The 47557-nt window shown below is 64.5% G+C and carries 59 protein-coding genes and 1 pseudogene; 31 read left to right on the plus strand and 29 right to left on the minus strand.

All coding sequences use genetic code 11. The features are described 5' to 3' along the window. Positions 1–19: 19 nt before the first annotated feature. On the minus strand, positions 20–145 hold the full coding sequence (locus WC683_06995) for a hypothetical protein (GenBank protein ID MFA4972343.1): 126 nt from the start codon (positions 143–145) through the stop codon (positions 20–22). 150 nt (positions 146–295) lie between these two features. Here WC683_06995 and WC683_07000 point away from each other — a divergent pair, with 150 nt between their 5' ends. The 30 genes and pseudogenes from WC683_07000 to WC683_07145 all read left to right on the plus strand — a co-directional run bounded on the left by WC683_07000 (position 296) and on the right by WC683_07145 (position 16714). Then, positions 296–421 (plus strand): hypothetical protein, encoded by a 126-nt coding sequence (locus tag WC683_07000; protein MFA4972344.1) that lies wholly within the window; start codon positions 296–298, stop codon positions 419–421. A gap of 593 nt (positions 422–1014) precedes the next feature. Beyond that, positions 1015–1704 (plus strand): hypothetical protein, encoded by a 690-nt coding sequence (locus tag WC683_07005; GenBank protein MFA4972345.1) that lies wholly within the window; start codon positions 1015–1017, stop codon positions 1702–1704. 15 nt (positions 1705–1719) lie between these two features. Continuing rightward, positions 1720–2127 carry a hypothetical protein gene (locus tag WC683_07010; protein MFA4972346.1) on the plus strand — a complete coding sequence of 136 codons (408 nt, stop codon included), beginning with the start codon at positions 1720–1722 and terminating at the stop codon, positions 2125–2127. A 1-nt stretch (position 2128) separates the two neighbouring features. Next, positions 2129–2329: a hypothetical protein gene (locus WC683_07015; GenBank protein MFA4972347.1), complete on the plus strand. Its 201-nt coding sequence runs from the start codon at positions 2129–2131 to the stop codon at positions 2327–2329. Between the two features lie 136 nt (positions 2330–2465). Then, entirely contained in the window at positions 2466–2834 is a 369-nt protein-coding gene (locus tag WC683_07020; protein MFA4972348.1) for a hypothetical protein, read from the plus strand. 168 nt (positions 2835–3002) lie between these two features. Continuing rightward, on the plus strand, positions 3003–3365 hold the full coding sequence (locus WC683_07025; GenBank protein ID MFA4972349.1) for a hypothetical protein: 363 nt from the start codon (positions 3003–3005) through the stop codon (positions 3363–3365). After that, positions 3362–5296, plus strand: coding sequence for a DNA polymerase (locus WC683_07030; protein MFA4972350.1), 1935 nt, complete (start codon positions 3362–3364; stop codon positions 5294–5296). The genes WC683_07025 and WC683_07030 overlap by 4 nt, the downstream gene beginning before the upstream one ends. A 118-nt stretch (positions 5297–5414) precedes the next feature. Next, the gene (locus WC683_07035; protein MFA4972351.1) at positions 5415–5777 is read left to right on the plus strand and encodes a hypothetical protein; all 363 of its coding nucleotides are present in this window, start codon (positions 5415–5417) and stop codon (positions 5775–5777) included. A gap of 14 nt (positions 5778–5791) precedes the next feature. Then, on the plus strand, positions 5792–6094 hold the full coding sequence (locus WC683_07040; GenBank protein ID MFA4972352.1) for a hypothetical protein: 303 nt from the start codon (positions 5792–5794) through the stop codon (positions 6092–6094). Next, entirely contained in the window at positions 6091–6609 is a 519-nt protein-coding gene (locus tag WC683_07045; GenBank protein ID MFA4972353.1) for a hypothetical protein, read from the plus strand. The genes WC683_07040 and WC683_07045 overlap by 4 nt, the downstream gene beginning before the upstream one ends. Positions 6610–6611: 2 nt before the next feature. Then, entirely contained in the window at positions 6612–7364 is a 753-nt protein-coding gene (locus WC683_07050; GenBank protein ID MFA4972354.1) for a hypothetical protein, read from the plus strand. Next, on the plus strand, positions 7358–8170 hold the full coding sequence (locus tag WC683_07055; protein MFA4972355.1) for a PD-(D/E)XK nuclease family protein: 813 nt from the start codon (positions 7358–7360) through the stop codon (positions 8168–8170). The genes WC683_07050 and WC683_07055 overlap by 7 nt, the downstream gene beginning before the upstream one ends. A 524-nt stretch (positions 8171–8694) precedes the next feature. Continuing rightward, on the plus strand, positions 8695–9024 hold the full coding sequence (locus WC683_07060; protein ID MFA4972356.1) for a hypothetical protein: 330 nt from the start codon (positions 8695–8697) through the stop codon (positions 9022–9024). A gap of 88 nt (positions 9025–9112) precedes the next feature. After that, positions 9113–10576 carry a hypothetical protein gene (locus tag WC683_07065; GenBank protein MFA4972357.1) on the plus strand — a complete coding sequence of 488 codons (1464 nt, stop codon included), beginning with the start codon at positions 9113–9115 and terminating at the stop codon, positions 10574–10576. Then, positions 10552–10764, plus strand: coding sequence for a hypothetical protein (locus WC683_07070; protein ID MFA4972358.1), 213 nt, complete (start codon positions 10552–10554; stop codon positions 10762–10764). The genes WC683_07065 and WC683_07070 overlap by 25 nt, the downstream gene beginning before the upstream one ends. Next, positions 10761–10946, plus strand: a complete 186-nt coding sequence (locus WC683_07075) for a hypothetical protein (GenBank protein ID MFA4972359.1) — start codon at positions 10761–10763, stop codon at positions 10944–10946. The genes WC683_07070 and WC683_07075 overlap by 4 nt, the downstream gene beginning before the upstream one ends. Continuing rightward, positions 10943–11605, plus strand: coding sequence for a metallophosphoesterase (locus WC683_07080; GenBank protein ID MFA4972360.1), 663 nt, complete (start codon positions 10943–10945; stop codon positions 11603–11605). The genes WC683_07075 and WC683_07080 overlap by 4 nt, the downstream gene beginning before the upstream one ends. A gap of 53 nt (positions 11606–11658) precedes the next feature. Further along, positions 11659–12264, plus strand: a complete 606-nt coding sequence (locus WC683_07085; protein MFA4972361.1) for a hypothetical protein — start codon at positions 11659–11661, stop codon at positions 12262–12264. Next, entirely contained in the window at positions 12264–12407 is a 144-nt protein-coding gene (locus WC683_07090; protein ID MFA4972362.1) for a hypothetical protein, read from the plus strand. The genes WC683_07085 and WC683_07090 overlap by 1 nt, the downstream gene beginning before the upstream one ends. A 79-nt stretch (positions 12408–12486) precedes the next feature. Beyond that, entirely contained in the window at positions 12487–12738 is a 252-nt protein-coding gene (locus WC683_07095) for a hypothetical protein (protein MFA4972363.1), read from the plus strand. Then, positions 12731–12964, plus strand: a pseudogene (locus WC683_07100) (hypothetical protein). The gene WC683_07095 and the pseudogene WC683_07100 overlap by 8 nt, the downstream one beginning before the upstream one ends. Positions 12965–13166: 202 nt before the next feature. Continuing rightward, entirely contained in the window at positions 13167–13628 is a 462-nt protein-coding gene (locus WC683_07105; GenBank protein ID MFA4972364.1) for a nucleoside 2-deoxyribosyltransferase, read from the plus strand. 82 nt (positions 13629–13710) lie between these two features. Further along, the gene (locus WC683_07110; GenBank protein ID MFA4972365.1) at positions 13711–14046 is read left to right on the plus strand and encodes a dATP/dGTP diphosphohydrolase domain-containing protein; all 336 of its coding nucleotides are present in this window, start codon (positions 13711–13713) and stop codon (positions 14044–14046) included. Continuing rightward, positions 14043–14195, plus strand: coding sequence for a hypothetical protein (locus tag WC683_07115; GenBank protein MFA4972366.1), 153 nt, complete (start codon positions 14043–14045; stop codon positions 14193–14195). The genes WC683_07110 and WC683_07115 overlap by 4 nt, the downstream gene beginning before the upstream one ends. Next, positions 14192–14401, plus strand: coding sequence for a hypothetical protein (locus WC683_07120; protein MFA4972367.1), 210 nt, complete (start codon positions 14192–14194; stop codon positions 14399–14401). Before WC683_07115 ends, WC683_07120 begins: the two co-directional genes overlap by 4 nt. Beyond that, the gene (locus WC683_07125; GenBank protein MFA4972368.1) at positions 14398–14580 is read left to right on the plus strand and encodes a hypothetical protein; all 183 of its coding nucleotides are present in this window, start codon (positions 14398–14400) and stop codon (positions 14578–14580) included. The genes WC683_07120 and WC683_07125 overlap by 4 nt, the downstream gene beginning before the upstream one ends. Positions 14581–14587: 7 nt before the next feature. Continuing rightward, entirely contained in the window at positions 14588–14923 is a 336-nt protein-coding gene (locus WC683_07130; protein ID MFA4972369.1) for a hypothetical protein, read from the plus strand. Beyond that, positions 14923–15075 (plus strand): hypothetical protein, encoded by a 153-nt coding sequence (locus WC683_07135; GenBank protein MFA4972370.1) that lies wholly within the window; start codon positions 14923–14925, stop codon positions 15073–15075. The genes WC683_07130 and WC683_07135 overlap by 1 nt, the downstream gene beginning before the upstream one ends. Positions 15076–15184: 109 nt before the next feature. Beyond that, complete coding sequence (locus WC683_07140) at positions 15185–15616, plus strand: ATP-dependent Clp protease proteolytic subunit (GenBank protein MFA4972371.1); 432 nt, start codon at positions 15185–15187, stop codon at positions 15614–15616. A gap of 15 nt (positions 15617–15631) precedes the next feature. Then, positions 15632–16714 (plus strand): hypothetical protein, encoded by a 1083-nt coding sequence (locus WC683_07145; protein MFA4972372.1) that lies wholly within the window; start codon positions 15632–15634, stop codon positions 16712–16714. On the opposite strand, the gene WC683_07150 is transcribed toward WC683_07145, so the two are convergent. The 7 genes from WC683_07150 to WC683_07180 are packed head-to-tail and all read right to left on the minus strand — an operon-like array spanning position 16711 to position 29426. Further along, positions 16711–23385, minus strand: coding sequence for a DUF2934 domain-containing protein (locus tag WC683_07150; GenBank protein MFA4972373.1), 6675 nt, complete (start codon positions 23383–23385; stop codon positions 16711–16713). The two genes, WC683_07145 and WC683_07150, sit on opposite strands and share 4 nt — an antisense overlap. After that, the gene (locus WC683_07155) at positions 23385–24668 is read right to left on the minus strand and encodes a hypothetical protein (protein ID MFA4972374.1); all 1284 of its coding nucleotides are present in this window, start codon (positions 24666–24668) and stop codon (positions 23385–23387) included. The genes WC683_07150 and WC683_07155 overlap by 1 nt, the downstream gene beginning before the upstream one ends. Positions 24669–24677: 9 nt before the next feature. Continuing rightward, positions 24678–25658 carry a hypothetical protein gene (locus WC683_07160; GenBank protein MFA4972375.1) on the minus strand — a complete coding sequence of 327 codons (981 nt, stop codon included), beginning with the start codon at positions 25656–25658 and terminating at the stop codon, positions 24678–24680. 9 nt (positions 25659–25667) lie between these two features. Beyond that, positions 25668–26492 (minus strand): hypothetical protein, encoded by an 825-nt coding sequence (locus tag WC683_07165; GenBank protein ID MFA4972376.1) that lies wholly within the window; start codon positions 26490–26492, stop codon positions 25668–25670. A 4-nt stretch (positions 26493–26496) separates the two neighbouring features. Continuing rightward, the gene (locus tag WC683_07170) at positions 26497–28185 is read right to left on the minus strand and encodes a hypothetical protein (protein MFA4972377.1); all 1689 of its coding nucleotides are present in this window, start codon (positions 28183–28185) and stop codon (positions 26497–26499) included. 9 nt (positions 28186–28194) lie between these two features. After that, positions 28195–28509 (minus strand): hypothetical protein, encoded by a 315-nt coding sequence (locus WC683_07175; protein MFA4972378.1) that lies wholly within the window; start codon positions 28507–28509, stop codon positions 28195–28197. Continuing rightward, positions 28509–29426 carry a hypothetical protein gene (locus WC683_07180; protein ID MFA4972379.1) on the minus strand — a complete coding sequence of 306 codons (918 nt, stop codon included), beginning with the start codon at positions 29424–29426 and terminating at the stop codon, positions 28509–28511. Before WC683_07180 ends, WC683_07175 begins: the two co-directional genes overlap by 1 nt. Positions 29427–29625: 199 nt before the next feature. Between WC683_07180 and WC683_07185 the strand changes: the two genes are divergently transcribed. After that, complete coding sequence (locus WC683_07185) at positions 29626–30450, plus strand: tyrosine-type recombinase/integrase (GenBank protein ID MFA4972380.1); 825 nt, start codon at positions 29626–29628, stop codon at positions 30448–30450. On the opposite strand, the gene WC683_07190 is transcribed toward WC683_07185, so the two are convergent. The 21 genes from WC683_07190 to WC683_07290 all read right to left on the minus strand — a co-directional run bounded on the left by WC683_07190 (position 30442) and on the right by WC683_07290 (position 47235). Next, complete coding sequence (locus tag WC683_07190) at positions 30442–30675, minus strand: hypothetical protein (protein MFA4972381.1); 234 nt, start codon at positions 30673–30675, stop codon at positions 30442–30444. The two genes, WC683_07185 and WC683_07190, sit on opposite strands and share 9 nt — an antisense overlap. A gap of 27 nt (positions 30676–30702) precedes the next feature. Then, positions 30703–33141 carry a hypothetical protein gene (locus WC683_07195; GenBank protein MFA4972382.1) on the minus strand — a complete coding sequence of 813 codons (2439 nt, stop codon included), beginning with the start codon at positions 33139–33141 and terminating at the stop codon, positions 30703–30705. Between the two features lie 3 nt (positions 33142–33144). After that, a complete protein-coding gene (locus WC683_07200; protein MFA4972383.1) occupies positions 33145–33495 on the minus strand; it encodes a hypothetical protein in 351 nt (116 codons plus the stop codon). Positions 33496–33881: 386 nt separating this feature from the next. After that, positions 33882–34799 (minus strand): DUF5309 family protein, encoded by a 918-nt coding sequence (locus tag WC683_07205; GenBank protein ID MFA4972384.1) that lies wholly within the window; start codon positions 34797–34799, stop codon positions 33882–33884. After that, positions 34796–35305 carry a hypothetical protein gene (locus WC683_07210; GenBank protein ID MFA4972385.1) on the minus strand — a complete coding sequence of 170 codons (510 nt, stop codon included), beginning with the start codon at positions 35303–35305 and terminating at the stop codon, positions 34796–34798. Before WC683_07210 ends, WC683_07205 begins: the two co-directional genes overlap by 4 nt. 85 nt (positions 35306–35390) lie before the next feature. Further along, the gene (locus WC683_07215) at positions 35391–36215 is read right to left on the minus strand and encodes a hypothetical protein (GenBank protein MFA4972386.1); all 825 of its coding nucleotides are present in this window, start codon (positions 36213–36215) and stop codon (positions 35391–35393) included. After that, positions 36216–36512, minus strand: coding sequence for a hypothetical protein (locus tag WC683_07220; protein ID MFA4972387.1), 297 nt, complete (start codon positions 36510–36512; stop codon positions 36216–36218). Positions 36513–36551: 39 nt separating this feature from the next. Further along, positions 36552–38531, minus strand: coding sequence for a hypothetical protein (locus tag WC683_07225; GenBank protein ID MFA4972388.1), 1980 nt, complete (start codon positions 38529–38531; stop codon positions 36552–36554). Positions 38532–38889: 358 nt separating this feature from the next. Next, on the minus strand, positions 38890–39477 hold the full coding sequence (locus WC683_07230; GenBank protein MFA4972389.1) for a hypothetical protein: 588 nt from the start codon (positions 39475–39477) through the stop codon (positions 38890–38892). 176 nt (positions 39478–39653) lie between these two features. Next, on the minus strand, positions 39654–40280 hold the full coding sequence (locus WC683_07235; protein MFA4972390.1) for a hypothetical protein: 627 nt from the start codon (positions 40278–40280) through the stop codon (positions 39654–39656). Positions 40281–40686: 406 nt separating this feature from the next. Beyond that, positions 40687–40989, minus strand: coding sequence for a hypothetical protein (locus tag WC683_07240; protein ID MFA4972391.1), 303 nt, complete (start codon positions 40987–40989; stop codon positions 40687–40689). Then, entirely contained in the window at positions 40986–42257 is a 1272-nt protein-coding gene (locus WC683_07245) for an IPT/TIG domain-containing protein (GenBank protein MFA4972392.1), read from the minus strand. Before WC683_07245 ends, WC683_07240 begins: the two co-directional genes overlap by 4 nt. A gap of 2 nt (positions 42258–42259) precedes the next feature. Beyond that, positions 42260–42556 (minus strand): class I SAM-dependent methyltransferase, encoded by a 297-nt coding sequence (locus WC683_07250; protein ID MFA4972393.1) that lies wholly within the window; start codon positions 42554–42556, stop codon positions 42260–42262. A 33-nt stretch (positions 42557–42589) separates the two neighbouring features. After that, positions 42590–42805, minus strand: a complete 216-nt coding sequence (locus WC683_07255; GenBank protein MFA4972394.1) for a hypothetical protein — start codon at positions 42803–42805, stop codon at positions 42590–42592. Next, complete coding sequence (locus tag WC683_07260; GenBank protein MFA4972395.1) at positions 42806–43210, minus strand: hypothetical protein; 405 nt, start codon at positions 43208–43210, stop codon at positions 42806–42808. It lies immediately after the preceding gene. Next, the gene (locus tag WC683_07265) at positions 43207–43449 is read right to left on the minus strand and encodes a hypothetical protein (protein ID MFA4972396.1); all 243 of its coding nucleotides are present in this window, start codon (positions 43447–43449) and stop codon (positions 43207–43209) included. Before WC683_07265 ends, WC683_07260 begins: the two co-directional genes overlap by 4 nt. Positions 43450–43673: 224 nt before the next feature. Beyond that, complete coding sequence (locus tag WC683_07270) at positions 43674–45170, minus strand: hypothetical protein (protein ID MFA4972397.1); 1497 nt, start codon at positions 45168–45170, stop codon at positions 43674–43676. Continuing rightward, entirely contained in the window at positions 45167–45799 is a 633-nt protein-coding gene (locus WC683_07275) for a hypothetical protein (protein MFA4972398.1), read from the minus strand. Before WC683_07275 ends, WC683_07270 begins: the two co-directional genes overlap by 4 nt. Positions 45800–45820: 21 nt before the next feature. After that, positions 45821–46228 (minus strand): HNH endonuclease signature motif containing protein, encoded by a 408-nt coding sequence (locus WC683_07280; protein ID MFA4972399.1) that lies wholly within the window; start codon positions 46226–46228, stop codon positions 45821–45823. Positions 46229–46259: 31 nt separating this feature from the next. Next, the gene (locus WC683_07285) at positions 46260–46559 is read right to left on the minus strand and encodes a GIY-YIG nuclease family protein (protein MFA4972400.1); all 300 of its coding nucleotides are present in this window, start codon (positions 46557–46559) and stop codon (positions 46260–46262) included. Continuing rightward, on the minus strand, positions 46534–47235 hold the full coding sequence (locus WC683_07290) for a hypothetical protein (GenBank protein MFA4972401.1): 702 nt from the start codon (positions 47233–47235) through the stop codon (positions 46534–46536). The genes WC683_07285 and WC683_07290 overlap by 26 nt, the downstream gene beginning before the upstream one ends. Positions 47236–47557: the final 322 nt, after the last annotated feature.

The following is a 47557-nucleotide window of genomic DNA, read 5'->3' on the forward strand; positions in this document are numbered from 1 at the left end:
CAGGCCCCCCGGGGCCGGGTCAGAACGGCACAGCGCGGGCACAGCGCCCGGCCATGGGCATGGGCATGGGCATGGGCACGGCCATGGGCATGGGCATGGGCATGGGCACGGCCATGGGCATGGGCACGGGCATGGGCATGGGCACGGGCGCCCATGGGCAACACCTGGCACCAAATGAAAGCGCTTTCACACTAGCGCCCACATTAAAACAGAAAAATCTTTGGCCAAATCGCTTGTGCCAAAGGCATATTATAGAGCGGCACCTGAGACACAACAAAACATGGAGCACGGAAACATGACACTAACCATTAACTTCCTCATGACGGGCAACAGAATCTTGACGGCCGCGGCGCTGCTCCGCGTTCTGCGTCAGCTGGCACGGGCGGCGGCGGCGGCGGACCGGCGGACGTACGCGTACTAGCACGGGGAGCATGAAACATGAAAAGTCTACGGGCGCGGCGGTTGATTGCGGTTGTCCTACTCGCGGTTGTGTACGGCACCGCGGTTGTGTACGGGATCGGTGCGGTTGTGTTGGCGGTCATTAACTAACGGGAGCGCAGAGCATGAGAACGACGAAACGGTGCGACGGGTTTGCGGCTGAACCTCGGATTGCGGCAAGCCGCTCTGACCGTATGTTCGATCGGGCGCCACTACCACAGCCGGCGCCCGCGATCCACCGGGCGCTGTTGCCGTGCACTAAGGTCCGCAAGGTCCGCCGGCAAGGTAAGGTCGTTTGGGTTCCGGTTCTGTAATGGGGAGGTTGCGAACATGACACGGGAAGCGGAAGACCAACTGTTTGTAGTTTTGCTGGCATTTCTTGTTGTCAAGGCAGCATGGCCCGGCATTGTGTGGGGCGCAGAGCAAGGCGCGGCGGTTGTTGGTGCGCTGTGCTCATGTCCGCACGCGTGGTTGATAGGTGGAGTTGCTTGGCTCATTTGGCGCAATCGTGCATAGCAGTAAAACGGGGCGGTCGACGTTGCAGCGCCGCCGCCCCCCAAAAGGAAAGAATCACAAATGTACTACGTCAAGTATCGGTCGCGGTTCACAGGCGAACCTTGCGTCATGATTGTAACCCGCACGAGCACAAACCGGAAGACGGGCAACATGGTGCAAGTATGGTTTCTCAAGTTGCGCCATGCGCCGCACAAGGTCGTCAAGTGTAAGCGGGATAAGGCGATCTGCGGCAATTGCCCGCTACGGGGTGGTTGCGGTTGTTACGTTATTGTGTTCAAGGGTCCGTTGTCAATCTGGAATGCGTTGCGCCGCGGGAGTTATCGGGCGCTGTGGAATCATGCGGCCGAGGCCCGGCGGTTGTTGGGCGGACGCAAGATTCGATTGGGCGCGTACGGTGACCCAGCGTCGGCGCCGGTGGGCGTGATTCGGCGGTTGTTTGCGATCGTCCAACCCACGGGGTGGACGGGTTACACGCACAGCTGGGAGCGGGCGCCGTGGTTGCGGCCGTATTGCATGGCCAGTGTCGAGACGGCATGGGGCGCGCTGCGGGCATGGGCGAAGGGGTGGCGCACGTTTCGGATCCGGCAGCCCGAGGACGTGCAAATGGCGGCGGCAGAGATGCCGTGCATAAATGAGTCGCACGGCAGGCAGTGCATACAGTGCGGATTGTGCAATGGTAGCAGGGACGGCGTCAAGTCGATTGTGATAACGGCGCACGGTGCGCGCAAGAGTCTGGTAGTTACCCAGTAACAAAGGAGGTTTCCCGTGGCCAAGATCAGCGTTAGAGGTTGCTTTGAGCTCCGCCGGTGGAAGGGTCGCGAGGGGCGTGTGATCCTCGTGCGCAGCGACGGCAAGGTGCTGATTAAGTACAACCGCAGCGGGTACTCGATCCTGGAGGCGCGGTCGCGGGAGCTCGCCAAGACTCCGGCGGAATGGCGCAAGCTGGCGAAGGTAGAGCAGCAGCGGCGGCTGGCCGTGCTCGACACGTTATTGCAGGAGCGGTGCGGGTACCGGCCGGTGGAGTGTGTTGTGACGCTCGGCTCGAGCGTGCAGCAGAACAGCGCCGGGTGGGAGCGGTACTGGGCGCGCAAGAAGCAGGAGGACCGGGAAGCGCTGGAGCGTTACCAGCGCGAGCAGGCGGCGAAGGAAGCGAACACGCTGAGGGAGATCTAACATGACGAGCAAGCAGGTATTCGCGGCGCTGTGGGATCTGACGAGGCACAAGAGCAGCGAGGCGGCGTGGTGTCAAGCGTTCGAGCGGGCGCTGGACGCGGGCGCGGTGCCGTTCCAGCGCGGGAATGCGCAGGGGGTGTTTGTGCCCTGTGATCCGAAAGGGTTCCAGCTGTACTTTGGGAGGCCCGTGATTGTATGGTGAAGATCGGTCGGGCTAAGTCCAAGCGGGTAATGCTCTTGTGTGCCATGTGCGGGTACGTGTGGCTGTCCAAGGCAAAGTGTTGGTGGCGGGCGCGGTGCCCTCGGTGTCTCCGGAACAGCGACTGACAGGAGGTTGTATGCGCTATACCAAGTTCGCGTGGAAGGTTGTGTACGTGTATCGCGATGACATGCAATGGCCACGGCAGATGCGGTACTTTTCCGCGTGCTGCGCCCCGTGGGCTACAGAGTACGCTCCGGGCAAGATCACGCGGCGGAACCAGCGTTGCGGCCCGTTGTGTCTGTTCGCGACGAAGGGGGCGGCCGAGGTCTTCTGCGCCTCGCGGGTCGGTGGCTACTGCATCTTCCGCGTTGCCTATCGCTCCTCGCGTGCGACGTCCATCTGGAGCCCTGACGGGTCGCGGCGTGTGCGTGTCCGTGGTGATCAGTTGCCGCCAGGTACGGTGTTGGCGGACGAGGTCTATGTGCTGCCCAAGCAGGGCGTGTAGGAGGTTGTCATGACTGCGGAAACACAGGTTTTTCGGGTGTGGACGGGGCCGTGCAGTGTGCAGCACTTCGCGGACAAGCTGGCGGGGGCGGTCAGGTCCAGCGCGCGCTGATGCGGGCCGCGATCAGGCGGGCGATGCGCAAGGTCAAGGAACTACGGGAGGACTAACATGCTGACGTTCACACAGACGGAGTGCAAGGCGCTGAAGAAGGCGGCGGCAGGGCGGGAGGGGTGGCTGTCCGCACGTTACCACTACCCGCTGACCCAGCAGGTGCTGGATCTGCGCTCGATGCGGGCGGCGTGGTCATGGCGGTTGTGCAGCATCCCGGCATTCTGTCGCGTGGACCACAGCTGCGCCGTGCGGTGGGCCGCGTTCGTCGTCCGCTACGTCCGCACCGGGTGCCGGGCGGGCCTGACGGGCCTGACGGGCAGCACGATGCGCATCGTGCGGCTGAAGTGGATGCGGCAGCGGTGCTCGCGGCTGGGGATCAGGTTGTCTTACGTTCGCGAAGAGCAGAAGAGGTGGTCATGAAAGACTGGTTGGCGCTGGATTGTGAATGTGTGGCATGGGAGGGCTCGCGGTTCGTGACCGTGCCCGAGTTTGTCGCCGGCGGGCTGGTGACGTCGGTAGCCCCGGACGAGGTCATGCTGTTCCGGGACAAGGAGGCCATGCGCGCCGTCGTGCTGCGGGCCGCGCGCGAGGGCGTTGAGATCGTCGGGCACAACCTGGCGTTCGACCTGCTCGTCCTGGGGCTGGTGCCGGAGCTCGACTGGCACGTGTACGATACCATGATCGCGGACCTGCTGCATCGGCTGAGCAGGGACGACTGCGAGGACGACCATGGTCCGCCCCGACAGCGGGGGCTGGCCACGTTGTTCGGCCGGGAGTTGGCTGGCAAGGGCGACACGCAGTTGCGGTTTGGAGAGTACCGATACGCGCCCCTGCCCGCCGAGTACGAGAGCTACCTGCGGGAGGACGTGCTCGCGACCCGGTGGGTGTACCTGGACCAGCAGCGCTGGGGTGGCGTGCCGGGCGGGACGAGTGAGATGCTGCGCCAGGTGCGCGCGTCCCTGGCGCTGACGCGGATCAGCATGACCGGGCTGCCGGTGGACCAGATCGAGCTGGCCCGGCAGCAGGAGGTCTTCGGGCAGGAGCTCAAGCGGCTACAGAAGGAGCTCCTGGGGCACGGGCTGTACCGGCCGGAGAGCCGGGGGCCAAGGGGTGGGCTGAAGAAGGAGGGCTTCGAGGCCAAGAAGTTCCGCCGGTACATGACGGATCTGGCTGCGGCGCGCGGGCTGGTGCTCGAACAGACGGACAAGGGGCTGGTGGCCATCGGCGAGGACGCACTGGCGCCGTATCGGGATGACCCGGTCGTGTCCACCTGGCTCGCGGCCCTGGACACGCAGAAGATCATCGGTACGTTCCTGAACGCGTGGCAGGACGTGGAGCGCGTGCACTGTCGGTACAACCTGCTCATGCGCACCGGGCGAACCAGCTGCTCCGATCCCAACTTGCAGCAGGTGCCCAGCCGGGGCGTGCGGGGCGGGGTCAAGGCCGTGTTCGTGGCGCCCCCGGGCCGCGTGTTCTACGAGCTGGATTACGCCCAGCTGGAGCTCTGCTGCCTGGCGCAGCTGACGCAGGGGCGGATGCTCGAGCTCATCAATGCGGGGAAGGACCTGCACCGGGAGCTCGGGGCGGTGTACTTCCGGAAGCCGGCGGCGGACGTGACGAAGGAGGAACGGCAGCTCATGAAGGCGGCCAACTTCGGGCTGCCTGGCGGGATGGGCGCGAAGAAGTTTCGCTCGTTCATCAAGTCCAACGGGCTGCCGGACCCGGGCGAGACGCGGACCCGGGACCTGATCAACGCCTGGCTCGAGGCCTACCCGGAGATGGAGCAGTGGCTGGCCGAGGGCAGGGGCGTCAATGACCGGCGCGTGTGCCGGGTCTGGTCTGGGCGTGACGGGGAGTCGGAGGCGTTCACGCGTGCGTGCTGGGAGGTCGCACTGAGTCGGATCGGCGCTCGTAGTGTGCCGTCGCACATCTATTCATCCATTGTAAAGGGGCACGGCAGCCCGGAGGTCGAGGCCTGGGTCATGGGCCGTGACGTCGTCGTGACCGGCGGCCGGCGAAGATATCCAGTTAGCTACACAGAACAGCGCAACACGCGGTTCCAGGGGCTGGCGGCCGACCTGGCGAAGGACGCGCTGGCCAGGATTGTCCTGGAAGGAAGTGAGGTGGCAACGGTTCATGCGTTCGTCCATGACAGCGTACTCATCTCAGTTCCCGACGACGATTCCCGGGAGCAGCGGGCGGGGTGCATCGCCGACTCCATGCTCCTCGCCGAGCGGCGCTGGCTGCCCAGCTGCCGGGCCGGCGTTGAGATCAGCGGGCCGGGCCGGTCGTGGCTGGATGCGAAGAACGGGCCGAAGCAGATGAAAAATCAGGAGGTGAACCGAAATTAATCGGTGCATCGAAACCATACACAAAGTCATAAGTCCCGAGCAGACAAAGCGATAGAACGAAGGGTGTGTGACCAAATGTACTGGAGTATGAGGGGCGCTTTTTCTGACGAGGGTAATCATGATTGTCAAGTTCTCCAAGAGCGGGCGAGAGAAACGTATCGGTGGCGGGCAGTTCTTTGGTTTGAACGTGCGGGACGACTTGAATGCGGCGCGGCAGGAGGCACGCAACCGTCTGGCGAGCCGCATTTTTGAGCTCGCGGATCTGCATCTCGACGCGGATGATGCAGATTGGCTCCGGCGCTGGGCGCACGCAGAGAATGGCCGAGCATGGGCGCGCGCGCGTGGGCAACATCCACTTTTTGCAAACCATGATGGGGAAAGACTGGTCCGCATCGTGGCTGAGCTGCGTCCGCTGATCGACGACGATGTTGAGTGTCAGATGAATCTGGGGTCTGAAGTCACGGGAATTGATGTCTATTAAACGAGGGGTACAACATGAACAGCTGGGAAAAATTAAGTGACTTCGAGGAGTGCGGTGACCAGGCGGACCGCGAGACGGAGCGGGACGACTACGAGGAGACGGCCGAAGACGAGGAGCGGGAGGAGCGCATCGCCGAGATTTTAGACTTGCTCGAAGCCTTCTTCGACTCTTCGTTCGGACCTCTGTTTGATGAGGTTGACGACTGGCTCGGTGGCGATACCGACCCGGAGCCGGAGAAACTGGACATGTTGCTCAAGGCAACGGAGAACGAGACGGTGCATGACCTTGTGGCTGAATTGAAGGAGTACTTCGCGTGACGCACGAGGAAAAGAAAGCCAAGCAGAGAGAGTACAGCCGGGCCTACCGCGCGGCACACCGCGAGGAGGTACTGGCGTACCAAAGGGCCTGGCACGCCGCACACCGAGAAGCGCAGCAGATTTATCGCGCCGAGCGTCGTGAGGAGAGGCGGGTCAAACATGCGGCCTACTATGCCGCTCACCGCGAGGAGCGACGGGCCTACAACGATGCGCACCGCGAAGAGCGGCAGGCGTATCAGCGGGCCCGCAACGCCGCCTGTCGTGAAGATCTGTCAGCTCGGGACCAGGCCAACACACGTATCCGGGGCTGGGCCAAGTGGTTCGACGGGTGTTCGCACTGTGGCTGCCGCATCGACCCGGCTGCCTTGGACCTGCATCACCGCAATCCGGCAGAGAAAGAGGTGGGGCTCTCGGCGGCAAACGGCTGGAAGCGCTGGTTCGCTGAGTACCTGAAGTGTGACGTGTTGTGCGCCAACTGTCACCGCATCGTTCATGCGGAGGAGAGGAGCAACTGACGATGAAGATAACGCTGTTTGGTGGCCACGGGTATCTCGGGTCGCACCTTGCGGCCGAGCTTCGGCACTTCGGGCATGACGTGCACCAGCTGGGGCGGGACCCGGCGGTGTGGACGGGGCTGGATGAGCCGGACAGATTTCTGCATCTCGCGTGCCCCCGCAACAAGCCGGGCGTCTGGTCGTGGCGCAAGGCGATGGAGGCCCATGCGACGGCCGTGGCATTGCAGCAGGACACGGGTACGCCGCCGGACCAGTGCCTGTTCATCAGCAGCCTCAGCGTGTTCGACAGCCCAGGAAATGAATACGGCCACTTTAAGGCCATGGCCGAGCGCGAGGTGCTGGCCCGGGGGTGGCGGGTGGCTCGGCTGCCCACACTGCTCGGAACGTGCGACGGTGTCAACCTCTATCGGCGTGACCTGGGACTGCACGAGATCGCGAACATGTTGGCCAACGACTGCCGTGCCACGGTCAACCCGGATGCGGTGCGGCACGTCGACTGGATCGGCCGGGTCGTGCGCGAGCTCGCGGCCTGGTGCAGTGCGCCGGTCGACTTCCCGAAGGTCTGGTCGCTGTCCGAGGGTGTCGTCGCCTTCGAGCAGATTGTCGGGCCGAGGGTAGCGGTGGTCAACGGGGAGCGGCAGACGTACGTCACGACGTGCGGCGAGCCCATGGTGATGTCCGACGTGCACCTGCTGCGGAAGCGGTTCAACGAGTTGGTAGCGGCGATCAAAGACAGGAGCGCAAAGTCATGTTGACAAACGAACGTAACACGGTTCTGGCCCCTCACCTGAGCTGGTCGCAGATCAGCCTGTTCATGCGCTGCGCCAAGGCGTACTACGAGAAGTACATCATGTGCGCCCCGCAGCGCCCGACGTACAGCCTGCTCTCGGGCAAGTCGGTGCACAAGGGCCTCGAGCTGCACAACCGGGAGCTCGCGCGCAACCGGCCGGGCATGAAGGTCAAGGACATCGTCGACGCCAGCGTGGCGGCGTTCGATGCGGCGCCTGACCTCGCTGAACTGGATGTGCCGGCGGCGAAGGGCCGGGATCAGCTGGTCGAGGACATCACCGACCCCGTCCGGTCGTACCTGGCGGATGTCGAGCCGAAGGACCTGGACTACGCCAAGCCGGCGGCCGAGGGCGACGTCGAGAAGGAGGTCTGGTTCGAGGTGGCGGGGCAGAAGTTCGTCGGCTATGTGGACGTGGTCCTGCCCGGCCTCGTCGTGGACTACAAGCTGCTCGGCCGGCTCAAGTCGGCGCAGGACGTCGAGAAGGACGGGCAACTGGTCCTGTACAGTCGGGCGCTCCAGCGTCCGGCGGCGTTCGTGCAGCTGGTCCGGGGCCGGGCGCGGACGACACTGACCAAGCAGACGATCAGCCCGGCCGTGTCCCGGGGCGTCATGAAGAGCATCGAGGATGCGGTCAGGAGCATCGAGATCGCGAAGCAGACCGGCCACTGGCCGCAGTGCGATGCCAAGAACTGGATGTGCGGGCCGACAACGTGCGAATATTTTAGAAAGTGTTACGCCGGCACCGGGGGGGACTATGGCACAAACGGCTGAACAGAAACGCGAATACCGGCGCGAGTACTATTGGCTGCACAGAGAGCAGTGCCTGGCGCAGAGCGCAAAGTGGTATCAGGAGCATAAGGCCGCAGTGCGCGTCTACAATCAGCGTCGGTACAGCGCCCAGATCGAACAAGCGCGCGAACAGTCCCGACAGTGGCACCGCGCCCATCGTGAATATTGTCGTCAGCGTTCGAGACAGATTCAGATAAAAATTCGGGACCAGGCGCTGGCTATCTACGGCGGGCGCTGTGATCGTTGTGGTGAGTCAACGCCGTGTTGTTTGCACTTCCACCACGTGGTGCCAATACGGGCGGATGCCCGAGAGCGCGACCGAATGCATGAATCGGGATGGCCGCTTCGCAGGAAGATTATCCGCGCCGGCCAGCGTCTGCCACAGTACCGGTTGTTGTGCGCCAACTGTCACGAGAAAGAACACGATCGCTTACAACGGGTGACGGAGCAGGCCGGATGTTCCGGTGTTGCAGCCGAGCCCACAGTCAAGTCCAAGGAGTCTCACCATGTCCGAGCGCGTCCAGTTTGAATCCTACGACATCGGAAAAGTCAATGCGCGGTACATCTCTGGGAAATCGTTGGCGGACGGCACGACGATCCGCGGCGCCATCCTAGGCGTGCGCCGGGAGGTCGTCGGCGATGAGTCAAAAGACGTTCTTTACCTTGAAGGTGTCCCACAAGGCCTGTGCCTCAACTCGACCAACCGCAAGTACCTCGTCGCCAAGCTCGGCGCGGTGACGGGCAACTGGGCCGGCGCCCTCATCGAGATCTACGGTGCGGAGGGCGCCTACAAGGGCGAGCCCTGCACCGTCGCCAAGGTCCGTCTCGTTCAGTAGCCCTCGCTCCTTTCTGCGTTCCTGTTTCCTGGGCCGGACAGCCGACCGCCCAAGTGCTGTCCGGCCCACTTTATTGATTGGGGAGAATATGGCTCAAGAAAAGTTGCGGTGCCCCCTCGAGAGCTGCCGGGAGGAGCTCAAGGGCTGGCGCTGTGAGCATCACGGTGACATCCGGGACCTCTTCCATCCCACGGGCATCAGCGACGAGGAGATCACCGACCTGCTGGTCAACCGGCTGAGCTGCTTCCTGGATGGTGACCGCAGCACGGTTGTCATGCCCGGCGTCAGTGGCCAGCGGCCGTGCGCCATCGAGACACACAAGCTGCAGCCCGACCGGCTGCAGGATTTTGTTACGCGCATCCAGGTGCGCTGCGGTGTGACGGACAAGCGGCTGAGCCGGCATCGGTTCAATGACTACGTTGTGCTGCAGCACGGCCTGCTGCTGACCCTGCCCCACGTCAAGATTGTAGGAGATCGACCCATGCTCTTCCGCCTCGAGGACGTCCACGCCGGCCGTGACGAACTGTACTGGCCGTTCCAGGACTCCAAGCTGAACTTCATGGTGCACCAGGTGCTGGGCTACTCCGGCCCAGGCTTCACGCCGAAGCGGACGGGCGCCCTGGAGGAGTTCGTGCACAGCGTGCGGTGTGCCGACGAGGACAGCGAGCAGGTGCTGTACGGCTGGATGATCGGCTCGGTGCTCCAATACGTCATCGGGCCGGGCGCCTCGCCGATACTCATGCTCTGCGCCAAGTCGCACAGCGTCGGGAAGACGACGACGGCGGACGTGCTGCGTGCCATCCTGGGCGGCGGGCTGGCCCTGCCCTGGACCAACGACATGAGCATGGACGACGTGCTGCGACAGCTGCTCGACCCGAGGGCCCGGTGCTTCTGCATCGACAACATCGTGCCCCCCAACGGCAGCCGGGTCTTCAACAACCACGTGGTCTGCAATCTGATCACCACGGAGAGTTTCCAGACCAAGCTGCTGTACGGCTCGGGGTTCATCAGCTCGGACAACTACGTGGCCTGGATGGGGACGGCGAACCTGCCCAGCTTCGCGAGCGACCTCCTGGCCCGCAGCTGCATCTGCGAGCTGTCGGACAAGCGCGTGCCCAAGACGGTAGGCTGGGCCGCACACTGGGCCAAGCGGCGGACCGAGGTCCTGGCCGACGCCATGGCCATCGCCATCGAGAACTGGCAGAAGGGTCCGTTCCCGGTGACGGGCAGGTTCAGGTTCACGAACTGGCTCAACTACGTGGCCCGGGCGATCCAGGCCGAGCCGATGACGCTGCCCCGCAACACGATCGTGCGGGCGCCGATCGAGCACTGCCTGGACGAGGTGTTCGCTGGGTCGGGCCAGGTCGAGCAGGTGAGCATGGCCGACGCTGTGCAGTTCATCAACAGTGCCGCGGTTGGTTGGTGCGGCACGACACGGCAGATTCAGACCGTCGAGGAAGACAGCATCAGAGCGGATCTGGCGGCTTACAACGCATTGTACAGCGTGCAAACGCGGGAGGGTACGGTATGGGTCGTGCGCGAAAAAGTGTGAAGCAGATGACGCCCGAGGAGAAGCGCGAGTACTGGCGGGAGCGCCGGCGCTTGAGCAGGGCGGGGTTGTGCAGCGGGTCGTGGGACGCTCGGCGCAACCCCGAGTTTCGGGAGTGGTGTCTTAAGCACAACCTGGAGCCGAATCGGACGGCGTGGAATCGCTTTCAATACGAAAGGGGCAAGCGATGAGCGAGAGCGCGTGGCTGCAGTTGATCGGTTGGGTGGCCACAATGGGCACGTCGATTGGGTACATGCGTGCCCGGCTCAATGACCTGGGGAAACACGTTGACCGGATGGAGGCCAAGGTCGACGTGGTGAAGGAAGTCTGCGACAAGTGCCTTGGGGAAAAGGCAGCGAAGGAGGCCAGGTGAAGGTTTTTTGTTTGGGCGACACCCATTTTCCACATCACGACGCCAAGGCCGTGGACTGGGCGCTGCGGATGTGCAAGAAGTTCAAGCCCGATCACGTCGTCCTGCTCGGCGACATCGCTGACCTGGACGCCGTGTGCCGGTTCCCGAAGTCGCTGAAGCGGGCCGCCGGCCTGGTCAACGAGATCTCCGAGGTCCAGCGCTGGCTGCAGCGCATGATGCCGGCCTTCGGGCGGGCGAAGGTCTCGCTCCTGGTCGGCAATCACGAGGCGCGCCTGTCGTCGTTCATAATGCGCAACGCCCGGGAGCTTGCCGACCTGCCGCAGCTGTCGCTCCGGGGGCTGCTCGGGTTTCCGGCCAGCTGGGACATTGTGCCCGACAAGCACGGCATCTTGCTCGACAAGGTCTTCATCACGCACGGGACCAGGTTCGCGCATGGTGTCACGCAGTCGAACCTGAACCGCTGGTCCGGACTAAGCTCGGTGCAGGGTCATAGCCATAGGGCCTCGATCGCGCACCGCGGGCTGCCCACGGGCAAGGTGCTGTCCGCCGCCGAGGCCGGCTGCTTGTGCCAGCTGTCGATGGGGTATGCGCCCCAGACAGACTGGTGCCACGCCGTCGTGACGATCACGAACGGCCGGGTGGAGCTCGTGCGCAAGTGATCACGCACCACAACGACACGTTCGGTTGGTTGGAGTTTTACCAGGAGGGTCCAGTGAATCGCAACTACATTCTGTTTGGCAGCAACACCGAGGTTGAGGAGCCGATGCTCGAGAAGGCCATCTGTCCAAGGGTCTACGACGACGTCAAGACGGCGACGGCGTGCGGCCTGAAGGTCCACGGCCCGTGGCGTGCGGGGTTCGAGTACATCCTCGCCCACCCTAATGAGTACTTCCTCCTCGTGTGCGGCATCTGCAGCACCCCGGCGAAGCGCATGGCGGGCATCGACAAGATCAACGCCAACCTGGCCGGCGCCAGCAACGTCACGTGGTACACGGTCAAGAGCTCGGATGCCAAGATCAGCCCGTTCGCCCGGATCGGCGTTGGTGCGCTGGTCTTGGATCGCTGCTACATCGCCCCCGACTGCGAGGTCGGCGACTTTGCGGCCATGCTCCCGGGCTCGGCGCTGTACCACCACAGCAGCATCGGCGAGGGCACGATTTTGGTCGGTGGCAGCGTCGTCCTTGGTCGGAGCCGGGTCGGCAGGGAGTGCTGGGTGTGCTCGCACGCCACGATCCTCCCGGACGGCTTCATCGCTGACGGCCAGGTGATCGGTGCGGCGGCGACGGTCAAGCAGATCGGTAGTAGGGGGGCGAAGTGATGTCCGTGCACTACCTCGCCGACGTCGTGTTCGTGGCGATGGGTCCGGTTGCGCTCATCGCCCTGTGGCTGCTGGCCGACATCCGCCGGTCGTTGCGTCCGCCTCGCTTTCCCAGCCGCAGTAGCTGGAGGAGGTATCCGTGATGACCGTGTGTGCTGCGTGCCTGGTCGTGCTCACGGCCGGGAGGCTCGTGTTTGACTACCTAAAATGGAGGGACGGCTGATGCCTTACATAACACCAAAACAACGCAAGGAGCTTGCTGTGGGGGTCATGGCCGCTACGGCCGGCGAACTGAACTACGCCATTACTGTGTTGGTTGATCGGTTTCTCGACATCAAGGGTGGCCTGTCCTACGCCGCCATCAACGAGGTCATCGGCGTGCTGGAGTGCGCAAAGCTGGAACTGTACCGGCGCCTGGCCGCGCCGTACGAGGACGCCAAGTGCAGAGAAAATGGAGACGTATACGATGCGTAGCGCCTTTCTCTACCTGGTGCCGGTCAAGGGCGGCCGGGTTTCGTTTGTTGACCGGGACACCTGGCATAAGGCACAGGGCTGGAGCTGGAGCCTGGCTGGCCACGGATATGCACACCGAAGCCACGGGGTGTATCTCCATCGAGTGGCGGCTGGGGCGCCGGCTGGTTCAGAAGTGGACCACATAAATCATGACATCCTGGACAATCGGCGTGGCAATCTCCGGGTTGGCTCCCGGTCGTTGAACTTTCTAAACAGGGTGCCCACGGCTGGGCGGAATCTACCTCAAGGCGTCAGTCGAAAAGGAAAACGCTTCCGGGCGCGCATTATGCTAAACCGGAACGAGCGCTGGCTGGGTGTGTTTGACACGGTGGCGTTGGCAGCGGCGGCGTATGAGCACGCCAAGCGCCAACTCATCAAGGAGATGACCAATGAAGCATAAACTTCGTTGCTATCTTGCTGGGTCTGTTGCTCACCTGACCTGGGACGAGGCCATGCGGTGGCGCCGGGCGTTTGCTGGGCGGCTGCGGCGGGCGGGGTTCGAGCCCCTGATCCCATGCGAGGCAGAGAAGGTGGCGCGGAACAACGGCCCCATGGTCGCGGCGGACAGCACGGCGCCCGGCTGCTCGAATCAGGAGATCTTTGCTCGCGACCTGAACATGCTTTGGGATGCGGACGTCGTCGTGGCCAACTTGCGCGGCGCCGAGCGGGCCAGCCTGGGCACGGCTTGGGAGTTGGGGTGGGCGTACTCAAACGGCGTGCCGATCATTGCCGTTGTGCAACCTGGCGACCTGCACTGGCACGCGTTCATCATCCAGTCCTGCACCATCGTGCCGACGCTGGATGCGGCCATGCGGGAGTTGAAGGTGTTGCAGAAGGAGAGGAGCAGATGAGCACCGAGAAGGATAAGCAACGGGCGAGACGCTGGTGTGATGTGCTCTGTGCGTCATGTCATCGCATTGTGGAGAACCAAAAATGAACGAAACAAAAGGTATGCATCTTGATGCTGGAAAGCCTCAGGTTGATGGCATTGATCCAGTTTTTGTTTTGGCGGTTGGTGAGATCTTGGAATACGGCTCAAAGAAATACGCTAAACGGAACTGGCTGGCCGGAATCGAGTTCAGTCGTGTCTATGCCTCGGCCATGCGCCACTTGCTGCGCTGGTACAGCGGCGAGGACATCGACCCGGAGTCGGGCAAGCCGCACCTGTGGCACTGCGCGTGCAATCTGGCCTTTTTAATAAGCTATACCGAGCACGAGAAGTACGAGGAGTTCGATGACCGGCCGTTCAAGGCCAAGGAGAACAAGTGAAACGTACGCTGATCACAGTTGTGTTCTACGCCATCACCCTGCCATTTGTCGGTCTGGGCATCCTCGCGGCCCTGGTGCGGGGTGGAGTACTTCTGGGCATTGAGATCGTCAATGTCGTGGCCGCGTATGTGGGAGGAGAAGACGAATGATCTGGCGCGTGCGACTCACAGTCATAGAGAGCCGGTGGAACAACAACCAGCTGAGCATCGAGGCGGTTGTTGACGACACGGGCCGCACGGCAGCGGCGCAGGATGAGCTTCAGTGGCGCTTCGACCTGATGCGGGAGCAGTTGCAGAAGCACCTGGATGAGTGGCCGCTGGAGCGCCCGCCGCTCAGCACGAAGGAGGGCAAGTGAGCAAGAAGAAGCCCAAGACCTACCAGGTCCCGCAGGATCTGGAGGCGCTGGCGCTGGACATCGTGTTGTCGATCTTCAAGGACCTGGACATCGAGCTGGAGCCGGACGAGGCCCAGGCGCTGGCCCCGGTCCTGAAGGCAACCAAGAAGAAGCCCCGGAAGGGGCAGAAAGGCAGGTAGTATGCGTATGGCGTTTCTGTTGGGTCTGGTGTTCACGACGGCAGCTGTGCTCGGGATCGGTCTGTCGTGGGCGCTGCAGCCAACGCCGGCAGACGGGCCGCAGCTCCAGTACATCTACCAGGTCACGCTCGAGCCGAGCAAGGGTGGGCCGACGCTGATCTGCGCCGAGCTGCCGATAGAGCTAGGCAGCAGCATCGTCCGCATTAAGGACATCCGTGGCATGGTGGTCTTCATCCGCGATATCCCGCTGTACATCCTCCGCTCCGAGGAGCCCATGGACGTCGAGGCCCTGCGGCGGAAGCTGAACGAGTCCGTGCTCAAGACGCAGGAGGCGCGCACGTAATGCCGACCGGAAAATACGGCCACTCGGACGCGGGGAAAGGGGACCAGCGTAGGCCCAGCGACGTCTCCGAGGCCGAGTGGTCCAAGCGCTGGGATGCGGCGTTCGGACGGGACAAACCTGAAGTGAAGCCCCCGGTGGACGAAGAGGAGTAAAACAAAACGGCCCCGGTCAGCAGCAGTTGCTGGCCGGGGCCGTCCTGGAGGCGGCATGAGAGAGTTTTTTGTGTTAGGAGAAATATGCCTATCCCATCTCGAGATCTTCATGCGGAAAAAGTTCGGCAATGCCGACTCGCTGAGAGTGTGTGTCTGTTCCCCGGGCGGGGACCTGGGAGTTGCGTCTGCCTTTATCGATCTCTGGGGCCCGCTACGGGAGACAGGGAAACTACAAACCGTAGGCTTCGGGGATCTGTACTCATGTGCCCCGATGTTGATTGCTGCCGGGTCCCCCGGATCGAGGATGTGCTACAAGAATACAACGATCGGTTTGCACGAGCCGTACATCGATGACGCCGAGGTCATCACGGCCGAGAGCACGCGGGCGTTCCAGTCCATGGCGGACAAGTTCTATGTCCTGCTCGCAGACCTGACCGGGCGGCGCGTGTCGTTCTGGCGCCGGCGGCTGGTCGGTGGGCACATGCACTATCTCAGCCCCAAGGAGGCCGTGCGCCTGGGGCTGGTCGACCTGGTGTTGTAACCGAAAGGAGAACACGTGTACTCAGAACGGATACCCCTGTACGCGCCGACGACCGTACCGTGGCTGCCCTCGCACCTGCAGGACATCCACTGGAAAGACGCGGCCAAGGAGGCCGAAGACGCTCTGCACGATTGGCTGCGTCTGCCCAGCCACATCGGCGTGCTGCTCGTCGACCGGGCGACCCACGCCCTGGAGCTGGCGTTCGACCAGCTGTGCACCTGCGACCGGCACACCATCGTCCTGCCCGAGCGCACGTTCCGGGCGGTGCACGATGCGGCCTCTAGCAGTGACGCCGTGCAGGCCATCGAGTTCAACCCGATCTGCGACTGCAGCTGGTTGTCCGAGGGCTGGGCAATGCGAGAGGATTGCGTGTACGTGCCCTCGACGTTGGGGGGCACGGCGATCGACCTGCGCTGGTGCCGGTACAACATGGCGATCGTCTATGACTGCGCCCACACGGCGTACCCGGACATGTTCAAGGACTTCCCCTGGGCGCCCTACCGGCTGGCCGTCATGTCGTTCTTCCCGACCAAGCCCCTCGGTGCGTTCGGCGGCGGGGCGCTGATCGGGCCCAAGGACAACATCGAACGCCTACGCCCGCTCGCCTGGCCAATCACCTGGAGCCGTCCCTGCCGCTTCTATTATCCGCAGACCGTTCAATCCGCGGGGCTCATTGCGCGCATCGACTCATGGCTGGAGCAGCGGCGTGCGTACCAGGGGGGGATGTGGGCCAAGACGGCGACCGCAGTTGAGACGCTGTTCGGCGTGCAGCCCTGTTGGTGCCAGGGCGAGGGGTGGAGCCGCTGGATCTCCAGGGTGCCCGCCAGCCCCCACCTACTGACATACGCGCACACGCCTGCGCTGTTCAAGGCCTGTGTGCGGGCGAACCTCCAGACCGGATCGCACTACCCCGATCTGCGGGGCGACGGCACGGACACAGCGCGCATCTCGATCCCGTGGCATACGCCGGAGGTGGCGAAGCGCTTGCGTGAAGTTGCCCAGCAGGCCTGCGTCGACGCCTGTGTGTCAAAGTGCAGCGCACGGGTAGGGTTCTTTAGCCCTCCGGCGCCGAAACGGCAACCGTCCTGCCCCCGTTAGAGTCCCAGGTGCTGCATCATGAGCCGCTGCATCGCGGCGGGCATCGCCCCGATCTTGCCCTTCAGCGCGCCGAGCTGGTTGGCCGAGTACATGGTCTGGATGCGGCGCTGGATCTGCTGCAAGCAGGTCACAGCACCGACCATGTACTTGGCGCGCACCTCGGGCCGGAGCGCGGTGTCCGCGTACTGGAAGCACTGCTGGGCCGTCGTCGCGAGCTCGGCCAGATCACCGCGGCCGGCCATGTAGTTCGCGTCCGTCAGCTGGCGCCACATGTGCTCGACCTCGCTGCGGTTTGAGTGCGCCAGCGTGCTCGTCTCAATGTCGAAGAGGGCCATCGGCAGCTTGTCGAGCGGGATGTGCTCGATTTCGGAGTAGAGGTTGGCACTGGCCTGCTCGATGGCCAAGCGCAGCGCCCGCTCGTCCGACACCCCCACGTCCACCCACGTCTCGCCAATCAACACCTTCCCCGACTTCATCTCCTTGATCACACGGGCCGCCTCCCGGATCAGCACAGCGCGCTTCTCCGGGTCCGGCTCCTGTCCCGCCTTCAGGATTAGCGACCGCCGCTCCATCTCGTCGTCCGTCTGGGCATCACGCATGAGCGAGCCTAGGCGCTCGACGTTGGCGTACTTCAAGATCATGCGCGCGAACATCTCCCGGCGCGGAGTAGCCGAGACGGGCTGTCCGGTGAGTGTCCGCAGGCCGGCCATCAGGGCGCTCTTGTTGTGCTTCGTCAGGAGCGAGGACATCCCGACTGTTCCGGCCTCCTCGCCGGCCCGGAGCAGCACCCGAGGCACGACGGTGCTGAGCAGTTCCGACCCCAGCCCCTTCAACGGGGAGATGTCCGCAAAGCGCCCGTAGCTGACGGTGCGCTCGCGCACGTTCAGGCCCAGGCCGTGCGTCGTGACCATCTCGGCCAGCGGGTTGTTGGCCACGAAGTTACTGGCGTAGTTGCCCAGCGCGGCCATCGGAATCGAGGCAGCGTAGGGCAGGTTCTGCTCCTGCCACTCACCCATGCGATCGGCCAGCAGCTTGAATGCGCCGCTTGAGGACAGGAAGGGCGCCAGGTACGAGGCCTGGGACACGTTCCAGCGCAGCATGGTGTCGCCTACGTCCACGCGCAGCGTCGTGCACATCTCCTTCAGCTGGTCGGTCCAGGTGCGGGCCGACGTCGTGGCGAAGTACTCAGATGGCATGATGCCGTTCGCTGACATGTTGGCCATGTTCCAGACGAACGGGACGGAGCTCAGGGCCAGGAACTTGCCCGGGTCGTGGTACAGGGCGTTGGCCACAAGCCGGCCGGCCTCGTACGCGAAGCTGGGCACGAACGCGCCGAAGACCGGCACCGACTGCAGCGTGCGCACCCAGGGCGGGACGGCGCTGTAGTTCTGGAACAGCTCCTGGAGCGTGTCCAGGGCCCGCTCCTTGCTGTAGCCGCGGGCCGTGCGCAGGTAGTGGTACGTGGCGTAGCGGTAGCTCGGGTCGACCAGGCCGTACCGGTTGGCCAGCCACTGCGACAGCTGGGACTTCTCCGGGTTGGCCAGGGTGCGCCACGCCTCCTTGCCCAGGCTGGCCATGTCCACCTCGGGCGAGCGCATGTCCTGGAGCCGGAGCTCGCGCTGGAGCTCGCGGCGCTTGGTGTCCAGGGCCTCGAGCATGTCGCTGGCCCGGCGCGCCTCGGCGTCCTTGAGCTTGCCCTTGCTCATGACCAGCTCGAGCCGGGTGATGGCCGAGTCGGTGTTGAAGAGGTCGTTGACCAGCCGGTTCTGCTCAGCGCGGATGCCGTCCTTGACGCGCTTGCCCAAGGCCCCCCACGTAGTGGCCTCCTCCAGGTGGAGCTTCCCCGTCAGGCCGCCGGACGGCGTCAGGCCGCCGACCATGGCCACGTCGTTGAAGAGGGTGTGCTCGTCCAGGGCCCGGGCCGTCTCGGGCTCGCCCCTGTTCTTGCCGGCACCTTTGGCCATCTCGTCCAACAGGTCGTAGAAGCGGTGCCTGGCCTGATGAAACCGGGGGTCCCAGGGAGCGGCGCCGGACATTATCGAGCTGACGAGGCCGCCCAGGTGGTTGTTGACCCAGCTGCCCGGATTGCGGATGATGAAGTTGTGCCGCCACTGCTTGTCAACGCGGCGGGCGATGCGCGCGACCAGCCCCTCGGACTGCTCGCCGTACATGATCCTCTCCAGGTAACCCGTGGGCGTCCAGACCTCACCGATCTGCTGCTTGACGGACTCGGCGGCGGCGTCCATGACCTCGTGCCACTGGTCCCAGGTGTTCATCATGCGCAGCACGGACTTGTGGACGTAGAAGCCCTCGAGCGCGCCCCAGTCCTTGCCCACGAGCGCCTTATTGGTCCACTCCCGGCGCCGCTTCAGCGGCAGGTCCTGGACGTTGGTCCGCTTCAGGCCGGGCATCATGGCGACGTGGGCGAAGAAGTCGTCGCGCATGGCATCGGCGAACAGCCGGCGGATGCGGTCGACGCGCAGGGTGCCGTCCGTGCCCACGAACCCGAGGATGGCCGCTTCCTTCTCGCCCATGGCCTCATCGATGCCGAGGACGTCCTCCTTGCGGAGCTCATGGCTGTCGAGCTGCTCCTTGACCCAGCCGCGGGCCGCCTCGTTGGCCTTGGTCGCCTTGCCGCCGTTCTCCTCGAGGGTGAAGTACTTGACCTCACCCCCGCGCAGGCGTACCCGGGCGTGCCGGAAGGAGCGCTGGGCCTGGATGGCCTCGTGCTCCGGCAGCCGCGCCGGGCCGGTGTTGGCCTGCATCTCCGTCTCCCGGTTCAGGGGCGTCCCCTGGGCCCGAAACTTGGCCGCTTCGGTGTGCGCCAGGTAGTAGTGGTCCTCGTAGGGCGTGATCTTGAAGATGTCGGCCTGCTTCTTGGTCAGCTTGCCGCGCTGGACCATGAGGTCCAGGACCATGTTGCGCAGGTGGGCGTCGTCGAAGGCAATCTTGGCCAGCTCGCCCCCTACCGCGGAGGCCTCAAGCTCGCCGGACAGGATCTGGTTCAGGGTCCGCTGATCGCCCAGGGGCAGCCGGTTGATGTTGCGCTGCAGCCGGTTCAGCATCAGGGTGTTGATGTTGTTCTGCGCCGTGGTGTAGACGTCGACCAGCCCCATGGCCCGGTTGTAGTAGTGCGGGTTCTTCTTGAGGTTGATCAGCTCCAGGTACGTCGCCGCCGGCCCCGACTCCATCTGGGCCAGGTCGTTCATGGCCTCGGCGTGGCGCCGGGTCACCTGCAGCACCTGCTGGTGTGCCTCTGCCAGGGTCGGCACCTGGAACAGGGACTTGGGCATCTTCTGCCGGGCGAGCTCGCGGGCGCTGTCCCGCAGGCCGGCGCGCTGGGCAGCCGCCTGCTCATGCAGCTCGCCGGTCTTCGCCAGGATGTCCTGGGCCGTGGCGCCCTCGGGCAGTCCCGCGATCTTGGCCGCCCGCACGACGTCGCCCTTCTCCAGAGCCCGGGCCGTGCGGTTGATCCGGCGCTCGATCTTGTGCAGGGGCTTGGCCGCGGCCTCTTGGATGGCCGTGTAGTGCCGGGCCCAGACGGCGGGCAGTCCCAGGTCGTGGAGGATGCCCTCGCCGTGCGTCTCGACCAGGTCGAACATGCCGTCCACGAGGAAGCGCTGCACCTCGGGCGTGAGGTTGTGCCGGGTGCCGGCCTCGAGCCCCACCGTGCCATGCTGCCCGGAGATGTCGACCTTGCTGAGCTCCGTGATGTTGCGGATCTCGCTCTCGAGCTGGAGCCGGTGGTTGTCCATGGACGCCAGCTTGCGCTCGGCGCCGGCCTTGCGCTGGGCCATGGCCTGCTCTGCCTGGGCCCAGTAGTCCTTGGGCGCACCCTGGAAGCCGTTGCGCTCGGCGATCAGGTAGGCCTCCTTCTGGAGCGTCTCCTGGTGCCCGATCACGCGTAGGTCCGACTCCAGGCCCGCCTTCCGGATCTGGATGTACTCCTTGCCCCACTCGAACAGGGTGGCGACCTCGGCCACCGTCTCGCTGTGCGCGGCCAGGGCGGTCATGGCATCGCGCGCGCCCTTCGTGACGTGGGGGGCGACGTCGGCCAGCTTGACCGACCGGTCGAAGTACTCGAGCCAGCGCTGCCGCGACTCCGGCGCCATCAGCTTCTGGGCCATGTGGGAGTCCAGGGCCTTACGCCAGACGGGGAACATGCCCTTGGCGACGGCGTTGTGGGCATCGACGTAGAGCTCGGTCAGGGACCGGCCCATCTTCGTGGCCGCGGTCTTGTCCATCCGCAGGGCCGTCTCCAGCTGGGCCAGGCTGCCCACGTCCGACGCAAACTGCGCAGCCGCCTCGGCGCCGCCCGACCCGATGCTGAGCTTGGCGCGCGCGAAGGGCAGGAAGATCTGGCGGGCCTCGACGTCGGAGAGCATGGAGAGGTCCATGTTCCACAGGTCGTTGGCCCGCACCTCGCCCTTGCGCCCCTTGACGAGCAGCGCGGCCAGGGTGGATTCGCCCTTCGAGATCAGCTCCTCGGGGCGGGAGGCCCGGGCGCCGGTCTCGAGCTCGGACATGTACTTGTTCCAGTACGCCGAGACCTTGGCGGCCAGCGCGGGGTCCTTGTGCAGCTGGTTCAGCATCTTGACGACACGGCCCGGCCAGGCGCCCAGCAGGCGCACGAGCTTCGGGCTCATGTTCAGGACCTTGCCCATGCCCTGCCCGGCGACCGGGTTCAGGGCCATTTCAGCCAGGCCGGCCACGCGCACGGGCACGCCCGCGGCGACCATGGTATCGCCCACCTTGCCGGCGACCTTGCCCCACTTGCCGGCGACGGCGCCGAACGCGGCGAAGGTCATGGGATCCTCGAGGCCCAGCTGCGGGAGCCGTGCCAGGCCATCACCCACCGTCGAGGTCAGAAGCCAGAGGTCGTCCAGCCAGGTCGTCTCGCCGGCCAGGGTCCGCTCGGCGTAGCGCTGCTGCGTCGTCGCCGGGTCGTGCTTGTAGCCGATGACGTCCCGGGTGAAGCGCTCGAACACGGACGGCTCGGGCAGGACGAGGTTCAGGCCCTCGGGCTGCGGCGTGTTGAGGGCGGCCTCTGCGATCTCGGCCATGGCCGGCTGCAGGAGCGCCCGGTTCAGGCTGGCAACCCCGGTCTTCTTGACCAGGTAGTCCATGGCCTTGAGCGGCCACAGGATGGTGTTCGTGATCGGGGCGTTGGCCAGACCTTGGGCCAGCTTCTTGCTGTACTCCTGCTCGGCAAGCCCCCGCTGCCGGCTCCAGTCGGCCATGACGATGCTGGCCTCGGGGTCCCAGCCGCTGGGCCGGAGCTGGTCCAGCTTCTGCTGTCGCTCCAGGTCCTTGCCGGAGAGGTAGGTCTCGTAGGAGTCCAGGCGCGTGGACATAGCGCTCAGGGCAGCCCACTCCTCCTGGGTCCAGCCGCTGTTCGGCTCGTAGCCGCGGGGGCTGGCCAGCTCCCAGACCTTCCGCTCGGCCGCGGAGGGGCTGTTGATCGCCTTCCGGAATGCCCGGTGCCGCTCCGTGGGGTCCTCGATGTTGGCCAGCTCCCCGGTCAGCTTGGACACGTAGTCGCGCAGCTTGGGGTTCTGCTCGGCCTCGGGCAGGAGCTTGGTCAGGACGGTGCCCGGCCGCTCGGTGAGCAGCTCCTGCACCCGCTGCCGGGCGTTGAACTGGGTCAGCCTGGCCAGATCGCCCTGGCCGGCGTTGTTCTCGCGGTTCCACTGGAAGTCCAGGACCGTCTTGCGGTAGAAGGGCATGGTGCCGGGCAGGATGGTGCCGTCCTCGAGCATGTCCTGCTCGCCCACGGTCGCGCCCACGGCCTGCCACTTAAGGGCGTTGACGGCCTTCTGCCGCAGGCCATCGTAGCCGTACGCCAGGGCCTTGGCGAAGCTGTGCATGTCGGCCCTGGGCACGTCCTTGGCCTCGACGCCGTGCTGGTAGTAGTACCAGCGCGCGAGCCGTTCGTTGGCCCGCTGCGCCAGCTGGTGGCCGCCCCACGTCTGGTTGAGCAGGGCCGGGTTGTCGTAGGTCTTGCCCCACAGGTCGAAGAGGCGCATGTCCTCCTCAAACTGGCCGGTGCCCATGTTCGCCGGCGCGATCTTGAGCTGGGACAGCATCTTGTCCCGGACGCGGATGGAGACCGCGGCCTGATCCGGCTCCTTGAGCACCCCCTTGGTCACGGCCTCGTTCAGCCGCCCCATGGCCCGGAACTGCCTGGCCTGCTCGGGGGTCGCGCGCAGCTCCCATTCCGGCCCGAGCCAGCGCGTCAGGTACGCCTCGCCGCCCTCGATCAGGTCCTTGCGCCCGCCCTCGTACTTGACGCCGCGGCCGTCCAGGTGCTGCGTGAACTCCTGGAAGCGCTGGCGGTCCGCGTCCTCGGCGGCGACGAACTTCGCCCAGCCCTGCTCACCCTCCTGCCGCCGCACGCCCTGGCCGGCGCCCTGCAGCTCCTGGTCCTGATCGCCCGTGAACAGGGCCGTGAGCCGGGAGCCCATCATCTCGAGGGGGTACATCGCGCGCTCGGCGTCCTGGTAGACCTGCGCCTGCTGGATGGGCAGGGTCTGTTCCAGGACCTGGGGCGGGCCGACGTTGGGCACCAGGTCGTAGTCCGGGTTCTTGGACTCGTCCCCATCGGGCAGAGGCGTGGGCCCGGTCTGAAGCGGGGGTAGGGAATCCAACTGACGGGCGTAGGGGTTGGGCATTACTCAGCTCCGAGTTTGCTGTCGGTGTTACCCGTGGGGGCGGGCGCGGGGACGTACTGCTTGGTGTTCGCGTCGATGGACGCGAGGATGTTCTCGATCAGGCTCTCATGCAGGCCGGGCTTGTCAGTCTGGTTCTTGACAGCGCTGGCGATGTCCTGCCGCAGGGTCGCAATCAGGGCCGCGCGCTTGGCCGTGTCCGTCGTGCGCGAAAGGGCGGCATACGTCTGGCCGCGGCTGATCTGCTGGATCACCTTGCCGTAGGGCTCCAGGAGCGCGCGTGCCTTCTTGCCCTTGTCGACCGCGGCGGCCTCATCGCCCCGGACCGCGGCATCAGCGAGGTCGTTGGTGCTGAAGTCCAGGAACGTGTCCACCAGCTGCTTCTGGGACAGGACGGCGCTGCGCTCGACGTTGATGTCGGTGAGCTCCTGCCGCCAGCCCTCGAAGGACGAGAGCAGCTCCTCGAGCCGCTTCTGCGTCGTGCCCGAGGACTTGCCGATGGCGTCCTTGATGACGCTCATGGCGTTCGCCGCGCCCCCGCCGGACGCGAGGTTGCCGGCCAGCGCGGCCGAGATGGCCTCGTTGGTCACGACCTGCGACGAGGACAGCGCGGAGTGGAAGGCGCCCCGGATCGGCTCCTGCTTCTCGGCCAGGTTCTTCTCCCGGGCGTCGAGGTCGGCCAGCGACTCCTTGGGATCCACGCCCATGGCCGTCGTGCGGAAGATCTCGCGGTTGGCGGTCAGGAACTTGGCCACCTCGTCCGGCTTGGCCTTGCCCGCGGTGCTCTGCCCGGCGCCGTAGTTGCGCGCGATCTCAGACATGACCTTGGGCTCGTACCACTTGGACTCGAGGGCCTGCTGCTGGACGCCGTAGAAGGTCTTCTGCCCGGCGGGCGACAGCGTGGCCAGGCGCCGGTCGAGGTTCTGCTTGGCCATCTGGACCGCAGCGGGGTCGTCGCTGCGCAGGGCCTCGAGGTACGGGACGTAGGCCTCGGTGTTGAAGGTCTGGAACTCCTTCTTGCCCTCCTCGGCCTCCTTCCGCTGCACCTTGAACGCGTTCAGTTCCTCGGTGGCCGCGTCCAGGCGCACCTTGTTGAGCGCGCCCTCGGCGGCCCACTTCTGGCGCTCAAAGTCGAAGGTCTCCTTCTGGAACTTCATGCGCTGATCGAACTCGGCCTTCGCCTGCTTCAGCTGTGCCAGGCCCAGGGCGAACTGCCGCGCCTGGCCCTGGTACGCGTTCAGGGTCTGGACGAACTGGGAATAACTGCCTTCGTCGATGACGGGCATGGGCGTCTCCTATGCAAACTTCTTCGTGAGGTAACTGTACAGTCCGCCGCTACCCTTGATCTTGGCGCCGCCGAACATCTGGTCGATGAGCATGGCCAGGTCGCCGCCCTGCCCCACGGTCTGCCCGCGGGACGTCAGGCCACCGGCGATGTCGGCCAGGGCGTTGCCGAGCCCCTTGCCCTTGTAGCCCAGGTCGGCCCCCGTCTCGCGCGCGCGACCGAACGCCCCGGCGAGCTGGCCGGTGATGTCGAGGTTCTGCGTCGAGAGCAGGCCGCCGGCGAGGCTGGCGAGCGCCTGTCCGGACAAGCCCTTGTTCCCGAGGTCGAGGCTGTACATGTCGGAAAGGATGTCGGAGCTGAACGGGTTGAACGTCTGGTCGCCCAGGTCAATGAGGTTGTTGCCCACCAGCTGGGCGAAGATCGCTTCCCGGGCCGCGTCCGTGGTCGCACCAGCCGCCTTGCCGATGGCCGACGTGCCGCCGGACAGGAGCGCCTCCAGGTCCGTGGTCGCGACGTCGGCGCCGACCCCGAGGCTGCCGTAGGCCTTGGCCATCGCACTGCCGCTCTCGCCCATGGCCTTGGCCACGAAGTCGGACAGGCTCAGCGCCCCCTCCTCGTCGCCCTCGAGGTACGTGCCGTAGCCGGAGAACTCCGAGCGCTTGCCCATGTCCTGGATCTCGGGGCTGGTCTGGAGCTGCTTCAGGTACGCCTGGATGCCCTCGGTTGTGCCCGCCGCATCCGAGCCGAGGAAATCGCTGTAGCCCTGGCGCATGGCCGAGCTGGGCCGGAAGCCCTGGCTGGCGACGTCCGGGAGGTACGCGCCGATGAAGCCCCCGAGGCTGGTCGGCAGCTGGAAGCCGAACGAGCTCAGGTAGTTCGAGCTGCCGCCGACGCTCAGGCCGTTGTACCCGCCCGCGCCGCCGCTGAACATCGACTGGTAGAAGCTGGAGTACGGGTTGCCGCCGTAGAAGGAATAGTCACTGTTCGCCATGTGTCCCCCTTAGCCCATCAAGCCCGAGAAGAAGCTGGTCGGCGTCTTTGCGATCTGCCCGCCCAGCCCCGCGGCAGCGCCGCCCGCGCCGCCGAACAGGCTCATGATCATCTCGCTGGCGCTGTCCATCGTCTGGCCAATCCCGGCCGACAGGTTCGCCCAGGGGTTCGCCGCGCTGTACGGCACCTGGCCGTAGAGGCTGGCGCCGAGCTGTGCCAGGGGCAGGACCTCCTGGTTGGCGTTGTTGATGGCCGCCGACTGCACGCCCATGAGCTGCTGCAGGTTTTGGAAGCCGATGCCCTGCGCGGCGCCGCGGTTCTGCAGGTCGCTGGTCACGGCCGCCTGCTTAATCTGGAACGGATCCATGGCCAACTGCCGGAGCTGGGGCAGAAGTTCCTGCCGGCGCTCGTCGGCCGCCTGCGTCAGGTACTTGGCCTCGTCGTACGCCGCGGCCCCACCCTCGATGCCCTGGGCCGCCTGGGCCGTGCGCAGCCGACTGGACATCGCGTTGGCCTGGCTCTCAGGAATGCCCTGATCGAAGGCCTCCATCAGGTACGCGGCCTGTGCCTTGTACGCGGGGTTGGCCAGGACGCTGAGCAGGCTCGCGTTGCCCGCATTCTGGGAGGCCGCGTACGTCTGATTGCCCGCCGTCGTCGCCTGCTGGAGCCCGCGCATGAGCGTCTCCATCTGATTGGTCTGGGCCGCGTCCATCTTCTTGGACGTGTCCTGGTACAGGCCGACCAGGAGCTTGCGCATCCGAGACGCCGCGCTCTTCTGGCTGTTGGCGCTCATGACGCCGCCGATCGTGTTGCCGATGCTGCCGAACAAGTCCATGGTGTTACTCCGTCCAGAGGTCGTTGAAGTAGCGGGCGGCTACCTTGGTGCCGTAGATGCTGATGCGCGCAGGGCCCTGTGCATTCAGGTACAACTGCAAGAACCGGCCATGGGGGACGTCCTGGAGAGGGACGCGGAAGGACCGGATGCCGTAGCGTGTTGCGGTCCAGGGCGCGTCCGCGGGATTCTTGGCGTACGTCGCGCTGGCCGACATGACGTAGTGGCCGATCAGACCGTAGCCGGTGTAGAGGTCTGTCGCGGCGTAGATGCTCACGGTCATGTCGGTGGCCGGCGGGTAGTAGTACCACTCGGCCCAGTCCCAGCGCTTGGTCCGGGTGGGGTCGTTGAAGTAGAGCGGCCGGCTGAACTCGGAATAGCGAATGTCCGTGTAGCCGACGTCCTGTACCGAGTCCGGCATGTAGGCCTGATAGGACAGGTAGCTGAACGTCGGGCTTGTGCCGTACGTCTGCGTCGTCAAGAAGTGCAGGTTGATACCGCCCCAGTAACCGGCCGCGGTTGCCGACCCGACGACCGTCCAGTCCAGGACGCTCCACAGGTACGTGCCGATCCACCGCTTCTGGATCAGATCGAAGACGAAGACGTAGTTGTTGGTCGTGGAGTCGTCCAGCGGCACGGCCAGGTGGTACTTGTTGTCGTAGACACATGCGGTGGCGACGTACACGTAGTCCCAGTTGATGCGCGCCATGACGTCCTGGATGGGCTTGCTCACGCAGTCACCCGCACCGCCAGCCACGTCCTGCTCAACGCGCCGCACAGACCGGACCCCGTCGCCGGACAAGAAGAAGACGTCCGCCTCGCGCCCCGAGCCGACATAGCACAGCGTCCGGGGAGCGATGCAGCCGACCTTCTCCGCGACCATGTTCAGCCGAGACGCCGTCGTGTCGATGTTGTCCTCCGTTACCGGGAGGTACACGCCCGTGCCCCAGGCCACGTCCAGGCGCCAGATGCTGCGCTTCTTGAAGATGTACAGGGAGTTGTCCGAGGACCGCGCGGGAAGAAGGCCTGTGATCTCGTCCCCATCACCGGGGGCGATTCGTATGCTCTGGTCGGTTGACAAAACGTCCCCATTTCCGATGTCCGACCAGCAGAGCGAATTGCGGTCCAGGCCCAGCGTCGTGGGGTAGCGGATGTTGCCGACCCACAGCCGGTTCTGCCACCAGCACGCGGCCTGCGGGCACAGGGTCAAGCCGGTAGACTGCCCTGCCGTCGAGCTCCAGTCGGTACGCGTCAGCGGCTGCTGATTGGTATAACTGGTGCCGTGGTAGGGGTAGATGTACAGGCAGGCCGTGGACGTGGTGCCGCCATCGAGAAAGTTCCCGCGAACGAAGCCATAGCTTTTGGTGACCGAGAACGAGATGGCCGTTGAGCCCCGGGTCCAGGTTCCGTCCAGCGCCGAGTAGTAGTACTTGTCGCCGAAGATCCCGACCAGCATGTACGTGTCGCTGTTGCTGACGTAGGCGCCGAAGCCGCGCGGGGTCTGACCGATCACACCGCCCAGGCACGTCACGCCCCAGCGGGTCTCGCGGCGGGCGACTCGGTCGATGTAGGCGTTGTAGTACTCGAAGGCCTGGTTGGGCTGTTGGAACGGGGTATCCCAGCGGTTCACCCCGCCCGCGTGGTCGAACCACATCTCATAGACGGGTTCATCAGGCAGCTGCTGTGCTTGAGCCATCGGCTACTCCTATGCGGGGGGCGTGTAGTTGGGGTCGTTGGGATCGCCAGCGGTGAGCGGCTGCTTGCGACGGGTGGCGGATGGGCGCGCGATCACCACGGGATCGGGGTCGTCCGCAACCACAGGTGCGTCGAGATCGACAATGACCGCCCGCAAGACGCGGCAGGGGCGGTGATAAACCTGCCCGTGCCAGAAGCCGCTGCTCTCGACGGCGTCGGCAGCCTTTGCGGCCTCGAGCTTGAGCTGATCGGCGGTCTGGGCCTGCGGCACGACGTCGTGCCAGCCGGTCTGGCCGTCGAAGAAGACGCGGATGATCATGTTCATTAGGTCAGGTCCTCCGGGACAGCGCGCCCGCTCCAGTCGCCGAACTGTTGGTCGTAGGACCGGCGATCCTGCGCGATCTTGTCGGCCATGCGCTTGGCCATGACGCCGCGGTCATCTTCCTTCAGCTGGAAGTAGATGTCGCTGGCCGCCTCCCAGATCAGATAGTCGCTGTCGATCCCAACCGGGGCCGCGGCGTAATCGTTCTTGAAGAGCGCAGGCCGCTGGACGGCACGGTACTTGAAGACGGTGCCGGCGGCCGGCTTGTCGACCAGGCGGATCTTGTAGTACCTGGACTCGTTCTCGAACGGATTGATGATGGCCACGATGTTGCCCTGGCACCGGATCTCGGAGGCAATCCCGAGCGGGGCGTCGATGTGAATGGAGTCGACCTCCAGGAACATGCCCGTCGTGGTGAGCCCGGTGGCGTTTGTGGGGCTGAAGCCGTCTATGACGGTCGACATGGACAGATCGCCCATGGTCGCGTCGTAGAGGCGCTTGCCCAGGATCTTGATCTGGGGCACGGTCGAGGAGTTGGATGCGAGCCGTCCCTCGAGGTAGCCGGTCACACCGGTCAGGGTCGCGACGTAGCCCACCGGCTCCCACTGGACGGCGTTGCCCGACGTCTCGTTCAGGTAGCTGTACGTGTGCGTCCGGTCCCACTGGCGATCGCCGACCGGGACCTCGGCCTTGTTGGTCACGTCCGCGAGCCAGACGACGCGATCGACAAACTCCGGGAAGACAAGCGTGTTGCCGCCCTGGTGCGTGACCGTGCCCTCGCACTCGCACGTCTCACAGGGAAACTCACGCGTCCACGACCGAACGGCGCGGTTCAACGCCTTGCCGACGCGGTCATCAAACTGCGCATCGTTCCGACCGGTGAGCCGCTTGACCTCGTTTCGGAGCTGCAAATAGTTCATGGATTCCATCCGGTAAGTGGGTACAGGGCGGCCGGTAACGGAATGACTTAACTGCCAAGAGCGAAAAGAGTTATGACATCAGCTTGCACAAGTACGCCTTGTGGCTCGGGCCCATAAAGTGTTGTTTTATGGGAACTTATGAAAGTTGCTTGCGCCCTTTCGCCGAAGAAGGTACAATGGGGGTCGAAAGGAGGTGCAAATGCCGCGCCCAACTGAAACCGAGTTCACGCACCAGATCGGCCGGTTCTTCCTCGCCCACAAGGACGTGTGGAGGCCGAAGACCTACGCCATCTACGGTCATGTGTATCGGTGCCACCTGGAGCCCCGCTTCAAGGGCCAGAGCATCAACACGATCACGCCCAACGATCTGCAGGTCGCCATCAACAACCGCGAGCACGCCGCGGCCACTCGCCGGCTGACGAAGTCGTTCTGCGTGCGCTTCTGGAACTGGCTCATCGAAAACGACTTAGCGTTCAAGAACCCGGCGAAGCACGTGCGCATCGCGCGGGTCGAGAGCCTGCCAAAGGAGGCGCTGACCATCGAGCAGGGGCGCGCCGTACTGGAGGCGGCCCGCGCGGACTGGTCGAAGTACCTGTACCCGTTCGTGGGCATCGGCCTGTACACGGGCCTGCGCCGGATGAACATCCTGCAGCTGGGCCCGGGCGTCATCTTCAACGACCGGCTGGTCTTCCAGGGGACGCTGATGAAGACCGGTAATCCTCTGCAGATCCCATATCGTCCCGAGCTTAAACCTTTGCTGGATCTCTGCCCCCTGAATGTCGACCGCAACGGCATCAGCCGCGGCTTCGATCGGATCCGCAAGGCCACCGGCCTGTCGTTCCTGACGCCGCACACTCTGCGCCGTACGTTCGCGACCTGGATGTTCAAGTTCGGCGCCCCGTTCCCGACCATCCGCAAGCTGATGGGCCACGCCCGGATCGACGCGAGCATGACGGCCATCTACACAACGGTCGACATGGACCAGATGCGGGAGGCGCTGAAGGTCTTGCCGCTGCTACTCTGACGGTTCAGGGCTGCGCGCGGACATCTCTTCCAGGTCCTCGGTGAACGCAACAATGACCTGTTCCAGGGCGCGCTGCCGGGCGATGCGACAGCCCCGGTGCCGGCACTCGTTGGCGCTGATGAGGTGCTCGAGCCGCTCGATGCGCTGCATCAGCTGAAGGACCTGTTCGGAGACAATTCGCAGCTGATCAAGGATCAGGTTGCGGCTACTTTTTGATGGGGCCATGTGGGTTACCTCGGCCCAAAGCGTACCCTATAGAAACAGGTCTCGCACCCACTGCTCGACCAGGGGGTCAAAATCGAACTTCTGGGCGAACTCGGCACAGGCGGCCGGGTCGTGCTTTAGCTCCAGGGCCTCGGCCAACGCAATGCCCCACTCGGCCCGGGGGATTTTGGCCAGGTTCGTCCAGGACGGGTAGCCGGCCAGCGTCTCGGCCAGGGCGGCGTGGTCCGTCGCGACCAGCCTACAGCCCGCGGCCATGGCCTCCATCGCGGCCACGCAGCTGATCTCGTCGAAGCGCGTGGGGTAGAGCCAGGCCTCGGCCTCCTTCAGCTCCTGAGCCATCTGCTGCCAGGTGACGCGGCCGTGGTCCACGATGCCGGGCGTGGTCGCCATGAGGATCTTGCACTCGTCCTCGTACTCAAACAGGCGCCGCTCGGCGTTGACGTCCGGGACGAAGCCGTACTCACCCTCGACGGCAATCCGGTTCCAGGTGCGGCCAAAGCCGTAGTAGGTGTGCAGCTCGTAGCCCTTCTCGGCCAGCCCCGAGGCCTGAAAGACCTTGATGGCCGTCTGCAGGCCACGGTCGGGGGAGCTGCAGAAGACGATCTTCTTCTTCTTGACCTCGCCGGCGTAGATGTGTCGGGCGATGTCGATGCCGTTGCGTGTGTAGTAGATGCGCTCCTCGGGCAGGGCCGGATGGATGCCGCGCTGGAACTTCGACAGGAACAGGACCTTGTCCGTCCGGGCCTGCACGACCGGGGTCCAGACACCGTTGGTGCCCACGTCGTGCATCCAGACGAAGATCTTGCCGGCGCGCAGGTTGTACTTCTCGACGACGTCCGGCCGGCGCCAGATGATCAGAAAATCACGGTAGACGCTGGGGTTGTAGGCCGCAGCCCAGGCCCAGTTCACGCCGTCGTAGATGCCCGGCTCACAGTTCAGCGTGCAGTAAACGGTCACGTCCATGTGCTTGGCCAGGCGCTTGGCCAGCTCCACGACCATCTTCTCGCTGGCGCCGATGGCCGTCTTGGCCGGATCCGGACCCCAGTGCTCGGCCGTCGAGCCGCACCAGATGGCCAGGGTCTTCCGACCCGTGGTCCAGGCCTCGCTCTCAGGCGTGCCCATACCGAAGCGCAGGCAGTGCGGCGGCATCATGACGTGCTTGGCGGCCTCGACCTTGTCCGGGGCCACGGACAGGATCTGCTGCAGCTTCTGGGCGTAGTCCTCGGCGCTGGCCCAGTGCACGAAGTCCTCGTACGCCGCCCGGGCGTTGGGGAGGTTCGGCCGCTCGCGGTAGGCCATCTCCGCGTACTTCACGGCCAGCTCGGGCATGTGCAGCTCACGGGCCGCGATCGAGCCCAGGACGCCAGGCTGAAAGCCGCTGTCACAGGAGGGGTTCACGGCGTGGAGCGTGTCGTGGGGCGGGCAGGCCTCGGCGAGCTGGAGCTCGGTCAGGACGTTCTTCCAGTGGCACAACTTGTTCCACAGGAACGCCAGCTGGTAGTGCAGCCGGGGGTCCTGGGGGTTGACGCGGACGCCCTCGAGGAGCGGGTCCATGGCCGTCCAGTAGAGGCCGCGCTGCTCGAAGATGTAGGACATGTTGAGGATGGCGTGGATGATGTCCTCGCGGCTGCCGCTGTGCTTGAGGAACCAGCGGTAGTTGTGCAGGGCCTCGTCGTCCTCGTGGATGCCCCGGCAGGCGTTGGCGTAGTACATGACCGTCCGGGGGTCCGGCGGTTCCCTCTTGGCCGCGGCTTCCTCGAGCTCCCCACGCATCATGATGTAGTTGCGCAGGTCGCTGAAGCCGCTCTCGCGGGCGTGCTCGTGCTTGACGAACGTCGGGAAGTTGGGGTCCCGGGCGACGGTTAGCTCAGGCCGCTGGGCGATGAGCGTCTCGTGGCAGCGGCCCACCCACTTCCAGTCAACCTTGCTGATGACGCGCTCGCGCCAGTGGCTGACCGTGCAGGCGCCATCGGCTTTGTCGTGCGCATAGTCGTAGCGGAGGAAGATGGCGCCCGAGTGCTTGCCGAACAGGTCGTCGACGAGCTGGCGCAGCGGGGCCGGGTTGATGACGATGTCGTCCAGGTCCAACCACATGCAGATGGGGTTCTTGGCGAGCTCGAACGACAGGTTGCGGGCGCCGGCGAAGTCCCGCATGACCCCGCCCTTGAAGTGCGGCTGGTCGCTGTACTTGGCGAACTTCTCGGCCGACAGCCACTTGCGCCCCTTCTCGAGGAGCTCGTGGTCCGTGAACTCGGGATGGTAGTGGACGACCCAGCCCAGCTCGCGGGCGCGCTTCTCGGTCCCGTCCACGCTCCCGGTGTCGACCAGGACGATCTCGTCGTCCTTGTGCACCAGGAATGAGCGCACGTTCCGGTTGAACGCGTCGATATGAGCGCGCTCATTTTTGGCGATGAGTGCAAGAGAGATCGGGATCTTGGGGGTATACGGCTGCGGGGCGGCAGTCATCGGTTACTCCTTGCGGCTGATGATGTGGAACTTCTTGTCGGGCTTGGGGAGGAACTCCTCCATGAGGATGTTGTGGACCTTGATCAGGCCACGCGGTGTCTTCAGGAAGCCCGGGAACATGCGCTCGAGGATGATGAAAACGTCCGTTGGGATCTGGCCGCGGTATGCGAACTGGCCGTCCTTGGACATGCCGTTCGAGCGGAACAACGTCTCGTACTCGCGCTTGACCATCTCGTAGAACGCGGCGGCGTGCTGCGGCCGGTCGCGGATCCAGATCTTGATGATCCGCTCTACTTCGCGGTCGGTTGCTTGGTCTTTGATCCAGATGTTACCGGCGTGGGCGTTGTCCGGCATCGGGCGGCCTCCAGTTCATGGGTGAGACGGATGAGCTCTTCCTTGACACGCTGCAGCCCCTGCATGAAGTACGCGCGCTTCCCGAAAAGGGGGATGCACTGCACAACCTGCTCGAGGCGTTGTAGACCTTCGTGAAGCTCCATGGGCGGTTCTCCAGGCGGCGGAAGAAAAGCCCCAGACCGTGGCCCGGGGCAGCGACAGGGATCAACAGGCCAGGCCCTACTCCTGCCGGATGACAAAATGTGGGGTGGGGGGTTTATACAGCTGATCCCCACCCAATAGCTGTTTGTTGTCAATGTGGGCCCCAGGCACCTTTCGGTGCGTTCACGCCGCTGAGGCCGCCGGCGAGTTTGACGCAGGGGCGACTAACCCCCCACGGTCATGACCTACGCAATGTAGGGCGAGTACGCGCGACCGCACAGGGCCGCCTTCTCGTTCCTGAAGAGGACCGTGCAGGCAGCCGACATCTGGTAGCGGTCACGGAGGCCGTCGCGAGCCAGGACTTCCCGGCGCAGCGGCGTGAGCCAGCCCGTCGCGAACCAGTTCGGATCGATGACGAGGATGTCCGACATCGACATGTTGCTGCGGATGTCGCGGTGGAGGAACACCGTCAGAACGCCGAACTCCGAATCGTACTGATTCGTCGTCAGGATCTGCTTCTTCTCGTCAGCCGAGAGGAAGGGGGTGTTCTTCGTGGCGTACAGGGAGATGGTCCGCTTCAACTTCGCGCCGACGTACACCTCGCTCGGGAACTGGGCCGTGTTGCCCCACGTGAGCTCGAGCAGGTCGTTGAACACCGACTCCGTGAGCGTGATGCTCGTCGTGGTCGTCTTGTTCGTGCTGATGAAGTTGATGAAGCCGGCCATCTGGCTGGCCGTGTCCGTGTCACCCGAGACGGCCGAACCGGCGACGATCGCGAGCTCCATGTCCCGCTTGATCTCGACGATGTTCTTGCCCTCGTAGTACACGAACGGGTCAGCGTAACCGACGTGCGCGGCATCGCGCTCCTGATCGGAGATCGCGGCGCCCTTGTAGAAGAGCTGGACGTGGTTGACCGCCCGAGTCGGGACCGTCTGGTCCTGCGCCGTGTGCGCGATGCCTTCCGCGTGGGCATTCGTCGCGGCGGACGCGTAGCTGTCGACCAGCCACTGGGGGTAACGGTTGTCGACACCGACTTGCTGAAGCCGGGAGAGAAGAGGCGTCTCGAAGGGCGACACGTTGTAGATGGCGTCCTGGAGGTCCTCAACGATGGTGGACTTGCCGGTGTTGAGCGTGCCGGCGGTGATTTCGTCTAACTGCCCTATGCAGCGTGGACTGTTTCTTCCTCTTGATGAGCGCTGGGTTCAGTCTCTCGACGTTCCCCTGTTGGGGCTTCGTTCGCGATTCCACGATGGTTCAAAGTACGAATCTGGGCTACGACGTCTGCTACCCACGGTTCATATTGTTTGGCTGGTCCGCGCCCGTGATACATGTGCGGCGCGCTGGCCAAGCGCAGAAGCAGTTCCGCCTGTCGTCGCTTGGTGACCAGAATGGGGAGCATTGCTTCCAGCAGTTTGACCACAGCGGCCTTGCGCCCGACCATAATCTTGTAGCAGGTCTTGTGATGTTGTTTGTCCTGCCACTGATAGAGTCGGTACTTGCGCCCGGTCAGATCGTGGACAATCCGCTGGACCTCGTGCATAGTCTCCAGATGCGTCATTCCGACCGCGACTGTTGGGATAAAACGGAATCCCGCGGGACTAACACGAGCGGTTATACACCCCTCGCCATCAACGATTCCCGCCAGCCAGGCCACTTTGAAGATGTTCATCTGGTTCCTCGAGTTTCCAGCTAGTAGTGGGACGAAAGCCCCCTTAGGCCTCCCACGTTTGAAGAACGGACATGTTTCTTTCCTATTACGTGCGGCGCTTGGCGAGCACTCCAAGATTCGGGTCGTTCTTAAGTTGCGCCAGCTTGAGGATGGCGTCTCGTTTTTCCGCCCAGTTCTTGGCAGCATCGCCGCGGCCAAACTTGAGATCGTCCCCGAGATCCGCGATCTTCTTCTCGAACGCCGCGATCTCGAGGGCATGAGGGTTTCCGACACCAGGCAGCCCGGAGCCGGCCGGGATCTGGGCCGCGCCCACCTTCAGCTGCTCCTGCTGGGTCGCGCTCATCACCGGCCCCATAGCCCCACGGGCTGCGAGAACGGCGAAGTACGGCCCCTGCGGATGCTGCTGCAAGTGCGGGTCGCTCTTCCAGATCTGGTCGGCAAGGCGGGCGAGCTCGGAGGTCGCGTCTTTGATCTCCGGAAACTCGTTGGCCGCCCGAAGAAGGGATGCCTGCTGTCCCTGTTGCAGCGCGGACCTCTGCTCCTTCTGCCGAAACTCCTGAACGATCGGACCTACCACTCGCTCGACCGTCGCCTGGATGACCTTCTCGACGTCCTGCCCGGAAGAAGCCGGGACCACGGGCTTGGGCGCGAAGGGGTCGGACGAAGGGGTCGCGGCCTGGAGGCGCTGGGCCTTCAGGAGCGACACCTCCTGCGACAGCTGAGAGAGCTGTGACTGGAGCTCGGCGTTCGCAGCTTCGGTCTGCGCACGCGCTTCCTGTTCCTGCTTGTACTGGCCGTACAGCGCGGCGATGCGCTTCTCCGCGGGCGAGGGCCCACGTTCCTGCGGCGCCTGCTGCTGGTCGGCCGGGGGATTCGGAGGGGTCGGGGGGGTCTGGGGCGTTGGTTCCATCTAGTTGGTCTCCTGCTGAGGTTGTTCCGTTTCGTCGGCTACGAACTTCTGGAGCAGCACGGTGCGGATCTCCTCGAGACCCTGCAGCCGGCCGATCAGATTCCACGCGGCCTCGTTGCTGTTGGTCAGGCGCTTGAGGACGGCGATGAACTGGTCTTCACGATCCTTCAGCATCATCTCCACGTAGGCGCCGTAGTCGGATGCGTGACCGGCGTCGGTGATCGCGCGGATCACGTCGAACCGGTCCTGGTCGGTCGGGAGAGCGTCGAGCTTTTGCCTCAGTTCTTGGGCGGTCATCGGAACTCCTTGAAAAAAGGGCAGACCAGTGCCACCGGCTTACGCCGGGCCGCCCCCGGCACTGGCCATGCCCAAAATGTCGTCGTAATTGCCCTGGGTCAACTGGGCGGCGGCTTGCTGCAGTAGACCTTGGGCCTGTTGCTGCGGAGGAGGAAGGATAATCTGCTTGGCGAGGCGCTGATCGAGCAGGCCGGCGATGCGCTCGGCGATGAACTGCCAGTTGAGCATCTGCCCGGCCGGTGTCGGCGCCAGGATCTGGACGATGTTGAGCGTGCGCCCGAGCTCGGCCTGCCGGTTCGTGTTGCCGGGCGTGCCCGCGGGCGTCAGCTGGAACTTGTAGTTGTGCTCGGACTTCCGGAAGAGCTGCGGGAAGGGCTCCTTGACGACGTTGTAGTAGACGACGTCCGGCCCGAGGTCCATCCAGAGCTGCCAGACGCACTGGAAGACCTTGGCCATGGTCTGCTGGAAGATCGCGCTGTCCATCCCCTGGACGGCCTCGATCTGCCCGGAGACGGCCTGGACCTCGAATGCGGTGCGGCGCTCGAGAGACTTACCAGTACTGGCCAGGGCGGCGTCGATGCTGCCGACCATCTCCTCGGCGAAGGACTTGGTCTCGCCGCGGTTCTGGACGTACTGGTACAGATTGAACGGGCTCTTCTCGACGGGCGCGACGTCACCGATCTCGGTCACGGGGATGAACTTGCCCGGGCCCCACTTGATCGTCCGGGGCTGGAACTTGCTCGAGCTCCGGAGCTGGAAGACGGGCGCGAGCTGGATGTCGATGGCGTCGTCCGTCGCGCGGAACTGCTTGGTGTAGTGGGACTGGAGCGCCTGCAGCTGCTCGCCCATGCCCTGCGAGAGGTACGGCCGGCGGTCGACCTTCTCGTAGTCGAACCGGAAGACCGGCCAGTAGGGGAAGCTGAAGACGAACGGGCTCAGGGCCAGGCGGATGGCGCCCAACGGCGAGTACCAGAGGACGCAGCGCTCGTCGATGCCGTCCCCGTTGTAGTCCAGCTTGCAGTAAACCTGGTAGACCTTGAAGGGCTTGCCGTCCCGATCAGTCGAGACGCCCGCCATGTTCTGCTTGTCGCGCTGGGCGTTGGAGCCGGCCACCTGGTCGAACCGGCGCTTCTCGTTGCCCTCAGCAGTCTTGCCCGCGGCCTCGATCAGCTTCTCGACGGCGGTCTTGTCGAAGAACCCGTCCAAGGCCCGCTGCCGGAGCTCACTGGCCGTAAACTCGTGGGCCAGGCAGACGTACTCGGCCTCGTGCGCGGCGCCGCTTTCGGGCGGGACGATGACGTAGAGGGGGTCGTGCCGGACGATCTGCGGCTTGTCGGTGATGACTTTGCGGTAGCTGATGCGGACGAACTTGGCGCCCTGGGCGATCTTCTGCGCGACGGCCAGGAGCTCCTTCGTCGGCTGCTCGATCTCATACTGCTGCTGAAGAGCTTGCACGATCTGCCCCAGGTCCTGCGGGAGGCCCTGCGGGAAGATGTTGTCCACGGGCACGACGCGGGACTCGAGCTCGGTGCGGTAGTCCCAGCCAACGCCCAGGTAGCCCATGCCCTTGGCGCCGATGTCGTAGCACAGGAACTGGACCTCGGTCAGCGTCTCGTCCATGTAGTCGCGGACGAGCCAGGTGAAGAAGTCCTCGACCTTGGCGTTGAAGGACGCGGCCTGGGCGTCGTTAGCCTTGAAGTGGCAGACCGGGTCGGCGTACGCGACGAGGTTGTAGATGACCGGCAGCCAGCGCCGAAGGAGCTTCTTCGTCAGCGGGATGCTGATCTCAGTCGCGTGCGGCCAGGGCTTGTTGTTGCGCGGCTCCTTCCCGCGGAGCTGGCGCTCGATGTCCTGGATCTTGCCCGCCCACTCCTGCCGGGCGCTGTCATCCTTGTCGATCCGCTTGGTGAGCTGGGAGAAGGTCTTCTCGAAACCGTCCCAGTTGAGTTCGCCCAGGACGTCAATGGACAACGGATTACTACGCTGCGGCATGTTTGCGCTCCCTCGCGTGTAGCTCACGATGGCAGTTAGCACACAGACACACGCACTTGTCTAACTCGTCGAGCACACGCGCCCATGTTCGTTGCAGAATCTGCCCGGGCTCAAAATCCTTGAGCTCGGGGTCTCGATGGTGCCACTCCAGGGCGGCTGCTGACTTTCGATACCCGCAAACAGCACACCCCTCAATTACTTTCAGGTGATCAAACAGCCTCCGCCTCCGCTCATACTTGTCCCGGCTCCGTGCCTGGCGAACCTCGCATGACATGTGGGCATACGCACTGCGGTTATATTCCGCCACTTTCTCCTTGGACCGCGGATGGAGGCGGCGATATTCTCGCTTGTACTCCGCAGCTCGTGCATGATCTTTGAAAGCCATCTATCTGTCGTTCTCGCGAATAAAGCCAAGCTGCCAACGCTCGAAGTCATGGGGGGCGGGCCACTTGGTCAGGATTTCCGAGAGGGGCATGAGCGCCGGCGGCTCGACGTACTTGGTCGTGTAGCGGTCCTGCTTGCCGGCGTTGGCGCAGGCGTTGAAGAGGAAGCGGCGCTCGGACTCGGTCACGGTGCCGTAGTCCAGGAGGTAGAACGGAAGGTACTGCTCGGCGGCCGGGCGGCACTTGACCGCGGCTTCGACCGGCATCATGATCTGATTGGTCATCTTCGGGTCCCGGCGCCAGCCCGTGGCGTACCGGCCGAAGAGCGGGCTCGAGTGGTACTGCAGGACGTTGACATTCTCGTGCACGTCCCAGACGAAGAGCGAGACGGCGCGCCAGGACCAGACGTCCGGGCGGGTCCACAGGTCGTCCAGGACTTCCCAGCCCGGGCCCATGATCCAGTCGTCGTCGAAGTTGGCGCTCCACTCGGCCGTGTGCCCCGCGTCGTCGAACGCCTGGAAGCACTCGTTCCGGACCTGCGTCCACTGCTGCCCGTGCTTGGGCGACAGCACCGGAACGGACGGCCGCACGACCGTGACGTCGGGGTGGGCGCGCCAGGCGTCCACGACCTCGGCCACCTCCGGCGTGGGCCGGTCAGGGCACAGGATGACGTGGGTGCCGGCCTGCTGCGTCCAGAACTCGAGGGTGCGCTGCAGCCGCTTGGGCCGGCGCTGGCAGAGGGTATTCAGGACGAGGCGATAGCGGCTCATTCATGTTTCCTCAGCCAGCAGCTCCAGCCCTCAACAGCCTGACGCCACCGCTTCAGCATCTCCCCGCGGTCCCACCAGTGTGTCCCGCCACTGATGACCGGCCCGCTGAGGCCGAGCTCGCCGGGGCCCCACATGTGGGGGTACACGGTGCCGAGCGTGCTGCGCGCGGTGTCGTCGGCCCAGGTCTGGCCGTGGTGCGCGACCCGCGGCCGGCCACGGCCCAGCCAAGCCCAGAAGTCGTCCACTACCTTGGCGCTGGGCAGGTTCAGCTTCTTGAGCTGGAACACGACCAGGGCGCGCGACACGTCCTCGGTGGGCGTCCACAGCGCCGGACGGATGCCGTGAGGCGGGAAGACGGCCTCGAACATCCGCAGCGTCAGAATCTCGTAGCCCTCTTTCTGACAGTAGTCGAGCTCGTCGAGGAAGCTGGTCGACGGGATGAAGTGGGGCATGCACCAAACGATGCGCTCGTCGCGGGCGAGGCAGTCCCAGGCCTGCTGCCGGGCGAACGGGGTGTCCGGCCGCTCAACGACGAAGCCCCCGTTGATCTTGGTCCAACACCCCCGGTACGCCTGCCAATCACACTCTGCGATCTCAGGCGGCTTCCACAGAACTGTTATCATGCGGCATCCTTTTTACTTGACTCCAGCAGCCGGTCCCGGTGTAATAGTGAATGGTCGCATGACAGTTTGGGCAAACCAATATCAAGTTGTCCATCTGATTGTTGCGGCGGTTTCGGTCAAGATGGTGCCAGACCAGGATATTAAAATCCACCTTTTCACGGCAACGCTCACACCGACACTTATTCGCGTGAAAACGCCCCTGTCGTGTAGAAAGGCGCTGGTACATCCGGGGCAGTACTTTCTCCGGATGCGCCGCACGATACGCGCGGTCGTAGGCCCTCTTCTGCTCTTGGTGCTGGAGGTAGTAGTCATGGGTCTTCTGGCACAACAGTGTTCGGTTCCGACGACTGTACTCCCGCTGCCAGAGGCGTTTACGTTCTCGGCGCTTTTCGGGGGCGACCATCAGCTACCTCCCGAACAAGGACTTGGTCCGCTGCCAGAGGGTTGGCTTCACGATGCGCTGGAGCTCCGCGACCTTCGCCGTGAGCTCGGCCAGGCGCGCCTCGACCTGCTGCCGGGCGGCTTCCCACTTGCCCAGCTCCGACCGGAGGCGGGCATAGGCGTCCGCACGGGCGGCCCGGTGCTCAAGGGCCTGCGCGTGAAGGCGCACGAGGATGTCGTCTACCGTGCTCGCGATATTGTCGCGGTCCGCGAGCTGGACCTTGTGCAGCTGCGCTTGCAGCTCGGCCATGCGCTGGCGGGTGTTCATCTGATTCTCCTGCGGCGAAACTTGAGGGGCGAGCTTCGGAATCTCAGGTCCACGAGGGCGGGGTACGTTACGGTCTGTTCGTATTCATAGCCCGCGGCAAGCGTGCCGGCCTCGCCACCCGAACCGGTCACAACAACGTCCGCCGTACCAACTGCCCCCACGGGTGTGGTGCAGGTGATCTCGGTGGCGCTGACAACGGTGACGTCCGTGGCTGCTGCCCCGCCGAACGTCACGCCGGACCCGGCCGTGAAGTTGGTGCCGTAGACCGTGACGGCCGTACCGCCGACCTCCGGACCACTGGCTGCGTCAACCGACGTGACCGTGACCGTCATCTCGTCCGCGCCGATGTCCCAGCTGGTGCCCTCGGGGCGGGTGTCGCCCTCAAGGTCGTAGGAACCGATGCTCGCGCTCAGGTCGGCGCCGGTCGCGCGCAGCGTCGAGCCCGGGATGATGTGCAGGTCGTAGTCTCCGGTCACGGACACAAACTGCGTTACATCAAACGGCACGCTGCGCAGGGCCTCGGTCGTCGCCTCGGCCGTGGACGTCGCGTCGTTCGCGCCCTGGTTCAGGGTGCCGCCAGCCCCGGCGTTCTGGTAGCAGTCGACGGCGTGGATGTAGTTGTTGTTGCTCGTGATCGTGGCGTTGTCGTAGACGTAGAAGCCCACCGACCCGCTGGCCGTGGGCTCGATGAGCGTGCAGTTGTAGAACTCAGCCACGGAACCGGTGCCGCGGAGGTAGACGCAGATGCTGCCCGTCGCCGTCGAGACGATCTGGCAGTGCGTAAACTTGTGCGTCTGGCCGCCCACACCATCTCCAGCGATCGCGTAGCCGGCCGAGCTGCGGAGGATGCACTGGTCGGCGATGAAGCCGGACGCGTGGCCGCCAGCGCCGATGTTGGGCGCGTAACACGCGATGTGCGACGTCGACTGAACCTGCAGCCCGCGGATGTGCAGGACGTTGTTCATCAGGTGGATTGCGTAATTGCCCGTCGCCGACAGGTACGCGTAATCCGTGTCCCAGGCACCCTGGTGCTCGTGACCGTCCGCGACGACAATCTCCCAATAGTGCTCGAAGTCGGAGTAGCAGCCGCCGCCTTCCCAGATCAGGAGCCGACCGCCATCGCCGAGGTTGCCGCCGGAGTAGACGACCGCACGCTGGATGTGGTCGGCGGTGATGAGGTTCTCGGCTTTCGCGGCAATCCACGCCTGCAAGGTGAGGTAATCACCCGTGCCATCGGGCTTGACGGTGCTCGTGATGACGGTGGGCATGACTACATCCGCTCGAATATCTGTACCGAGTGGCCGCGGCCCCAGTACTTGAACTTGTCCTTCAGGCTGAACTGCTCCCACGACGCCTTGACGTCGGGGTACGTGGGCTCATGATAGTCGTGCAGGGCGATGATCCCGCCGGGCAGCACCAGCTTGCCCCAGAACTCGAGGTCCCGGTGCACGACGGCAAACCCGTGGTCCGCGTCGTGGTGGAGCAAGCAGAGGTGGGCGGGGAACACGTCCATCTGGTCGGGGGACGTCTGCGGGATGATGCCCTCGCCCTTGGGCCAGTCGGCCACGGACGCGCCGGCGAGCTCGAGGGTGTCGATCAGCTACAGCTGCCGCTCCTGCCGCTGCCGCGCGAGCGCTGTCGCCGAGCAGCCGCGGTACACGCCGATTTCGACCAGGGCACCCTCGCAGGTGCCGTGGACCGCGGACTTGGCGGCCTCGGACAGCAGCGCAAGATCCTCGCTCGTGTACCAGCCCCACGGGTAGGCGTGGGAGTTCGCGAGGCTCTGCTCGACTTCCCAGGCGCTGCGGGTGTCCATCTACTTCACCTCGCCGTCCGCGGCTGCCTCTTCGGCCGTCCGCGTCATGCTCACCGGCGGGACCAAGATCGTCTTCCCAGCCTGCCGCTTGCGATACGCGCGCCGCGCAGCAACCCCACCCACGACCGCGCTGCCAAAGCCGAGGACCGCGACTATCAGGCCAAGCCAGTTGCCACTGGTCGCGGCACTGACGATGGCCGTGCCCTGCTCCTGCGCCGCGTCAACAACGGCACCGACAACGTCCGCCGAGCCATCCGGCAACACGCCCGGGACTATGTCCTGCCCGGACTGAACAAGCGTGCCGTCCGGTTGAAAGGACGTAAGCGCACACCCCACCATGAGCACGATGGACAGAACAAGCAGGTACTTCCAGTGACGGGCGCAGGTGTTTTCGATGCGACTCATTTACCGTACCTCACAATTACATACGACCCCAAAGCCGAACCCAGCGCAAAGGAAGCCACGCCGGGGATGGATCGAGCCACCGGGGACTCGAACACGGCCACGGTCAGCCCGAGCTGTATCACCGCCAGGATCAGGCTCGCCAGCGCTGCCCTCATCGCCTGACGGTGTGCCGCCGCACGAACTGCCACCGTCCAAAATAGGTCGATGATCAGCCCCGTGACAAAGAGTGTCAGGCACATTAGTCCTCATTTGGGCAGGCAAACAACTCGTCCGGCCGCTGCGCTGCGCAGGCGGCGCTGCAGCCGAAGACGTGCCCGTATGTCGGGCATCAGAGAAGGGAACCCGCCAAAGTACAAGCGCAGCCACCGCACGGGAATAGGCTTTGTTAGCTCGACGAATGGCTCTTGCAGCCTTGCGGGCGGATCAATAATCCTCACAAACTCGGATGCGGGGCGCATAGTGCTCAGCCCTCATCGATGTAGCTGTAGCTCTCGATCTCACGCGGGAGCCGGTACATAGCGGCGTAACGGACGCAGTCAACGGGATCCTTGAACGCCTCGCTGGGCTTCATCTCGCCAGCCTCCGCGTCCTCGTACGACCAGAACTGCAGCGCGCGGATGGCGTTGTGGCAGTTGCTCGACACAAGGATGCGGCTGCGGCCGGTCGTCGAGCTGATCTTGAAGCCGTCGCGGAGCGTCTGGATGCCCCGCTCGAGGTCGTTGTCAACACGCGTATCAAATGTCAACCCGTATTCGCTCATCCCGTCCACGAACGAGGGGAACTGCGTGCCGAGCACTTTCGCTTTCTGGCGCCCGAACGCAGGGTCGCAGATGCGCCAGACGATGTTCTCCCGGCCCTCGGCCGTCTTGATGACGCCGTTTAGGACATCGAGCGTCACCTGGCTGGGGCCGATCTTCTCGAACTCCTCTTCGGGCCACTCGCGGTAGATGGTCAGCTGCTCGCCACCATCCTCAACTGCGACCCAGATCATGAACGGCTTGCGCGAGTGGTGCGGGTCAACAACAAGAAGCCGGGGCACCTCGGGAGGGATGTGGAGGGAGGAGGACTCGATGATCGAACTTTGCGTGAACGTGGTGACGATGCGCCGGCCAAGCGCCGCGATTTCACCACTCATCCGCGCCCGACGCTCTTCTGGTGAAAGAGATGGGTCGCTGAAGAACTTGTCAAGCGAGTCGCGGTCCACGTGTGGGTTGTCATACGAGGAGCCCCGGACTATTTCAACATCAGGATTGTTGTTGTTGATCAGGTCAGCCGCCACCCAGGCCATGTTGGCGTCCCCGAGGGGGGTCATTGTCCACGTCACCTGGGCCTTGTTGTCGATCGTGCCGCGGCGCACAGCCGTGAACACGCGGCGAGGCTGCGGTTCGTCGAGGAAGATGGCGTCGGACGCGAACCCCTCGAACGCCAGGTTCTCCTGCAGCGCGCTGCCGAAGTACACCTCCGAGCCGTTGGGCAGCAGGATCTTGTTCCAGGTGCCGAGCGAGCCGAGGTAGGGCTTGAAGGCCACCTTCTGCGGCCAGAGCGCATTCCACTTCGGCTGGATGATCTCACCGATGCCACGGGCGAGGGACAGCCCGGAGACCATCAAGATCTTGTTCGGGACGGCAATCGGCAGCCCGTCCCACCGGCGTACCCAACTGGCAGCCGGCATCTCTGCGCGGGGCGGGAAGTCCCACTTGTCCCCGTCGCGGACCAGCTCAAACCCATCCACCTCCCATGGCCGGTAGCCCAGGGCAGCGGCCTGCGCACCAGCGACGAGCGCGTGCGTCTTGCCGTACCGGTTCCCGGCGAGCACGATGACGATGGGCTTCCGGGAGACGTAGACCGGCTTCTGGCCGTTGTGCGGCTCGAAGTGCGCGAGCGGGCACGTGCGCTGGCGCGCGGCCAGTTCAGCGTGGGCCTGGGCCAGCAGGAGCAGATTCTCGCGTTCGCTGGTCACGCTTCACCGCCTTGTGGACCTCGCCCACCAACCGGATCAGGAACTGCGCCCTGTCCCGCAGGACCGCCCTCGTGTACCTCGAATTGGGCTTCGACCACAACCGGCGCCGGCGCAGCGGCGTTGCTTCCCGCAGGAGCCGCAGCTCCAGGAGCGCTTCCAGCCGTCTGTACGCCATGCTGCCCTCGCGTGTGCTCCGCTATAAACTGTTTGAGTTCTGCATCTGTCAGCTGCGACAGGTCCATCGACAGGTGCAGGACCTCTTTTCGTGCGACGGGGTTCAAGAGAGCGCCGTATTGTCCAAGGAGCAGGCGAGCAGCCTGCGGATCTCCGTTCCGGAGAACTCGGGCGTAAACCGCGCCCATGACCTGACCTAACCGTGCCTCAACCGCTTTGCTAATCTGCCGGCTGATCCAGGCCGAGCGGGTACTGTCCAGCAGCCGCTCCTTGATCGCCGCCGCCTTCAGGCCCGTGAACTCCTCGAGTTCAGCCGGGCTGCGCGCGCCGGCGATCAGACCCTCCGCGATCAGGATGTCCGCGTGGTCGAACGGGAACGCGTCTGCCTCCTGCGCCGTAACCGACAGACCGCGAGCCTGGACCTTGCTCATGAGCTGCTTCCGGGGGGCGGTCACGGTTATGGCTCCAGGAACGGGCTATGCGGCCTTCAACTCTTTGTGCACGATGCGGTGGCAGTTCGAGCAGAGCACCTCGCACTTGAGGTACTCGGCGAACCAGCGCTTCCAGCTGGTCGCGTTCCCAGGCTCGACCTCTTTCTCACCCGGATTTCGGTGGTGAAGCTCCAGGGCCACCGGATCAATTTGGCAGCCGCAGCGGGCACATCCATCAAACCACCGGGCCCAGCCACGGATGCGGCGGATGGTCCTGTCCCGTTCTCTTACTTCATCACGATGCGTAGCGTAGTGGGCCCGGGAGGCGGCCCGGTATTTTTCACGATGGGCGGCATTGAAAGCACGAGAGCGCGCTCGGCACTCCTCACGGTGTGCGGCGCGGTAGACCTGGTTGTACTCTCGCTTCTTGGCCTTCTTTTCTTCCTCGGTCATGACAGCTGGCTTTCTCTCCTCCACCGGCTGTTTATGCGGGGCGTTTCTTCAAACGAGGCTTTCGTGCATAACGGATTTCTGCAAGTTGATTATTCTTCGTGATCTTCAAGAGCAAGGCCGAATTACCCACTGGACACCTGGTGACCACCAAGATGGACTCGACGACGAGACGTGTATGAAGCGACGGGATGCCCGGGTCGAACCACGCGACGGCCACGTGGTCGAGCTTCTGCGTCTTGGCGGACATGTTGTGCTGCCGCTGGCGCGCGCGGAGGTTCTGTGTCTGGCCGACGTAGACTACCTGATCATCCTTGTCCAGGAGCAGGTACACCGTCGGGATCTCCGGCAGGGGTTCGTACCATTGGACCGGCTGCCGCCGCAGCTCCAGCCGCTGATCCGCCCACTGGCTGCAGAATGCCAGCGCAGCACGCGTCCGCGGGTCGTTCAGCTTGGGCATGAATCTTGGCCAACTCCGCATCAAGCCAGGCGACCTCACGGGCGTGGAAATCGCCGGGTTCTTGCGTTTGTGCTACATGCATGGCCCTGTAGCAGGTGGGGCACCAGGGCGGACACAGGTCCGTCCGCGCGGGCCCGGTCACGCCACACACGGGGCAGCGGTCCGAGCGCATCATCTCGTACCCCTCGGCCGAGAGGTTGCGCTTGTGATCGACGTGGTAACGGCAGAAGCGACTCTTCGTGCTGGCCGGTTGATTGCAGCCGATGGAGATGCACATGCGCCGGGGATGCGCCTGGCGCTTGGCCGTGAGCTCCGCGTGGTGCGCGGCACGATAGCGCGCACAGGCCGCACGGCACTCCCAGCAGGTCTTGTACCAGGATCCATCGGGCTTCTTGTCGTGGTCCTCGTCCAGGGGGCGAGTACAGGTGCGGCAGAACTCCCCCACGTAGCCCGCTTTCGCTTTGCGCGCGAGCACACGGCACCGGTAGCAGCGCTTCTGCTTCTCCTGCCCGGGGGTCAGGGGTGAGTCACAATCGACGCACGAGCTCATTTTCGAGTCCTCCTACGAAAAACGTGTCCCTCATACTCCAGCACTTTGGGCAGCGGAGGAAAGTTATAACCTGGCCCGGGGCGAGGAGTTATGACAAAGTGTATGATTTCGATGCACCCATTAATTTCTGTTCATGCTCATGGATTTTCGTGCGGTTGGACAAATGCCGCTCCCGCCGCTCTCGCGCGCCAAGGTGCCGCCGTCTGTACTGTTTTACTGTCCCCCCTTTTCTACTCTTTTATTATGTATTTAATAATTAGTAAAAGGGTAGAAGAGGGGGGACAGTAAAACAGTACATGCCCCTCACGGCCGCCGGCTGGTC

It is taken from the genome of bacterium (assembly GCA_041648665.1).
In the GTDB taxonomy this organism is placed as follows: domain Bacteria; phylum UBA10199; class UBA10199; order 2-02-FULL-44-16; family JAAZCA01; genus JAFGMW01.

Excerpts from the sequence above, each read along its gene's own strand:
- WC683_07015 (MFA4972347.1), top strand. The coding sequence starts at position 2,129 with ATGACGAGCAAGCAGGTATTCGCGGCGCTGTGGGATCTGACGAGGCAC.
- WC683_07160 (MFA4972375.1), bottom strand. The coding sequence starts at position 25,658 with ATGGCGAACAGTGACTATTCCTTCTACGGCGGCAACCCGTACTCCAGC.
- WC683_07050 (MFA4972354.1), top strand. The coding sequence starts at position 6,612 with ATGAAGATAACGCTGTTTGGTGGCCACGGGTATCTCGGGTCGCACCTT.
- WC683_07220 (MFA4972387.1), bottom strand. The coding sequence starts at position 36,512 with ATGACCGCCCAAGAACTGAGGCAAAAGCTCGACGCTCTCCCGACCGAC.
- WC683_07140 (MFA4972371.1), top strand. The coding sequence starts at position 15,185 with ATGCGGAAAAAGTTCGGCAATGCCGACTCGCTGAGAGTGTGTGTCTGT.
- WC683_07120 (MFA4972367.1), top strand. The coding sequence starts at position 14,192 with ATGATCTGGCGCGTGCGACTCACAGTCATAGAGAGCCGGTGGAACAAC.
- WC683_07060 (MFA4972356.1), top strand. The coding sequence starts at position 8,695 with ATGTCCGAGCGCGTCCAGTTTGAATCCTACGACATCGGAAAAGTCAAT.
- WC683_07210 (MFA4972385.1), bottom strand. The coding sequence starts at position 35,305 with ATGAACATCTTCAAAGTGGCCTGGCTGGCGGGAATCGTTGATGGCGAG.
- WC683_07290 (MFA4972401.1), bottom strand. The coding sequence starts at position 47,235 with ATGAGCTCGTGCGTCGATTGTGACTCACCCCTGACCCCCGGGCAGGAG.
- WC683_07185 (MFA4972380.1), top strand. The coding sequence starts at position 29,626 with ATGCCGCGCCCAACTGAAACCGAGTTCACGCACCAGATCGGCCGGTTC.
- WC683_07190 (MFA4972381.1), bottom strand. The coding sequence starts at position 30,675 with ATGGCCCCATCAAAAAGTAGCCGCAACCTGATCCTTGATCAGCTGCGA.
- WC683_07195 (MFA4972382.1), bottom strand. The coding sequence starts at position 33,141 with ATGACTGCCGCCCCGCAGCCGTATACCCCCAAGATCCCGATCTCTCTT.
- WC683_07035 (MFA4972351.1), top strand. The coding sequence starts at position 5,415 with ATGATTGTCAAGTTCTCCAAGAGCGGGCGAGAGAAACGTATCGGTGGC.
- WC683_07040 (MFA4972352.1), top strand. The coding sequence starts at position 5,792 with ATGAACAGCTGGGAAAAATTAAGTGACTTCGAGGAGTGCGGTGACCAG.
- WC683_07075 (MFA4972359.1), top strand. The coding sequence starts at position 10,761 with ATGAGCGAGAGCGCGTGGCTGCAGTTGATCGGTTGGGTGGCCACAATG.
- WC683_07235 (MFA4972390.1), bottom strand. The coding sequence starts at position 40,280 with ATGATAACAGTTCTGTGGAAGCCGCCTGAGATCGCAGAGTGTGATTGG.
- WC683_07135 (MFA4972370.1), top strand. The coding sequence starts at position 14,923 with ATGCCGACCGGAAAATACGGCCACTCGGACGCGGGGAAAGGGGACCAG.
- WC683_07180 (MFA4972379.1), bottom strand. The coding sequence starts at position 29,426 with ATGAACTATTTGCAGCTCCGAAACGAGGTCAAGCGGCTCACCGGTCGG.
- WC683_07025 (MFA4972349.1), top strand. The coding sequence starts at position 3,003 with ATGCTGACGTTCACACAGACGGAGTGCAAGGCGCTGAAGAAGGCGGCG.
- WC683_07030 (MFA4972350.1), top strand. The coding sequence starts at position 3,362 with ATGAAAGACTGGTTGGCGCTGGATTGTGAATGTGTGGCATGGGAGGGC.
- WC683_07155 (MFA4972374.1), bottom strand. The coding sequence starts at position 24,668 with ATGCCCGTCATCGACGAAGGCAGTTATTCCCAGTTCGTCCAGACCCTG.
- WC683_07215 (MFA4972386.1), bottom strand. The coding sequence starts at position 36,215 with ATGGAACCAACGCCCCAGACCCCCCCGACCCCTCCGAATCCCCCGGCC.
- WC683_07065 (MFA4972357.1), top strand. The coding sequence starts at position 9,113 with ATGGCTCAAGAAAAGTTGCGGTGCCCCCTCGAGAGCTGCCGGGAGGAG.
- WC683_07000 (MFA4972344.1), top strand. The coding sequence starts at position 296 with ATGACACTAACCATTAACTTCCTCATGACGGGCAACAGAATCTTGACG.
- WC683_07095 (MFA4972363.1), top strand. The coding sequence starts at position 12,487 with ATGCCTTACATAACACCAAAACAACGCAAGGAGCTTGCTGTGGGGGTC.
- WC683_07130 (MFA4972369.1), top strand. The coding sequence starts at position 14,588 with ATGGCGTTTCTGTTGGGTCTGGTGTTCACGACGGCAGCTGTGCTCGGG.
- WC683_07255 (MFA4972394.1), bottom strand. The coding sequence starts at position 42,805 with ATGGACACCCGCAGCGCCTGGGAAGTCGAGCAGAGCCTCGCGAACTCC.
- WC683_07020 (MFA4972348.1), top strand. The coding sequence starts at position 2,466 with ATGCGCTATACCAAGTTCGCGTGGAAGGTTGTGTACGTGTATCGCGAT.
- WC683_07260 (MFA4972395.1), bottom strand. The coding sequence starts at position 43,210 with ATGAGTCGCATCGAAAACACCTGCGCCCGTCACTGGAAGTACCTGCTT.
- WC683_07175 (MFA4972378.1), bottom strand. The coding sequence starts at position 28,509 with ATGAACATGATCATCCGCGTCTTCTTCGACGGCCAGACCGGCTGGCAC.
- WC683_07265 (MFA4972396.1), bottom strand. The coding sequence starts at position 43,449 with ATGTGCCTGACACTCTTTGTCACGGGGCTGATCATCGACCTATTTTGG.
- WC683_07150 (MFA4972373.1), bottom strand. The coding sequence starts at position 23,385 with ATGCCCAACCCCTACGCCCGTCAGTTGGATTCCCTACCCCCGCTTCAG.
- WC683_07105 (MFA4972364.1), top strand. The coding sequence starts at position 13,167 with ATGAAGCATAAACTTCGTTGCTATCTTGCTGGGTCTGTTGCTCACCTG.
- WC683_07070 (MFA4972358.1), top strand. The coding sequence starts at position 10,552 with ATGGGTCGTGCGCGAAAAAGTGTGAAGCAGATGACGCCCGAGGAGAAG.
- WC683_07170 (MFA4972377.1), bottom strand. The coding sequence starts at position 28,185 with ATGGCTCAAGCACAGCAGCTGCCTGATGAACCCGTCTATGAGATGTGG.
- WC683_07200 (MFA4972383.1), bottom strand. The coding sequence starts at position 33,495 with ATGCCGGACAACGCCCACGCCGGTAACATCTGGATCAAAGACCAAGCA.
- WC683_07240 (MFA4972391.1), bottom strand. The coding sequence starts at position 40,989 with ATGAACACCCGCCAGCGCATGGCCGAGCTGCAAGCGCAGCTGCACAAG.
- WC683_07110 (MFA4972365.1), top strand. The coding sequence starts at position 13,711 with ATGAACGAAACAAAAGGTATGCATCTTGATGCTGGAAAGCCTCAGGTT.
- WC683_07055 (MFA4972355.1), top strand. The coding sequence starts at position 7,358 with ATGTTGACAAACGAACGTAACACGGTTCTGGCCCCTCACCTGAGCTGG.
- WC683_07245 (MFA4972392.1), bottom strand. The coding sequence starts at position 42,257 with ATGCCCACCGTCATCACGAGCACCGTCAAGCCCGATGGCACGGGTGAT.
- WC683_07280 (MFA4972399.1), bottom strand. The coding sequence starts at position 46,228 with ATGACCGAGGAAGAAAAGAAGGCCAAGAAGCGAGAGTACAACCAGGTC.
- WC683_07005 (MFA4972345.1), top strand. The coding sequence starts at position 1,015 with ATGTACTACGTCAAGTATCGGTCGCGGTTCACAGGCGAACCTTGCGTC.
- WC683_07165 (MFA4972376.1), bottom strand. The coding sequence starts at position 26,492 with ATGGACTTGTTCGGCAGCATCGGCAACACGATCGGCGGCGTCATGAGC.
- WC683_07090 (MFA4972362.1), top strand. The coding sequence starts at position 12,264 with ATGTCCGTGCACTACCTCGCCGACGTCGTGTTCGTGGCGATGGGTCCG.